The following is a 51,094-nucleotide window of genomic DNA, read 5'->3' on the forward strand; positions in this document are numbered from 1 at the left end:
GCGCACCTGTTCAGCCCCGGCCGTGACAAGGAGTTCCATGACTGCCGAGCCGCCATCCACCAGGGCACAGACATCCACCGCGGCGCCGTCGACCGCGGACGGCGCCTTTCCCCCGCCGCCCTTCGACCCGGAGCTGGCCGCCGTCCTGGACCTGCTCGGGGACCAGGTGCAGTCCAGCGTCTCGCCCGAGGACATCCCCGCCCTGCGCCGGACGGCATCCATGTACCGGCCGTCCGACGACGAGCTCGACAGGGGCGGCCTCTTCGAGGTCGAGGACGTGGTCGTCCCGGGACCCGCGGGCTCACCGGGCATCTCGCTGCTGGTGTGCCGCCCTACGGGGGTCACCGAGCCGCCGCCCGTCATCTACCACGTCCACGGCGGCGGGATGATCACGGGGGACAACCGGATCGGCACGAACGGGGCGCTGGACTGGGCCGAGGAGCTGGGTCTGGCGGTGGTCTCGGTGGAGTACCGGCTCGCCCCGGAACACCCTCACCCGGCGCCGGTCGAGGACTGCTACGCGGGGCTGGTGTGGACGGCCGAACACGCCAAGGACCTCGGCGTCGACCCGTCCCGGATCCTCCTCTTCGGCGGCAGCGCCGGCGGGGGTCTCGCCGCGGCCCTCGCCCTGCTGGCCCGCGACCGCGGCGGTCCGGAACTCATCGGCCAGATGCTGGTGTCCCCGATGCTGGACGACCGCAACGACTCCGTCTCCGCCCGCCAGATGGCCGGGCTCGGTGCCTGGGACCGCACGGCCAACGCGACGGGGTGGGACGCGCTGCTCGGCGCGGCGCGCGGCGGCCCGGACGTCTCGCCGTACGCGGCACCGGCCCGCGCGACCGACCTGTCCGGGCTGCCGCCGGCCTTCATCGACGTCGGTTCGGCGGAGACCTTCCGCGACGAGGACGTGGCGTACGCGAGCCGGCTGTGGCAGGCGGGCGGCCGGGCCGAGCTGCACGTGTGGCCCGGTGGCTGCCACGGGTTCGAGGGGTTCGCCCCGCGGATCGCGCTGGCCCAGGACGCCCAGGCGGCCCGGCTTCGCTGGCTGCGCAGGCTGCTGGCCGCGGGGTGAGACGACCCCGTCGCCTTCCAGTTCCAGCGATCACCGTGGACGCTGGGTAAGAACTTGATAACGCTCCGCAACCCCGCCGACCAGGCGTTTTGTCGGATGGTGAGGGTTTTTTGGTGCTTTTCGCACAGGTATGGGGCTCTCGTCCGGTCGCAGGCTCGGCAGTGACGTGGATAACCTCAAAAGCGAACATTTCGCCCATACGGGCGTGGTCCGTTCGTGGGGGGATCCGTCACGTCAGGAGTCACACGTGAATTCCACACTCCGCAGCCGCTGTGCCAAGGCGATCGGCGCCGGCGCGCTCTCCGTCACTCTGCTGTCGGCCGGGACGGCGGGCGCCTTCGCCGCGTCCCCGAGCGCGGCGCCGAACCCGAAGCCGAGCATGACCGGCACCGCGAAGCCGAGCATGACCGGCACCGCCAAACCCAACAAGACCGGCGGCGCGAGCCACTCGCCCATGGCCAACGGTTCGATCACTGCCAGGGTGAGCAAGGCCCAGGTGAAGGCCGGCCAGTCGGTGACGTTCACCGGGCGCGCCAAGGGAGTGAAGGTCGGCACCAAGGTGGTGCTGCTGCGCATGCACAACGGCAAGTGGACCGCTCTGAAGTCCAGCACCGTGCTCAAGAACGGCAGCAGCTACTCCCTGACCACCAAGCTCACCAACAAGGGCAAGGAGCAGCTTCGGGTCATGGCGGGCAAGGTCGTCTCGCCGACCGTCCTCGTGACGGTGAAGTGATCCGACGGCACCACCATGAGAGGGCCGACCCGGGCACGGGTCGGCCCTTTCACGGGTCGGCTCTCTCACGGTTCGATTTCACGGTTCGATGAGTCCGGCCCGGATCGCGTACCGGGTGAGTTCGAGGCGGTCGCGCAGGCCGAGCTTCTGCAGCAGGTTCGCCCGATGGCTCTCCACGGTCTTGGCGCTGATGTAGAGCAGTTCGGCGATCTCCTTCGTCGTATGGCCCTCGGCGACCAGCTTGAGCACCTCCTCCTCGCGGTCGGTGACGGTCCGCGCCGGCAGTCCCTCGCCGCGCCGCATCCGCTCCAGGTAGGTGCGTACGAGCGCGGTCTCGGCGCCGGGATAGATGAACGGCTCGTCGCGCATCGCCGCCCGGCACGCCTCGACCAGGTCGCGGTCGGCGACCGACTTCAGTACGTAACCGCAGGCCCCGGCCTTGAGCGCCTCGAAGAAGTACTGCTCGTTGTCGTACATCGTCAGGATGAGGATGCGCAGGTCGGGAAGGCGGCGGGAGAGCTCGCGGGCCGCCTGGAGCCCGGTCATCCGGGGCATCGCGATGTCGAGAACGGCGAGGTCCACATCCGTGTCGCGGGCCCGCGCGACCGCTTCGGCACCGTCCCCGGCCTCGGCCACGACGCTCAGGTCCGGTTCGCCGTCCAGGATGAGCCGTACGCCACGGCGCACGAGCGTGTGGTCGTCGGCGAGCAGAACCCGGGTGGGCCGACCCCCGCCGGGCTGCCGGTGCGGCACGGACGGCACGGACGACATGGGCGGCACGGACGTCATCGGTCTCCCTCGAAAGCGGTCGCGGCGGGGAACTGCGGCGGTGCGCCGGTCTGCGCTGCTCCGGTCTTCGCTGCACCGGTCTCCGGTGCGCCGGTCTCCGGTGCGCCGGTCCGCGTCGAGATGCGCAGCCGTACGTCGGTGCCCGCCCCAGGCCCGGCCCCGACCGAGAGCGCGGCGCCGATCAGCAGGGCCCGCTCCCGCATACCGCTGATCCCCGCCCCTTCCCGCAGCCGACCGGGGCCCTTGCCGTTGTCCCGTACGAGGAGCTCGACGCCGTCGCCGCCGTCACCACCGTCCACGCCGACGACCCGCCGCAACCGCAGTTCGGCGCGATCGGCCCCCGCGTGCCTGGCCGTGTTGGTGAGCCCTTCCTGAGCCACCCGGTAGACCACGAGTTCCGTCTCCTCGGTCAGCGGCGGCAGGTCTCCGTCGAGGTGGTGGCGTACGGACAGACCGTGCGTGGTGAACTCGGCCGCCAGCGACCGCAGCGCGCTGTGCAGCCCGAGTTCCTCCAGGACACCGGGGCGCAGCCGGCGGGCGATGCGGCGGATCTCGTCCAGGCTGCCGCGGGTCGCCTCCTGCGCCTGCCGTACCTCCTCCCGCAGCTCCCCGGGCACCTGGTCGGCGACCCGCTTGAGCTGCAGCAGCACGGCGGTCAGGGTCTGGCCCACCTCGTCGTGGAGCTCCTGGGAGATACGCCGGCGCTCGCCCTCCTGCGCGCTGAGCGCGCGGGCCGAGCTGGTGGCGCGCTCGGTCTCCAGCCGGTCGAGCATCGTGTTGTACGTGGTGATCAGCCCGGCGACCTCCGCAGGGCCGGTGACGGGTGCCCGGGCCCCGGGATGCAGCAGATCGGCGGTGGCCATGGCCCGGCCGAGCCGTTGCAGCGGAGCCAGGCCTATCCGCAGCACGAGCCCGTTGACGACGAGCAGCGCCGCGAGGCCCGCGACGACGACCAGCACCTCGCCCGGCAGTATCGGCGTCGACACGGTGACCGGGCCCAGCAGCAGCGCGGTGGCCACGGTCAGGCCCGCGGCATTGAGCAGGAAGATCCGCCGGAACAGCGACACGTTCCTCTGTCCGTCCCTTCCTGTCCCTCCGGCCCTTCCGAGCTGCGGCGACGCCGCTGTCCCGGTCAGCTTCGCGCCTGTCGAGCGGTCGTGTCCATCCGTGCCAACACCCATGTCGCCACCGTACGGGGGATGGCAGCATGACCGTTTTGCACGGGAACGCAGGACCTCGGCTCGACGAACAAGGGGAGATCATGTCCACGCCACGCCTCCGGGCGACACCGCTGCCGGGCATCGGGGTCCAGTACGACCTCATGACGCGCGAACAGCGCCACCTGTCGGTGGTGGCGCACCGCGACGGCGCCCGTACCGTGAGCGTGTACCGCGCCGACGACCCCGACTCCTGCGCCCAGTCGCTGCGGCTGACGAGCGGCGAGGCGGCCTCCCTGATCAACGCGCTGAAGCCCTCCCACCACAGCCCGAGCCTGCTCTACACCACCGACCTCGGGCTGATCGCCGAGCGCATCGAGATCGCCGCGACCTCCCGCTGGAACGGCCGGGTGCTGGGCGAGACCCGGATGCGGACCGAGACCGGCGCGTCGGTGGTGGCGGTGCTGCGCCGCGCCGAGGCGATCCCCTCCCCGACACCGGACTTCCGGCTGGCGGGCGGGGACACCCTGATCGTCGTCGGCACGCGCGAAGGCGTCGACGGCGCCGCGGCGATACTCGGACGGGAGTGAGCGCGTGCACTCTGCTGTTCTGCTGATCGAGTTCGGCGCCATCATCCTGTGCCTCGGGCTGCTCGGGCGGGCCGCCGCCCGGCTGCGGTTCTCCCCCATCCCGCTGTATCTGCTGGCCGGTCTCGCCTTCGGCGAAGGCGGGCTGCTCCCGCTCGGCGCGAGCGAGGAGTTCGTCGCCACCGGCGCCGAGATCGGCGTCATCCTGCTCCTGCTGATGCTCGGCCTGGAGTACACAGCCAGCGATCTGGTCTCCAACCTCAAGTCCCACTACCCCTCGGGCCTGGTCGACTGCACCCTCAACGCCCTGCCCGGCGCGGCCGCCGCGCTGCTGCTCGGCTGGGGTCCGGTGGCCGCCGTGGTCCTGGCGGGTGTCACCTGGATCTCCTCGTCCGGAGTCATCGCCAAGGTGCTGGGCGACCTGGGGCGAGTGGGCAACCGGGAGACACCGGTGATCCTCAGCATCCTCGTCCTGGAGGACCTGGCGATGGCGGTCTACCTGCCCATCGTCACCGCGCTGGTGGCCGGGGTCGGGCTGGCCGCGGGCAGTGTGACGCTCGCGATCGCCCTGGGAGCCGCCGGACTCGTCCTGTTCGTGGCCGTCCGCTACGGCCGTGTCATCTCCCGCTTCGTCTCCAGCGACGACCCCGAGAAGCTGCTGCTCGTCGTGCTGGGCCTGACGATCCTCGTCGCGGGCATCGCGCAGCAGCTCCAGGTCTCCGCCGCCGTCGGGGCGTTCCTGGTCGGCATCGCCCTGTCCGGGGAGGTCGCGGAGGGCGCGCACACGCTGCTCAGCCCGTTGCGGGACCTCTTCGCGGCGATCTTCTTCGTCTTCTTCGGGCTGCACACCGACCCGGCGAGCATCCCGCCGGTGCTGCTGCCCGCGCTCGCGCTGGCCGTCGTCACGGCTCTGACGAAGATCGCCACCGGGTACTGGGCGGCCCGCCGGGCCGGTATCTCCGTGGGCGGCCGGTGGCGGGCGGGCGGCGCGCTGGTCGCGCGCGGTGAGTTCTCCATCGTCATCGCCGGGCTCGCGGTCACGGCCGGCATCGAGCCCTCACTCGGCCCGCTGGCCACGGCGTACGTGCTGATCCTGGTCGTACTCGGCCCGCTCACCGCCCGCTACACCCAGCCGCTGGCCGAACGGCTCACGGCCCGGTTCGGCGGTCGGTTCGGCGGTCGGTTCGGCGTCCACCCGGTGCGCCAGGACGTCGCGGAGCGGCCGGCCGGGGCGGAGGGGGAAGCGGAGCCCGGACCGAAACGGGAGGGCGAGGCACGACGGCAGACGGCTGTACCGGACTGAGCAGAGCGGGGAGTAGCGGGGAGTTAGGCGTCCGCGCCCCTCCACCCCTGCCTCCGCAGCACCTGCGACACCTCCGGCGCCCGGTAGTGCTCCCCCTTGAGGACCTTGCCGTCCGCCCGGCGGGCGACGCGGCCGTCGGGGCCCAGCTTCGTCATGTTGGAGCGGTGGACCTCGGCGATCACCGCGTCGAGGTCGACGCCGTGGACGAGCGCGGTGCCGTACGCCACGTACACGACGTCGGCCAGTTCGTGCGCCAGCCGGTCCAGCGGCCCCGAGACCGAGACCTCGGCGACTTCGGCGGCCTCCTCGGCGAGCAGTTCACCGCGGTGGGCGGCGAGCGCCGGGGAGACCTCCGTCGGCGTGCTGCGCGCGTCGAGCCCGAAGGCGAGGTGGAACTCGCGGACCAGGGAAGCGGGAGAGGGAACGGGAGACGCGGAAGAAGTGACCGCGGAAGAAGTGACCGCGGAGTCGGGCGAAGGCTGCATCCGCCGACCTTACCGAGCCGATGCCCCTCCCCCGCCGGCCCGATGCCGCATCCCGACCGCCCCCCTGTCGCCCCCCGTGCCGCCCCCTCTCGACCCCGCCCTGGTCAGGACGGCCCCCCGGCTGGCAGGATCGCGCGCATGCTCCTGGCACTCCGCCGTATCGACCGGCGCCGCGCACTGTTCGGCTCGGCCGCCGCACTCGTGGTGTTCGGGCTGCTGTTGTGGTGGCTGCTGCCGCTGGGCGAGGAGTCGCCGGGCGGCAGGATCACGTTCAGCACGGGCACCCCGACCGGGGTGTACCAGAAGTACGGCACGCTCCTGCAGACCGCGCTCGCCAAGGACATGCCGCGCCTGGACGTCCGGCTGAAGAACAGCGACGGCTCCCAGGAGAACGTCCGCCGGGTGGCCACGGGCCAGGCCGACTTCACCATCGCGGCGGCCGACGCGGTGGAGACGTACATCCTGGAGAACAAGCCGGGGTCGGGCCGGCTGCGCGGCTGTGCCCGGCTGTACGACGACTATGTGCACCTGGTCGTCCCGCGCTCCTCGTCCGTGCAGTCGGTGGCGGACCTGCGGGGCAAGAGGGTCGCCGTGGGGCCGGACGGTTCCGGGGTACGGCTGATAGCGGAGCATGTGCTGCAGGCGGCCGGGCTCGACTCCGCGAAGGACATCAAGCCGTCTCCGGACGGCATCGGCACCATGCCGGACCTGCTCGAACAGCACAAGATCGACGCCTTCTTCTGGTCGGGCGGCCTGCCGACGAGCGCGGTGCAGCAGCTCTCGAAGAGCTTCGCCGTCAGGCTGGTGCCGATCGGCGGTGACCTCGTCGCGAAGCTGCACGAGCAGGGCGGCGCAGCCCGCTACTACCGGTCCGCGGTGATGCCCGCCGACGCCTACCCCGAGGCCCAGCAGGGCTCGTCCGTGCAGACGCTGGCGGTGGCGAACTTCCTGATCACCCGGGAGGACTCGGACCCCCGGCTCACCGAGGAGCTCACCCGTACGGTGATCAACAGCCGCGACGGCATCGGCCGTCAGGTGCACGCGGCCCAGCTGGTGGACCTGCGCACGGCCATCTACACGGACCCGCTGCCCCTGCACGAAGGCGCCCGGCGCTACTACCGCTCGGTCAAGCCGTAGCGCGGGCCGCCTCCCGGCCACAACCCCCGGCCGTGGCCGCCCCGCTCACGACTCGGGCCGCGACCTCGGCACCGTCACCGTCACCTTGAGGCCGTGCGGCTCGTGACGGGCGTACGCGATGGAGCCGCCGCCCGCCGAGAGCAGCACCCGCGAGATGGACAGGCCGAGGCCCGAGCCCTTGATGTTCTGGTGCCCCGCGCTGCGCCAGAAGCGGTCGCCGATGCGGGCCAGTTCCTCGTCGCTGAGGCCCGGACCGCGGTCGGTGACGACCACCGTCGAGACCTCGCCGTTCGACGCGACCGCCACCTCGACGTCCTCGCCCTCGGGCGTGAACTTCAGCGCGTTGTCGATCACCGCGTCCAGGGCGCTGGACAGGGTGACCGGGTCGGCCCAGGCGGTGGTGGCCGGGCAGGTCCCGGTCAGACGTACGCCCTTGCTGTCGGCCAGTGGCGACCAGGACGCGACGCGCTCGGCCGCCAGCTCACCGATGTCGGTCAGCCGCAGGTCGGCCTCGGCGTGCTCGGCGAGCGCCAGGTCGAGCAGGTCGTCCAGGACCTCGGCGAGACGCTTGCCCTCGGTGCGGACCGACGCGATCTCCTCATTGTCCTCCGGCAGTTCGAGCGCGAGCAGTTCGATGCGCAGCAGCAGCGCCGAGAGGGGGTTGCGCAACTGGTGCGAGGCGTCGGCGACGAAGGCGCGCTGCTGCTCCAGGACGTCTTCGACGTTGTCCGCCATCTCGTTGAACGACCGGGCCAGGCGCCTGAGTTCCGGTGGACCGCCCGCGACCGCGACCCGCGACTTCAGCCGCCCGGTCGCGATGTCATGGGTGGTGGCGTCGAGGACGCGTACGGGCCTGAGCACCCAGCCGGTCAGCCGTAGTGCCGCGCCGAGGGCGAGGAGCATCGCGGCGACCTCGCCCGCCGCGATGATCACCCAGCCGTGCAGGATCTTCGAACGCATCTGTCCGGTGGGCGAGTCGGTGACCACGACCGCGATGACGTCACCGTCCCGGATGACCGGCGAGGCGACGACGAGCCGGTCGCGCTGCCACGGCCAGACCTGCTCCGGGTCGTGGCTGCGGCGGCCCAGGAGCGCCTCGTTGAAGGCGTCGCGCCCCTCGCCCTTCTCGACCACGTACCAGTTCTCGGGCGCGTTGGCCATGGGAGCGAGGTCGCGGTAGAAGACGCCGACACGGATGCCGTACACCTCGTAGTACGCGCCGAGTTCCTTGCGCAGGGTCTCCCCGCGCTCGTCCGTCGTGCCCACCCGGGAACCGCCGGCCGGCTGGTCGGTGACGAACTGCGCGAGGGCGGCGAAGCGTGCCGTGTCGTCGATGCGGTCGACGACCACACGCTGTTGCTCGGCGGCCGCGACACTCCCGGCGAGCGGGATGCCGAGCGCGAGCAGCACGGCTGCCATCAGGACGATGAGCAGCGGAAGGAGGCGGGTGCGCACCGGTGCACGCTACGCCGCGGGAGCGACGAGCCGGTACCCCACGCCGCGCACGGTCTCGATCAGCGCCGGCATGCGCAACTTGGAGCGCAGGGACGCGACATGCACCTCCAGGGTGCGCCCGGTCCCCTCCCAACTGGTGCGCCACACCTCGCTGATGATCTGCTCCCGGCGGAAGACCACCCCGGGCCGCTGGGCGAGCAGCGCGAGGAGGTCGAACTCCTTGCGGGTCAGTTGGACGACCGAACCGTCGACGCTGACCTGGCGCGTGGGCAGTTCGATGCGGACCGGCCCGAGCCGCAGCGCGGCGTCGCCGGAGCCTGCTGCGTCGTCGGGGACGCTGCGCCGGCTGACCGCGTGGATACGGGCGAGCAGTTCCCCGGTGTCGTAGGGCTTCACCACGTAGTCGTCGGCGCCGAGGTTGAGGCCGTGGATCCGGGACCGTACGTCGGAGCGGGCGGTGACCATGATCACCGGAGTGCTGGTGCGTTTGCGGATCTTGCCGCAGACCTCGTAGCCGTCCTGGTCGGGCAGGCCCAGGTCGAGCAGGACCACACCGAAGCCGTCACTCTCCGGCACCAGCGCCTGCAGGGCCTCCTCGCCACTGCGGGCGTGCGTGACGTCGAAGCCGTGTCGCGCCAGCACCGCGGACAGGGCGGCCGCGACGTGGTTGTCGTCCTCGACGAGCAGCAGTCTCACTCCGGCCCCCTCCGGTTCATCGGTCGTACGGTCCGATCCTGTTGGATCGCGGCGCACACACGTGTGCACCAAGGAAGTCACGCCGATGGATCACGACGGCGTCAAGAGGCTTCGGGTCACGGAGGGCTTCCGTTACCCAGCCGGTACGCGGCCGCGCGACAGCTGCTACGACCCGTGTCCGGTTGCTACCGGATCGTGATGCTCAAGTTCCCCTCAGATGTAATGACGCTGGTCGCACGGGGTCACTACTGTCCACCGAAACCGAGGAGGACGGAGCCCCAGAGCGATGACCGAAGTATCGGTGGCCAAGGATGCCGTGGCCGCGACCGAGGACCTGGTCGTCCTGAAGAGCGTCAACAAGCACTTCGGCGCGTTGCACGTGCTCCAGGACATCGACCTGACGATCGCACGTGGCGAGGTCGTCGTGGTCATCGGACCTTCCGGGTCCGGGAAGTCCACCCTGTGCCGCACCATCAACCGCCTGGAGACGATCGATTCGGGCGACATCACGATCGACGGCAAGCCGCTGCCCGACGAGGGCAAGGCACTGGCCCGGCTGCGGGCCGACGTGGGCATGGTCTTCCAGTCCTTCAACCTCTTCGCGCACAAGACGGTGCTCGAGAACGTGATGCTGGGTCAGATCAAGGTCCGCAAGGCCGACAAGAAGGCGGCCGAGGAGAAGGCCCGCGGGCTGCTCGACCGGGTGGGCGTGGGCACCCAGGCGGACAAGTACCCGGCGCAGTTGTCGGGCGGTCAGCAGCAGCGGGTCGCGATCGCGCGGGCGCTGGCGATGGACCCCAAGGTCATGCTCTTCGACGAGCCGACCTCGGCACTCGACCCCGAGATGATCAACGAGGTCCTGGAGGTCATGCAGCAGCTCGCGAGCGACGGCATGACGATGATCGTCGTCACCCACGAGATGGGCTTCGCTCGTTCGGCTGCCAACCGGGTGGTCTTCATGGCCGACGGTCGCATCGTCGAAGAGGCCGTGCCGGACCAGTTCTTCAGCAATCCCCGCAGCGACCGCGCCAAGGACTTCCTGTCGAAGATCCTTCACCACTGAGGGCCTGCGCTTCTTCGTCACTGAAGTTCGTTTCTGAACTGAGGTCCCTCTCCGAGGTTCAGCACTGAAGCCCATGCCTGAAGACCCGCATCTCCTCACCACCCAAAGGATGTTCACCATGAAGCTCCGTAAGGTCACCGCCGCCTCGGCCGTCGTGCTCGCGCTCGCCGTGACGGCCACGGCGTGCGGTTCGGACAAGAAGGCCAGCGACTCGTCCGGCGGCGGCAAGAAGATCACCATCGGTATCAAGTTCGACCAGCCGGGCATCGGCCAGAAGACCCCGCAGGGTTACTCGGGCTTCGACGTCGACGTCGCCACGTACGTCGCCGGGAAGCTCGGCTACAAGCCCGACCAGATCCAGTGGAAGGAAACGAAGAGCGCCGAGCGCGAGAACGCGCTCTCGCGCGGTGACGTCGACTTCATCGCCGCCTCCTACTCGATCACCCCTGAGCGCGAGAAGAAGGTGGACTTCGCCGGCCCCTACCTGCTCGCCCACCAGGACGTGCTGGTCCGCGCCGATGACACCGCCATCAAGTCGCCGTCGGATCTCAACAGCAAGAAGCTGTGTTCCGTGACCGGTTCGACCTCGGCGCAGAACGTGCACGACAAGCTGGCGCCCAAGGCCCAGCTCCAGCAGTACCCGACCTACTCGGCCTGCCTGACGGGTCTGCAGAACAAGGCGATCGACGCCCTGACGACGGACGACTCGATCCTCGCCGGCTACGCCTCGCAGGCCGCCTTCAAGGGCAAGTTCAAGCTCGGCGGCTTCAAGATGACCAACGAGAACTACGGCATCGGCGTCAAGAAGGGCAGCGACCTCAAGGCCAAGATCAACACGGCTCTCGAGGCGATGGTCTCCGACGGTTCCTGGAAGAAGGCCGTGGACAAGAACTTCGGTCCGGCCAACTACAAGAACGAGCCCGCTCCGAAGATCGGCAACATCGTCAGCTGATGTAGGGCCCGCCGGTGCGCCGCCCTCGGGGGGCGGCGCACCCGGGCATCACCACACGCGGAAGCGCGGGAAATCGTGTTCGACTTTCTTCAAGGTTACGACCTGCTGGGAGCGTTCTGGATGACGGTGAAGCTCGCCGTCCTCTCAGCCGTCGGCTCCCTGATATGGGGAACCATGCTGGCCGCCATGCGGGTCGGTCCGGTGCCTCTCATGCGCGGTTTCGGCACCGCCTACGTGAACATAGTGCGGAACATCCCGCTGACCGTGATCATCCTGTTCACCTCGCTGGGCCTCAACCAGACCCTGGGGGTGAGTCTCGGCTCGGACCAGGTCGACACGGTCAACTTCCGGCTGGCCGTGCTCGGTCTGATCGCCTACACCTCGGCCTTCGTCTGCGAGGCGCTGCGCTCCGGCATCAACACCGTGCCCGTCGGGCAGGCGGAGGCGGCCCGCGCCATCGGTCTGAACTTCACCCAGGTCCTGACCCTGATCGTGCTTCCCCAGGCGTTCCGTTCGGTCGTCGGTCCACTGACGAACGTGCTGATCGCCCTGACGAAGAACACCACGGTGGCGGCCGCGATCGGTGTCGCCGAAGCGGCCACCCTGATGAAGTCCATGATCGAGAACGAGGCCCAACTCATCGCGATCTCGGCCGTCTTCGCCTTCGGGTTCATGTGTCTGACGCTGCCGACCGGCCTCCTCCTGGGCTGGGTGGGCAAGAAGGTGGCGGTGAAGCGATGACGTCCGTCCTCTACGACGCCCAGGGCCCCCGCGCCAAGCGGCGCAACATCCTCTACTCGGCGCTGTTCCTGGTCGCCTTCGCGGCCCTGTTGTGGTGGGTGATCACCAGCCTCAACGACAAGGACCAGCTCGCCTGGGAGAAGTGGAAGCCCTTCGTCCATGGCGAGGCCTGGAGCACGTACCTCTGGCCGGGGCTGCAGAACACCCTGAAGGCCGCGGCCCTCGCCATGGTCATCGCCCTGCCGCTCGGCGCCTTCTTCGGCATAGCCCGGCTCTCCGACCACGCCTGGATACGCATCCCGGCGGCCGCGATCGTGGAGTTCTTCCGCGCCATCCCGGTGCTGGTCCTCATGATCTTCGCCGACGCCGCGTACTCCGCGTACACGAACACCAGCTCGGACGACCGTCCGCTCTACGCGGTCATCACGGGACTGGTGCTCTACAACTCCTCGGTCCTCGCGGAGATCGTCCGCGCGGGCATCCTGTCGCTGCCCAAGGGGCAGTCCGAGGCGGCCATGGCCGTCGGTCTGCGCAAGAACCAGGTCATGCGGTTCATCCTGCTGCCGCAGGCGGTCACCGCGATGCTGCCGGCGATCGTCAGCCAGCTCGTCGTGATCGTGAAGGACACCGCGCTCGGCGGCGCGGTCCTCACCTTCCCCGAGCTGCTCGCCTCCGTCGGCCCGATGAGCGCGTACTACGGCGCGAACACCATCGCCAGCTTCACCGTCGTGGCCCTGATCTACATCGCGCTCAACTTCAGCCTCACGAGCTTCGCGAGCTGGCTGGAGGGACGACTGCGGCGCGGCAAGAAGTCGACGGGCGTGGTGCTTGCGCCTGCCGCGGTCGGGGGCGCGGAGTCGACGGGCGCGGGCGGCGCGGGCGGCGGCATCTCCATCTGACGGATCCTCACCTCGCCTCGGCGCCAACGGGGGCAGCGGCGTGATCACCACTGCCCCCGTCACTTGACGCAAGCACCGGCAATGGGTTGCATACGTTCTGTGATCGTGCACCCCGTTCCAACTGCCTGTTCCCGACCGCTTCTCAGGACACCGCTCCGGGCAGGGGGCCGCGCGCCGTGGACCCGGTGATCATCGTCGGCGCGGGGCCCGTGGGCCTCACGCTGGCCCTTGCGCTGGCCCGCCAGGAGGTCCCCTGCGTGGTCCTCGACGAGGGGCCGGGCAAGGACGAACAACGGCTCGCGCGGACGGTGGTGCTGCGCGAGGACACGGCCGCACTCGTCGAGCGTCTGACGGGCCCGCCCCTCACCGATGCCGGTTTCCGTTGGGCCGGATGGCGGTCGATACGGCGCAAGCAGGTGATGCGCGAGATCCACTTCGCTGCCGGGGCTTCCGACACGGACTCGCCGGACTTCGAAGCCGATGCGCAAGGCCTCGGGGGCGCGGCGCACGGCTCGGGAGGCGGCACGCACGGCGAGGTAAGCGGCGCGCGGGCCTTCGGGAGCGGCGCGCACGGCTCGGGAGGTGGCGCCCAGCGCTCCGGGAGGAGCGCACAGGACCCGAAGGGGAGCGCGCACAGCCTGAAAAGCGCCGGGCTCGGCCCGACCGCGGACGCGCAGGACTCCGAGGGTACCGACGTGGCCGCCCCGCTGCACCTCGCCCAGCACGCGCTGACCGGCGCCCTGCGCGAGGCCATCGTCCACGAGCGACTGATCAAGGTCGCCGTGGGCAGCCGCCTCGACTCGATCGAGCAGGAGTCCTCGGGCGTCACGGCGCACACCCGCGGCCCCAACGGCACATGGTGGCGCGGCAGTTACCTGGTCGGCTGCGACGGACCGCGCTCGACCGTGCGCAAACTCCAGGACATCCGCTTCCCCGGACGTACGGCCGTCGAACGGTACGCCGTCGCGGCGCTGCGTACGGAACTTCCCTGGCCCGGCCAGGCGTTGCTGCACCGGACGCCGCCGTGGCGGACGTCGGGCCCCTCGAGCGGGGAGGTCACCGCGCGCCCCCTCGCCGACGACGTGTGGCGGCTGGACTGGCTGCTGCCGCCCGGCAAGGACCTGGTCACGCCCGACCTGCTGGTGGCGCGCATCCGCGAGACCCTCGCCGGCTGGAACGCGGGATCCACACCCCCGTACGAGCTGCTCGACACCGGAGTCCACACCATCCACCACCGCCTCGCCCGCCGCTGGCGGGCCGGCCGGGTCTTCCTCGCCGGGGACGCCGCGCACCTGCTCGGCACGCTCGGCACCCAGGGCCTGGACGAGGGGCTGCGGGACGCCGACAACCTCGCCTGGAAGCTGGCGCTCGCCTGGCACCACGGCCCGCACGAGGCGCTGCTCGACAGCTACCAGGCGGAGCGGCGGGCCGTCGTCGCCGCCCGGCTGCGCGCCGCCGACCAGGCGCTGCCGCTGCTGCGAAACGGCGGAGGCCTGCGCTCGTACGTCCCCGGGTCGGCCCGTGGCCACGACGCGCTGCTCACGGACGGCCACCTGGGGCGCGGCCCGCTGGGTGCGCCGGGGGCGTACGCCGACTCGCCGCTCGCGCCCGCGCACACCGAGTCGCAGACCCCGGTGGACACGGCGCCCGGTGCGCCGGTCGTCGACGTACGCGTGACCGCGGAGGACGGCTCGTTCGTACAGCTGCGGGAGCGCCTGGGCCGCGGAGTGCTGCTCGTCGTGCTGATCGCTCCGGGTACGGGCGTGTGGGCGCGCAAGCACTGGGTGACGGCCGGAATCATGCCCCGGCTCGCGGCCGCCGTGACCGCGCTGCCGCACCGCGCCGAGCTGCTGGTCGCCGAGAGCTATCCCGGCGCGGCGGCACACACCGTGCTCCTGGTGCGCCCCGACGGCCACTTGGTCACGGCGCTGAGCGGGGTGCGCCCGGCCGACCTGTACGCGGCGGCCGAGGCGACACTGGGCGGCCCCGCCACGGCGGAGGCGGAAGCGGGAGCGGAAGCGGAGACGGCGGCGAGTACGACCTGACGACCCTGGTGGTCCGGGCCCGCACCGGACCACCAGGGTCAGGTCGCCGAACTCGTACGGAGGGGCGCGGAGCCACGGCCATCGCGGCACCCTCGGTCACCGGGGGGTCCACATAGTGACAGTGAGTTGACCGGCCCAGACCGCCATGGTGTACTCCGGATCGTGACCGACACCTGTGTGCGCCTGTGGCGGAGGGTCCATATGGACCTCGTCCGCTATGCGGGCTGCGTGTGTCGCCCGTCCTGCTGAATTCGCAGCTCTTCTTCCCCGCGCGCCGCCCCTCCCTGGCGGCTGCCGCGCGCACCCACGCGAACGCCCAGGACGGTACCCGTGTCTGTGTCCACCCCCTCCGCCACGCCCTCCCCCTCCGCACCGGTCCAGGCCCCCACCCAGGCCGACCTGTTCGACTTCGTGCGCCGCAGCGCCGCCGACGCCGAACTGATCGCTTCCCTCCCCCTCGACCCCGAGGGCCGCACCTGGGTGCGCCTGGAGGGCCCCGGCGGCAGCGAGGCCTGGCTCATCGGCTGGCCCCCCGGCACCGGCACCGGCTGGCACGACCACGCCGACTCGGTCGGCGCCTTCGTCGCCGCCACGGGCGAGCTCAAGGAGTACTCGCTCGCCGCCCGCCTGCCCACCGACGGCTGGAAGACCCTCGAACTCTCCGAGGACGTCGACCGCGAACGTCGGCTGCCGGCCGGCAAGGGCCGCTCCTTCGGCCGCCACCACGTGCACGAGGTGCTCAACGAGTCCACCGAGGAGCACGCGATCTCCGTCCACGCCTACTACCCGCCCCTGCCCCGGATCCGCCGCTACAGCCGCACGGGGCAGGTGCTGCGCCTGGAGCACGTCGAGCGTCCGGAGGACTGGCAGTGAGCACACCCCGCCCGGTGGGCATCGACACGTTGCTGGAACGGGTCCGCGAGGGACTCGACCGGGTGGAGGCCGAGGAGGCGTACTCCGCCGCAGGGGCCGGCCAAGCCCTCCTCGTCGACATCCGGTACGCCGCCCTGCGCGAGCGTGACGGACTGATCCCCGGCGCCCTCATCGTCGAGCGCAACGAACTGGAGTGGCGGCTCGACCCTCAGGGCAGCCACCGCGCCCCGGAGGCCACGAGCCACGATCTGCGGGTCGTGGTGGTGTGCGACGAGGGGTACGCGTCCAGCCTCGCCGCCGTCTCCCTTCAACAGCTCGGACTACACCGGGCGACCGACCTGGCCGGCGGCTTCCAGGCGTGGAAGGCGGCCGGTCTCCCGGTGACGCCCGACAGGGCCTAGCTCCCGGCTCACGATCACCCTGCGACGGTACGTGACTGGTGGGCGCCCCCTGATGTATGGGGCGCCCACCATTGCGTGCCGCCCCTTACTCCTTGGCCGTGGCCACCGTGACCGGGCGCACCCGCAACGCCACCCGGCCCGGCAGCGCGGTGGCGACGAGCGCGAGCAGCCCGGCGATCGCCACCACGGTGACGTACACCAGGGGCGTGACCGCCGCAGAGCCGCCTCGCCCGTCATGCCGGCAGGTCGCACCGGTGACGGGTCGGGACGCGTGTAGTCGTGGGTTCGAACAGCCACCCCTGGGACCGGACCAGCCGTTCACGGACCCGGCGTTCTCCCCCTGGGCCGACCTTCTCCCGCCCACGGCCTTACGGACTCAGCCCCTTGGACCGCGCCCCTCGACCCCGGAGACCCGTCGCCCCTCCCTGAACGCGATCGGCACCCCCGCGCGCCCACCGCTTCAGTCCCCGTGCCCCCCTGAGCCCAGCCCTCAGGCAGCCCACAGGCACACACCGAGTTCAGAACCCAGTTACCAGGCTCGGGCTCGCCCCCCGGCCCCAAGGCTCAGAACCCCTCGTCCCCCAAGCCCTCCGTGTCCTCCCCCTCTTCCTCCAGCGCCTGGCGAACCACGCGCAGCGCCATCCCCTCCGAGTAGCCCTTGCGGGCGAGCATGCCCGCAAGGCGTCGCAGCCGCTTGTCGCGGTCGAGGCCGCGCGTGGAGCGGAGCTTGCGCGCGACGAGCTCGCGCGCCGTCGCCTCTTCCTGCTCGGAGTCGAGCTGCCCGACGGCCTCGTCGATCAGCGTCGAGTCCACACCCTTGGTCCGCAGCTCCCGCGCGAGCGCCCGCCGGGCCAGACCCCGACCGTGGTGCCGGGACTCCACCCAGGCGTCCGCGAAGGCACTGTCGTTGATCAGCCCGACCTCCTCGAACCGTGACAGCACCTCGTCCGCCACATCGTCGGGGATCTCACGCTTGCGCAACGCGTCCGCGAGCTGTTTCCGCGTGCGCGGGGTCCCGGTGAGCAGGCGCAGACAGATCGCCCGCGCCCGCTCAGCCGGGTCCCCTGGGGGCTCCCCCTTCTCGGCCCTCGACGAGGAAGGAGTGCCTCCGTCCTGTGGGTCGCCGGACGGCTCACCGAAACCGCCACGCCTCCGACGCCCTCGTCCACCTCGCGGCCCCCCGTCGCCGCGCCGCCCACCGCCACGGCGCGATCCACCGCCCGGGAAACCGTGACCGTCCGTCAGGCCGTCGCCTTCGCCGGGGCCCGCCGGACCGTCACTGCCGTACGGATCCCCGCCGTGGAACCCCTCGGAGCCATCCGTGTCGCCGGAGTACGTGGAGGAGCCGCCGTACCTCTCGTCCCCGTACGGCCCGTCCCCGCCGTGCGCCCTTTCACCGTCTCCGGCCGAGTCGCCGTTCCCCCCGTGCCCCTGCCCCCGCGGGGGGACGGGGTAGGCGTACTCGGCCCAGTCGGTTCGTCGCGTCATGGACTAGCTCTTGGCCGCCGCGGCCTTGGACTTGGTGGTCTTGGCCGCCGGAGCGGGCACCGTCTTCGCGGCCTCGTCCGAGGCGGTCGAGACCGCCGCGTCCGCGCCCGGCTCGGCGGTGGGCTCCACCGGCCTCACACCGACGCCCAGCTTCTCCAGGATCTTCTTCTCGATCTCGTTGGCGAGGTCGGGGTTGTCCTTCAGGAAGTTGCGCGCGTTCTCCTTGCCCTGGCCGAGCTGGTCGCCCTCGTACGTGTACCAGGCGCCGGCCTTGCGGACGAAGCCGTGCTCCACGCCCATGTCGATCAGGCCGCCCTCGCGGCTGATGCCGTGCCCGTAGAGGATGTCGAACTCGGCCTGCTTGAAGGGGGGCGCGACCTTGTTCTTGACGACCTTGACGCGGGTGCGGTTGCCGACCGCGTCGGTGCCGTCCTTCAGTGTCTCGATGCGGCGGATGTCGAGTCGCACCGAGGCGTAGAACTTCAGCGCCCGGCCACCCGTCGTGGTCTCCGGGGAGCCGAACATCACGCCGATCTTCTCGCGCAGCTGGTTGATGAAGATCGCAGTGGTCTTCGACTGGTTGAGCGCGCTGGTGATCTTCCGCAGGGCCTGGCTCATCAGACGGGCCTGCAGACCCACGTGCGAGTCGCCCATCTCGCCCTCGATCTCCGCGCGCGGCACCAGGGCGGCGACGGAGTCGATGACGATCAGGTCGAGCGCGCCGGAGCGGACGAGCATGTCCACGATTTCCAGCGCCTGCTCGCCGTTGTCCGGCTGGGACAGGATCAGGTTGTCGATGTCGACACCGAGCTTCTTCGCGTACTCGGGGTCGAGGGCGTGCTCGGCGTCCACGAAGGCCACCTGGCCGCCGGCCTTCTGCGCGTTCGCCACCGCGTGCAGCGTCAGCGTCGTCTTACCGGAGGACTCCGGGCCGTACACCTCCACCACTCGGCCGCGCGGCAGGCCGCCGACACCGAGGGCCACGTCGAGCGCGGTGGACCCGGTGGGGATGACCTCGATGGGCTCGTTCGGCCGCTCGCCCAGGCGCATCACCGCGCCCTTGCCGAATTGCCGTTCAATCTGTGCGAGCGCGGCGTCGAGCGCCTTCTCGCGGTCCGTACCTGCCATGGGTTCCACCCGGTTTGCTTGAGTCGATCGCTTCACGTCAAAGACGCTAACGCCTGCCACTGACAATGCGCCCCGACGCCCGTCCAGCCTGTGGATAACTCGGGTACATCTCTGTGAAAACCCTGCCGAAATCCCCGCCGAGAGTCCCGCCGGAGATTCCATAAGAATGGATGTTCGATTTTGGTGTCAAGCGCACCACGCGGCACCTCCGAGCCTACGTTCGCGGACCGACAACGGCCGGGATCCCCGTCTACTCCACGGGGCGTACCACCGGAGTCTTCGGCCGTACGACGACCTCAGGGCCCTGGCCGCCGAAGCTTGAACCTCATGGAGAGCCGCAGCGAAACCCCCGCTCCCGCCGTGACCACCACCGTCGCCCCACCGGCACGACCGTCTCCGGCGCGCCCTGTGTGGCGCGGGGCGTGGCGCGCAGTGCGTCCCCCAGAGCGGCTCTGCCATGCGACCGGCGCCGTACTGGTGCTCTCCGGGCTGGCACATCTGGTCGTCTTCGCCGTGGACGGCGGCCCCTGGGACGGTCCCGTCTCCTGGCGCAAGCCCGTCACGTTCGGGCTCTCCTTCGGGCTGACGCTGATCGCGATCACGTGGGTCACGTCGTATCTGCGGGTCGGAGCGCGTCTGCGCTCGGCGCTGCTCGTCGTGTTCGCCGCCGACTGTGTCGCGGAGGTGGGCGGAATCACCCTTCAGGCGTGGCGCCGGGTGCCCTCGCACCTCAACATGGAGACCGGCTTCGACACGGCGGTGTCGATGACGCTCGCGGTGGGAGGCGGGGTTCTCGTGGTGCTGCTCACCGTGTTCGCGGTGGCCTCCTTCCGGAACCGGCCCACGGGCCCCCTGGGGATGCCGCTCGCGCTGCGCTCCGGGTTCGCGATCCTGCTCGTCGCGCTGGCGTCGGGCGCCGCGATGATCGCGCGCGGGGTGGTCCTCACCCGCACCGGTCACCAGGAGGCGGCGTACCACTCGACGGCCCCGCTCAAGCCGCTGCACGGAGTGAGCCTGCACGCCGTGCTGGTCCTGCCCGCGCTGGCCTGGCTGCTGTCGCACACAGCATGGAGCGACCGGACACGGCAGCGGGTGATCCACTCGGCGGTCGGCTGCTACGCGGCGGCGGTCCTGGCCGCCGGAGTGTGGGCCGCCCTCACCTGGTGAACCCAGGTGAACCTATTCGGCCTCATCGGCCGAGCAGCCCCCGCAGACGGACGCGGAAGGAGGGCGACCTCCTGGTCCGGTGGCCCTGCACCCGGGGGTCGTCCGTGACGTCGTACCGCTTCACATAGGCCCCCAGGAAGGCCTGCAGGGTGGCGACCGCGGGGATGGCGATCAGGGCGCCGACAGCCCCGAGGAGAGCGGTACCCGCGATGACCGAACCGAAGGCGACCGCGGGGTGGATGTCCACGGTCTTGGCGGTCAGCTTGGGCTGCAGTACGTAATTCTCGAACTGCTGGTAGACCACGACGAAGATCAGCACCCACAGCGCGTACCAGGGGTTGACGGTGAAGGCGATCAGCATCGGCAGGGCGCCTGCGAGATACGTACCGATGGTGGGGATGAACTGCGAGACCAGACCCACCCAGACGGCGAGCACGGGCGCGTAGGGCACGCCGAGGGCCTGCAGCAGGATGTAGTGCGCGACACCGGAGACCAGCGCCATCAGACCGCGCGAGTACAGATAGCCGCCAGTCTTGTCGACGGCTATCTCCCACGCACGCAGCACCTCGGCCTGTCGCGCGGGCGGCAGCACGGAGCACAACGCGCGCCGCAGCCGGGGCCCGTCGGCCGCGAAGTAGAACGAGAACAGCGTGATCGTCAGCAGCTTGAAGAGACCGCCCAGCACCTGCGCGGACACGTCCAGGACGCCGGTCGCGCTGTTCTGCACGTACTTCCGCAGCCAGTCGGAGTGCACCAGGCTGTCCTGGACGTCCACCCGTCTCACGTGGGTGTGGAAGGTCGAGTTGATCCAGTTGATCACCGAGTCCAGGTACTCGGGGAAGCCCTCGATCATCTTGATGATCTGCCCCGCGAGCATCGAGCCGAGCAGCGTGATGAATCCGGCCGTCACGATCAGCAGACCGAAGAAGACGAGGAAGGTGGCCAGCCCCCGGCGCATACCGTACGAGGCCATCCAGCTCACCGCGGGCTCGATGGCGAGCGCCAGGAAGAACGCGATCAGAATGTTGATCAACAGCCCGATGAGCTGGTGGAACGCCCAACTGCCCAGTTGGAACAGGGCGACGAGGGTGAGCGCGAGCACCATCGCGCGCGGCAGCCAGCGCGGCATGCGCGCGCCCTGCCCGGAGGCCTCCCCGCCCGGGGGCGGAGTGGGCGGCGTCGTGCCGAGAGGGGATGTCTGCTGGGCGACCTGCGCGGTCTCGTCTGTCGGGGCCACGGGGCAAGTCTCGCCCACTCCACCGACAATCGGTGACCGGCCCCGGATCTTCGGGGTCCGTCAGCGGTTTTCGTACGGAACGTTCATGGTCGCGCACACCACGCGCCACACGTCCTTGGCCTCCCAGCCGGCGTTCAGCGCCTCGTGCACGGTCCGTCCGCCGAGCTCCGTCATCACGTGATCGCGCGCGAAGGTGTCGGCGTACGCCTCACCGAAGTGATCCGCCATTCGCTGCCAGAAGACCGTCAACCGCATGACTCCAGTATCCCGCCCCTGAGAGTGGGCCCGGGCCGGGACCCCTTGCCGAGACCGCTTTCCGTCCTACGGTCTGAGACATGGCCGAATCAGGAGCATCCCCACTCCCCCCGACGCCCCCGGCGCACACCCCGCTCTCGCGCGCCGAGCACTTCATCTGGCTCACCGCACGCGTGCTGGAGCAGCGCCGTTTCGCGTACCACTTCCTGAACAGCGACGTCGGTGCCGCCGACGCGGTGGAGACCGCGCTGGCCGCCTACCGCAACGACGACGAGGGGTACGGTCACGCGCTCGAACCCGATCTGCGCGGCCCGGTCAGCCAGCCGCTGCACACGGGGCACGCGCTGCGCGTCCTCGACTCGATCGGGCGGTGCGGCGGACAGCGCGTGGAGCGCGTGTGCCGCTACTTGACCTCGGTGTCGACGGCGGACGGCGCACTGCCGGCGGTCCATCCCAGTCAGCGTGGCTATCCGCACGCTCCTTTCGTGCCGATCGTCGACGATCCGCCGAGTGAACTCCTCGCCACCGGGCCCGTGGTGGGCCTGCTGCACCGCAACGAGGTGTGGCACGCCTGGCTGTTCCGGGCCACCGACTTCTGCTGGCGGGCGGTCGAGTCCCTGGACAAGTCCCACCCGTACGAGGTCGAGGCGGCCGTGGCCTTCCTGGACTCCGCCCCCGACCGCCCCCGCGCGGAGGCCGCCGCCGACCGGCTGGGCCGCCTGGTGCGCGAGCACCGGCTCGCGGCACTGGACCCGGCGCACCTGGAGGCGTTTGCGGTGGCGCCCGGATACGCGCCGGACGAGCACCACTTCCCGCACGACTACGCGAAGACCCCGGGGTCACTCGCGCGCGCATGGTTCACCGACGAGGAGATGGCGCGCTCGCTCGACTTCCTGGCGGCCGAGCAGCGGGAGGACGGCGGCTGGCCGATCCGCTGGCGCCGATGGGCACCGGGTACCGCCCTGGAGTGCCGTCCCATGGTGACGATCGAGGCCCTGCGCACCCTACGGGTCTACGGACGGCCCATCGGCTGAGCGACCCCGATGGTTCCCGGCCCGCACACATGTGTGCGGGCCGTCCGCGTACCGGGCGTCAGCCTGTCAGCGCCCGCACTCCCGCTGTCACGACCACGGCCGCGCCGACCACGAGCAGGAAGGGGGCGCGCAGGAGCAGGGCGACGGCGGCCGCGGCGAGTCCCGCGACCTTCGCGTCCACGACCAGTACACGCCCGTCGGCGAAGGTCTGCTGAGCCGTGAGCGCGGCCAGGAGGGCGACGGGCAGCAGGGCGGCGAGGCGCTTGACGAGCGGCCGCTCCAGGACGCCGACGGGGACCAGCAGGCCGATGAGCTTGACGGCATAGCAGCCGACGGCGGTCGCGCCGATCGCGATCCAGATGTTCAACGGTCTTCCCTCGGTGCGTCGTTGTCGGCCTTCATACGGCCGGCGGACTTCGGAGCGCGCCGCCCCTCTACGTAGAGGGCGGCGGGAGCGGCCAGCGCCGCCACCAGGACGGGGACGCCGGCGGGCAGCACGGGCAGCAGACCGAGCCCCAGAAGGACCGCGGCACCAGCCACCGCGCGCTCCGTGGTGGTCTTCAGCATCGGCGCGAGCAGCGCGAGGAAGACGGCGGGCCCGGCGGCGTCCAGACCCCACGCGTCGGTGTCCCCGATGGCCTCGGCCCCGACGGCGCCCAGCAGCGTGGTGAGGTTCCACAACACGTACAGGGTGAGCCCGGTGACGGTGAAGCCGATCCGGACACTGCGGCGGGTGGGCTGGGCGAGCGCGACGGCCGTGGTCTCGTCGATGACCCACTGCGCGGCGAACGGGCGCACCGCACGCGGGAGGGCCAGCAGTTGTGACAGACGCAGTCCGTAGAACGCGTTGCGCACCCCGAGGAAGAACGCGCCCGCGGCCGCCGTGAGCGGGTTGCCGCCGCCTGCGAGCGCGCCCACGAGCGCGAACTGCGAGGCGCCGGTGAACACCAGGAGGCTGAGCGCGCAGGTCTGCAGCACGGTGAGCCCGCTGCCGGCCGAGGTCACTCCGAAGGCGAAACCGGACAGTCCGACGGCGACCCCGACTCCCAGGGCGTCCCTGACGACGGCCGCGTCGGGTTTTCCGCCGCCTTCTTCACTGCGTATGTCTGCGAGAGCTGTCTGTTCTGCCACACCCCGGACGATAGGTACGACCGGCCGTCGGCGTCTTGTACGTTCTTGCGCTCGCGCTGGTAGGCGCCCGGAGGCACGCCCACGATCCGGGTGAAGTGACGGTTGAGGTGGGGCTGGTCCGTGAAGCCGACGGCGACGGCCGCCTCGGCGGGCGCGGAACCGGCGTCCAGGAGGTGGCGTGCCCGGCGTACCCGGGCGTCGGTCAGCCAGGTGTGGGGCGGCATGCCGTAGGTGTCGCGGAACGCGCGCAGCAGGGCGAACGGGCTGGTGCCGAGGTCGGCGGCGAGCCGTTCCAGGGTCGGAGGCTCGGCCATCCGCTCCTCCAGCACGGCACGCGCGCGTGCGGCGACACGGGCGCCCGCGGTGTGCACGCCCCGCTGCGGCAGCGGACCGCCGTTCAGGCGCAGCAGCCGGGTCACCGCGACCCGTAGCAGCGTGTCGGCCGCGAGCGCGTTGCCCTCCTCCGCGGCCCGAAGCACTTCGTGAACCAGACCCGCCGCGTACGGATCGTCGAGCACCGGGCTGACGAATCCTGGCGTTCCACGGATAGTGGTGGTCTCGGCCGCGATCTCGGCCACCAGCTCGGGCGAGGGGTACACCGCCCCGTACCGCCAGCCCTCGGGGACACCCGCCCGGCCCGTGTGCGGGGTGTCGGGGTTGACCAGCGCGAGCGCGCCCGGACCCGCGTACTGGTCGGCGCCGCCGTGGTGGAAGACCTCGACACCGTCGGAGATGGCGGCGATCACGAAGTTCTCGTGGGTGTGCCGCACAAAGATCTTCTCGACGAACCGCGCCCGCAGCAGATCGACACCCGGCAGCTCCGCGTACCGCCAGTGCCGCGCCCGTTCCTGTCCCGAACCTGCCACGCCTCCATTCTCCGCCACTTCTCCGCCGCTTCTCCGCCACGCCCTCGCCGAGGGGCGCGGGAGGCACCCCCACCAGCCCGCGGCCACGCACTCGCGGAAGGGGACGGGGCGGGGCTGTCCGCCCGCAGCGGCTGGCGCGTCGACGCCGCCAAGTCGGTGATCGACCGATTCCGCGCCGGACCGAGGACGGATACCCCCGGTCCGGCCCCGACCCACCGCCACCAGAAGGCGCATCGCCCCCAGCGGACGCGTTCTCGCAGGTCAGAGCGATTGTCAGTGGCCGGGTGCAGGATGGACGCATGGTCAGCTCCGCACACCGAGCCCTCGACGGCTTCTCCCCCGCGACCCGCGGCTGGTTCACGGGGGCCTTCTCCGCGCCCACCGCGGCCCAGGCCGGCGCGTGGAAGGCCATCGGCGAGGGCTCGGACGTGCTGGTGGTCGCCCCGACCGGCTCCGGCAAGACCCTGGCCGCGTTCCTCGCCGCACTCGACCAGCTGGCCTCGACCCCGCACCCGGCCGACCCCAGGAAGCGCTGCCGGGTGTTGTACGTATCACCGCTCAAGGCCCTCGCGGTGGACGTGGAGCGGAATCTGCGCAGCCCGCTGACCGGCATCCGGCAGGAGTCGGTGCGCCTCGGGCTGCCCGAGCCCGAGGTGAAGGTCGGCATCCGCTCCGGCGACACCCCCGCCGCCGAGCGCCGCGCGCTGGCCACCCGCCCGCCGGACATCCTGATCACGACCCCCGAGTCCCTGTTCCTGATGCTGACGTCGGCGACGCGGGACGCGCTGACCGGTATCGAGACGGTGATCCTGGACGAGGTGCACGCGGTCGCGGGCACCAAGCGCGGCGCCCATCTCGCGCTCACCCTGGAGCGCCTCGACGAGCTGCTGCCCAGGCCGGCGCGCCGCATCGGCCTCTCCGCGACGGTGCGTCCGGTGGACGAGGTGGCCCGCTATCTCTCGCCGCGCCGCAAGGTGGAGATCGTCCAACCGCCGTCGGGCAAGGAATTCGCCCTCTCCGTGGTCGTCCCCGTCGAGGACCTGGGCGAGCTGGGCGGCTCCCCGGTCGCCGACGGCAGCGAGGGCGCGGAGAAGCCCTCCATCTGGCCTCATGTCGAGGAGCGGATCGCCGACCTCGTCCAGTCCCACCGCTCCACGATCGTGTTCGCCAACTCCCGCCGCCTGGCGGAGCGCCTGTGCAACCGGCTGAACGAGATCGCGTACGAGCGGGCGACGGGCGAGCCCCTGACGGAGGCGCACGCCCCGGCCCAGCTGATGGGTGGCTCCGGCGCGGCCCAGGGGGCGCCGCCCGTCATCGCGCGGGCCCACCACGGCTCGGTCTCCAAGGAGCAGCGGGCCCTGGTCGAGGAGGACCTGAAGGCGGGGCGCCTGCCCGCCGTGGTCGCCACCTCCAGTCTCGAGCTCGGCATCGACATGGGCGCGGTCGACCTCGTCGTCCAGGTCGAGTCACCACCCTCCGTGGCCTCCGGCCTCCAGCGCGTGGGCCGAGCGGGCCACCAGGTCGGCGCGGTGTCCACCGGCGTGGTCTTCCCCAAGTACCGCGGCGACCTGGTCCAGGCGGCGGTGGTCACCGAGCGGATGCGCACCGGCTCCATCGAGTCCCTGCGGGTCCCCGCCAACCCCTTGGACGTGCTGGCGCAGCAGCTCGTCGCCATGACCGCACTCGACACCTGGCAGGTCGACGACCTGCTCGCCACGGTCCGCCGGGCGGCGCCCTTCGCCTCGCTGCCGGAGTCGGCGTTCACCGCCGTGCTCGACATGCTCGCGGGCCGCTATCCGTCCGACGCCTTCGCGGAGCTCAGGCCTCGCGTGGTGTGGGACCGCGTCGCGGGTACGGTCACCGGCCGCCCCGGCGCTCAGCGCCTCGCCGTCACCTCCGGCGGGACCATCCCCGACCGCGGGCTGTTCGGGGTCTTCCTCGCGGGATCCGACCCCAAGAAGGGCGGCGGCCGGGTCGGTGAGCTCGACGAGGAGATGGTCTACGAGTCCCGCGTCGGCGACGTCTTCACGCTCGGCACGAGTTCCTGGCGCATCGAGGACATCACCCGCGACCGCGTCCTGGTCTCCCCCGCCCCCGGTGTCCCGGGCCGGCTCCCCTTCTGGAAGGGCGACCAGCTCGGCCGCCCGCTCGAGCTCGGCCGGGCGGTCGGCGCCTTCCTCCGCGAGGTCGGCTCGCTCCCCAAGGACGACGCCCGCCTGCGGCTGCTGGCCGCGGGACTGGACGCCTGGGCCGCCGACAACGTGCTGTCCTACCTCACCGAACAGCGCGAGGCGTGCGGGCACGTCCCGGACGACCGCACGATCGTCGTCGAGCGGTTCCGTGACGAGCTGGGCGACTGGCGGGTGGTCGTGCACTCCCCCTTCGGCGCCCAGGTGCACGCCCCCTGGGCTCTCGCGCTGGGCGCCCGGCTCTCCGAGCGCTACGGCATGGACGCCCAGGTCATGCACGCCGACGACGGCATCGTGCTGCGCCTGCCCGACGCCGACGTGATGGGCCTGGACCTGCTCGACCAGGAGCCCATGAAACTGGGCACGGAGTACGACACGGAACAGGCGCCCGTCGGCGCGGCGGACGTCGCCTTCGACAAGGGCGAGGTCGACCAGATCGTCACCGACCAGGTGGGCGGCTCGGCACTGTTCGCGGCCCGGTTCCGCGAGTGCGCGGCCCGCGCGCTGCTGCTGCCGCGCCGCAGCCCGGGCAAGCGCACCCCGCTGTGGCAGCAGCGGCAGCGCGCCGCCCAACTGCTCCAGGTGGCCAGCGAGTTCGGATCGTTCCCGATCGTCCTGGAGGCGGTCCGCGAATGCCTCCAGGACGTCTTCGACGTCCCCGGGCTCACCGAGCTGATGGGCGACATCGAGTCCCGCAAGGTGCGGCTCGTCGAGGTCACCACGCCCGAGCCCTCCCCCTTCGCCCGCTCCCTCCTGTTCGGATACGTCGCCCAGTTCCTGTACGAGGGCGACTCCCCGCTCGCCGAGCGGCGCGCCGCCGCCCTGTCTCTGGACTCCCGCCTGTTGGCCGAGCTCCTGGGCCAGGCCGAGCTGCGCGAGCTGCTCGACGCCGAGGTCCTGGCCGAGCTGGAGCGGGAGCTCCAGTGGCTCACCGAGGACCGCCGCGTCAAGGACGCCGAAGGCGTCGCCGACCTGCTGCGGCTGCTGGGCCCGCTCACGGACGCCGACCTGGCCGAGCGCGGCGCCGAACCGCAGTGGGCCAAGGAGCTGGCCGCCGCCCGCCGCGCCATCAAGGTCCGTATCGCCGGCGCCGACCACTGGGCGGCCATCGAGGACGCCGGCCGCCTGCGGGACGCCTTGGGCACGGCACTGCCCGTCGGCGTCCCCGAGGCCTTCACGGAGCCGGTCAAGGACCCGCTCGGCGACCTCCTCGCGCGCTACGCACGCACCCACGGCCCGTTCACCTCCACCACCGCCGCCGCCCGCTTCGGTCTCGGCACCGCCGTCACGGACGGAGCACTGCAACGCCTCGCGGCGAACGGCCGCGTCGTCCAGGGGGAGTTCCATCCGGCGGGCATCGGCCAGGAGTGGTGCGACGCGGCCGTGCTGCGCAGACTGCGGCGCCGTTCGCTCGCGGCCCTGCGCCACGAGTTGGAGCCGGTGCCACCCGCCGCGCTCGCGCAGTTCCTGCCGCAGTGGCAGCACGTCGACAGCGGGCACGGGCTGCGCGGCATCGACGGACTGGTGCGCGCCATCGAGCAGTTGCAGGGTGCCTCGGTGCCCGCCTCCGCCTTGGAGAAGCTGGTCCTGCCCTCCCGCGTCTCCGGTTACGCCCCCGCGCTGCTCGACGAACTCACGGCCGCTGGAGAGGTGGTCTGGGCCGGGGCCGGGTCGCTGCCGGGCAAGGACGGCTGGGTCTCGCTCTATCTCGCGGACGCGGCCCCGCTGCTCCTCCCGGACCCGCACCCCCTGGAGCTGACCGCCCTGCACCAGTCGGTGCTGGACACCCTCTCCGGGGGCTATGGCCTGTTCTTCCGCCAGATCGCCGACCAGGTCCGCGCCACCACCCACCCCGACGCCACCGATCCCCAACTCGCCGACACGATCTGGGACCTGGCCTGGTCCGGTCGGCTCACGAACGACACGCTCGCACCGATGCGCGCGCTCCTGGGCTCGGGTCGCACCGCCGGGTCCACGGCGCACCGCGCCAGGCGCACGGTCCCGCGCGGCCGCTACGGCTCCCTGACCGGCGCCGCACGCCCCCAGTCCCGTACGGGCCCGCCGACGGTGGCCGGCCGCTGGTCACTGCTGCCCGCCCGTGAGCCCGACGCCACCGTGCGCGCGCACGCCCTGGCCCGCACACTGCTCGACCGGCACGGCGTGGTGACCCGGGGCGCCGTCGCCGCGGAAGGCGTCGAGGGCGGCTTCTCCGCCGTGTACCGCATCCTGTCCGCGTTCGAGGACAGCGGCCAGGCCCGCCGGGGTTACGTGGTGGAAGGACTGGGTGCCGCCCAGTTCGCGATGGACGGAGCGGTGGACCGCCTGCGCGCGGCGGCGCACGCACGGGACCGGGGCGAATCCCTGACCGCCCAGGCCCCCCGAGGCCCTCAGGACCTCCAGGACATCTTCCCGGGGCCGACCGGTTTCCAGGACACCCCCGGCCGCCCCCACACCAACGGCTTCCCCGACGGCCACGACCCCGCGCACACCCACGCCTTCCCCGACGACCTCGACGCGACGAGCCCCCTGGGTTTCCCCGAGGCCGAGGACTCCGCCTTCGCCGACGGCCACGGCTTCGCGAGCGACCCCGCGCTCTCCCCCAACCGGTTCCGCGCCCGTTCCTCGTCCCGGGCCACCCCTCAGGCCGTGGTCCTGGCCGCCGCCGACCCCGCGAACGCGTACGGCGCGGCCCTTTCCTGGCCCGAGCCGCCCACCGGCGCCGGGCACAAGCCGGGCCGTAAGGCGGGCTCCCTGGTGGTGCTCGTCGACGGCGAGCTGACGCTGTACATGGAGCGCGGCGGCAAGACCCTGCTGGCCTGGCCCTCGGACCCGGACGGCTCGGTCATGGAGGACGCCCGTCTGCGTGCCGCCGCCGAATCCCTCGCCGCGGCCGCCCGCGCGGGGTCCCTCGGCACGGTCACCGTGGAGCGCGTCAACGGCGCCTCCGCCCTGACATCCCCGTTCGGCACCCTCCTGGAAGGCGCCGGCTTCATCGCGACCCCCCGCGGCCTGCGCCTGCGCGCCTGAGCACCCCACCCATTCACACCCCACGTACCCCCGTCCCACCCCGCCGCACCCCACCCCGACTCGTGCCACCCTGGAACCCATGCCCGAAGGAGACACCGTCTGGCAGGCCGCGAGACGGCTGCACACCGCCCTCGCGGGCCAGCTGCTGACCCGCTCCGACCTGCGGGTGCCCAAGTACGCCACCGCCGACCTCACCGGCCGCACCGTCCTGGACGTCACCCCGCGCGGCAAGCACCTCCTCACCCGGATCGAGGGCGGCCTGACCCTGCACTCGCATCTGCGCATGGACGGCTCCTGGAAGGTGTACGCGAACGGCCGGCGCTGGAGCGGCGGCCCCGCCCACCAGATCCGGGCGATCCTCGGCACCGCGGACCGCACGGCCGTCGGCTACCGGCTACCCGTCCTGGAGCTGCTCCGCACCACGGACGAGGACCGCGCCGTCGGCCACCTCGGCCCCGACCTCCTCGGCCCGGACTGGAACCCCGACAGAGCGTTGGCGAACCTCCTCCAAGACCCCGCCCGCCCCCTCGGCGAAGCCCTCCTCGACCAGCGCAACCTCGCCGGGATCGGCAATGTCTACAAGAGCGAGCTGTGCTTCCTCCTCCGCGTCACCCCCTGGCTGCCCATCGGTGAACTCCCCGCCGACCGCGCCACCCAGCTCCCGCCCCTGGCCAAGAGGCTCCTGGAGGCCAACCGCGACCGCCCGACCCGCATCACCACCGGCCGCCGCGACCAGAACCTCTTCGTGTACGGCCGCGCACCCCGACCCTGTCTGCGCTGTGGCACCTCGATCCACCGGGCCGACCAGGGCGACGGCTCCCGAGAGCGCCCCACGTACTGGTGCCCGGCGTGCCAGACGGGCCCGACTCCGATCCCGGGCCGTATCCCACCCTCCGAGCGCCGACCCCTCCCGTAGAACTCCCCGCCGTACAACTCCTTGCCGTACGAATAATTGACGGACCGTCAGAAACCCTCGTACCGTCCCTTCATGCCCGTCAAGGCGTACGACCTCACCGGACGCACCGCATTCGTCACCGGCGCCGCCAGCGGGATCGGCCGCGCGTCAGCCGTCCTGCTGGCGGAGGCGGGAGCCGCCGTCCACTGCGCGGACCGGGACCCGCAGGGCCTGCACGAGACGGCGACCCTGATCAAGGCCCAGGGCGGCACGGCCCACACTCATCCGCTCGACGTCAGCGACCGTGCGCAGCTCCAACAGGCCGTCACGTCCTGCGAACGGCTCGACGTCATGGCCGCGGTCGCCGGGATCATGCACAGCAGCCCGGTCCTGGAGACCCGGGACGAGGACCTCGACCGCGTGCTGGGCGTCAACTTCAAGGGCGTGCTGTACGCCTGCCAGGAGGCCGCCCGCCTCATGATCGCGAAGAGCGTCCGCGGAAGCATCATCACGATGGCGTCGGGCGCCATCGACACCGGTGGCCCCGGCCTGCTCTGCTACGGCGCGTCGAAGGCGGCCGTCGTGCAGCTGACGAAGACCCTGGCGACCGAGGTCGGCCCGCACGGCATCCGTGTCAACGCGGTCGCGCCCGGCTGGACGCGTACGCCGATGACCGACCGCCACGGGCAGGCCCAGGCGCGCACCGAAGCGGTCATGGCCCGGATGTCGCCGCTCGGCCGGGTCGGCGAACCCGAGGACATCGCCCATGCCGTGCTGCATCTGGCCTCCGACGCCTCGGCGTTCACGACGGGTCAGATCCTGCGCCCGAACGGTGGCGTAGCGATGCCTTGGTAGCCCCCGCACCCCCAGCAGCACCCCCACACCGCCGCCCCCGGCATCCGCCCTGCGACATCCGCCCCCTCTGAGCCCAGCCTCCCTCCCACGCCGAGCCCAGGCACCACGCGCCCCCAAACGCGCCGTACCCGCCCCCATCACCGAGCGCCCCGCCCCTACGAAGCCCTCGACTCGCGCTCCCCCCGCGTCCCACGCCGCAGCCACCCCTCCCGCCGCCTGCGCGCCCCGGCGCCGGCGCGCACGACCCCCGCCTTCGGCACACAGTGCACCGGCAGCAGGCTCAACCCCCATCCCCCGGCCGCGACCGCCCCCTCCAGCGCCCCTGCATCGGGCGCCAGCGCGAGCCGGAGGACACCCCACCACCACAGCGCACCGAGCCCCAGCGCAGCCCCCCAGCGCGCTATCCGCCCTGCCATGGTGTCCACCTCCAGCCCGAAGCTAGACCTGCGCTCTCACCCACCGGCAGGGCGCACCAACGGCACAGAGGCGCACCCAAGGCACATCCGAAGCCGGCCACGGCGCCCCGCGGCCGCCTCGGGGCGCCCGGCGGTCACCACCGTGAGCCGCCCACCCGAGGGCGTCACCCGTTCTCCGCCTGGAACATCCAGTGATGTTTCTCGAGGTCGGCGGTGATCTGGATGAAGATGTCCTGGCTCACCGGATCGGCTTCGCCCGTCGCGTCCACCCGCACGCGCATCCGGCTGATCACCGCGCTCAGCGCCTCCACGAGCGCCCCCACGGCGTCGGTGTCCTTGATCCATCCCTCGGGCGTCACACCGATACCGCTGGTGGTGGCCACGGTCGCGGCCCGTCCGTCGGGCGGGACTCCGAGCGTCGAGGCGCGCTCCGCCACCGTGTCGGAGTGCAGCCGTGCGGTGTCCACGACCTCGTCGAGCTGGAGGTGGATGGAGCGGAAGCGCGGTCCGACCACGTTCCAGTGGACCTGCTTCGCCACCAAGGAGAGATCCACCAGGTCGACCAGCGCTCCCTGGAGGGCGCCGGACACGGTCTTTAGATCCGCGTCGGACAACGGGCTCTTCACGACGTACATCGGGATTCTCCGATCCACTCGGCCTCATCAGCGACGGCCTCATCCATCACGGACTCATCAACCATGGCATATACGCACAATTCAGGTCACCTGGAGCAAGTGGCCCCGGAGACAGCGAAAGCCCCGACCGAACCCGCTCCAGGTTTCCCTGGGGCAGCCCCGGCCGGGGCTTTCGCAAGCGTGCTCAGCTCATGAGCGCGAACTCGTGAGCGTCAGGCGGCGACGACGTCGACCGCCTCGGCTGGCGCCTTGATGGTGACCCGTTCCGGTGGTACGCCGGTAACCGATACGGAATTCAGCATCGGACGGCGCACCGGTGTGGGCACCGGCTCGGTGGCCGCTGCAGACTGGGCCAGCTCGGCGAGAGCGAGTTCGTCGCTCACTTCCCGCATGAGCTCGGACATCCGTACGTCCAGCGCGTCGCAGATGGCGGAGAGCAGCTCGGAGGATGCCTCCTTCTGCCCCCGCTCCACCTCGGAGAGATAGCCGAGTGAAACTCGGGCGGACGAGGAGACTTCGCGCAGAGTACGGCCCTGGCGCTGGCGCTGCCGACGCAGCACGTCACCAAGCAGGCGACGGAGCAGAATCATCGGTGGCTCCCTCCTCGGACCGCGTAGCCGCATCCTTCACGCCCCACCGTACCGCCTTGCGCCGCGGCCGTGCGGGGAGCGATGTCGTGTTCACTCAGGGCTGCAAACATCAAAACCCCCCGTTCTGTTCCGTATCCTGTGCCCGCTCATTCCCGGTCTGTTCGCCCGCCAGCTCCTTCAGGAGCAGCGCGAGTACGCTCCGTACACTCTCCATACGGATTTCCGCCCGGTCACCGTTCAACCGCAGCGGTATCACTTTCCCGCCGCCGGCAGCATGAAAAGATGCTCGGGACGGCCCGTCGACGGCCACGAAAACCGTCCCGACCGGCTGCCCGTCCTGGGGTTCGGGTCCCGCGACACCGGTGGTCGCGATCCCCCAGTCCGCGCCGAGCGCCTTGCGCACGCCGGCCGCCATCTGGGCCGCGACCTGCGGATCCACCGCACCGCGCTCGGCCAACAGAGTGGCGTCGACACCCAGCAGTTCGTGCTTCAGTTCGGTGGCGTACGCCGTGACGGAGCCCCGGAAGGCCTGGGAGGCCCCGGGCGTCGCGGTGATCTCCGCCGCCACCAGACCACCGGTCAGCGACTCGGCGACGGCGAGCGTCTCGCCTCTCACCGTGAGTAGTCGCAGCACTTCGGCGGCCGTAGAACTCACCGTTCCGCCTCCTCGGCCGCCGCCTGCCGCTCGGCGATTCCGCTCCTGCGCAGCACAATGGCCTGTCTTACGTAGTCGAGCCCGGTGACGACGGTCAGGACGACCGCCACGGCCATCACCCAGAACCTCAGGGTGGCCAGCGGCCCCGTCAGCGCCAGGACGTACATCCCGACCGCGGTGCCCTGCGCGAGCGTCTTCAGCTTGCCGCCACGGCTCGCCGGAATGACCCCGTAGCGGATCACCAGGAAGCGCATCAGGGTGATCCCGAGCTCGCGCCCGAGGATCACTCCCGTCACCCACCACGGCAGATCACCGAGGTAGGACAGGCAGACCAGCGCCGCGCCCATAATCGCCTTGTCGGCGATGGGGTCGGCGATCTTCCCGAAGTCGGTGACCAGGTCGTACGTACGCGCCAGGTGCCCGTCGAAGATGTCGGTGATCATGGCGACGGCGAAGGCCGCCCACGCCCAGGCACGCCACGCGGGGTCGTACCCGCCGTCGGCCAGCATCAGCGCCACGAAGCCCGGCACCAGGACGAGCCGGATCATGGTCAGGATGTTCGCGATGTTCCAGAGGCTGGCCTGATTGACGGCCACAGCGCCCAGCTTCCCGCCCCGGGCCGGCTTGGAGCCCCCGGGAACGCCGGGAGCGCCCGCCGCGCCATTCGCGCTGGGGGAGCCGCCCGCCGCGGACGCCGGGGCTCCGGTCATCTGGCCGCCTCCTCAGTACACGGGAGCGAGCCCAGGAGCGGCTCGGCCACCAGGTCGACACCTTCCGTACCGACCACCTTGGCCTCGACGATACGGCCGACCGTCAGACCTTCGCCGCTCGTGAACTGCACCTGACCGTCGGTCTCGGGCGCCTGGTGCGCGGCACGGCCGACCGCACCCCACTCCTCCCCGTCGACGGAGCCGACCGACTCGACGAGCACGTGCACGGTTTCACCGACGCGCTCCTCGGCGCGCTGCGCGACCAGCTCCTCCGCGAGCCGGGACACGCGCGCGAGGCGCTCGTCGACCACGTCCTGGTCGAGCTTGTTCTCGTACGTCGCCGCCTCCGTGCCCTCCTCGTCGGAGTACCCGAAGACGCCGATGGCGTCGAGGCGCGCACCCGTGAGGAAGCGCTCCAGCTCCGCGAGGTCGGCCTCGGTCTCGCCGGGGAAGCCCACGATGAAGTTGGACCGCACACCGGCCTGGGGGGCCTTGGAGCGGATGGTGTCGAGCAGCTCCAGGAAGCGGTCCGTGTCGCCGAAGCGCCGCATCGCGCGCAGCACGTCGGGCGCGGAGTGCTGGAAGGACAGGTCGAAGTAGGGCGCGATGTTCGGCGTGGAGGTCAGCACGTCGATGAGCCCGGGGCGCATCTCGGCGGGCTGGAGGTAGCTCACGCGCACGCGCTCGATGCCGTCGATCTCGGCGAGCTCGGGCAGCATGGTCTCCAGGAGGCGGATGTCGCCCAGGTCCTTGCCGTACGAGGTGTTGTTCTCGGAGACCAGCATGATCTCCTTGACGCCCTGCTCGGCCAGCCAGCGGGTCTCGTTCAGCACATCGCTGGGGCGGCGCGAGATGAAGGAGCCTCGGAAGGACGGGATGGCGCAGAAGGAGCAGCGCCGGTCGCAGCCGGAGGCGAGCTTCACCGAGGCGACCGGGGCGCCGTCCAGGCGGCGGCGCAGGGGCGCACGCGGGCCGGAGACCGGGGCGACGCCCTCCGGGAGGTCCGAGGGGGCGCCGTGGCCGGGAAGGGCCACCTCCTCGCCCGCGCTCTGCCGCTCGGCGGGACTGATCGGCAGCAGCTTGCGCCGGTCGCGGGGGGTGTGGGAGGCGTGGATGCCGCCGTTCAGGATGGTCTGGAGGCGGTCGGAGATGTCCGCGTAGTCATCGAATCCGAGCACGCCGTCGGCCTCGGGGAGAGCCTCGGCGAGCTCCTTGCCGTACCGCTCGGCCATGCAGCCCACCGCCACGACGGCCTGGGTTCTGCCATGCCCCTTGAGGTCATTGGCTTCCAGGAGTGCGTCGACGGAGTCCTTCTTGGCGGCTTCGACGAAGCCACAGGTGTTGACGACGGCGACGTCCGCTTCTTCGGCGTCCTCCACGAGTTGCCAGCCGTCCGCCTCCAAGCGGCCTGCGAGCTCCTCCGAGTCCACCTCGTTACGGGCGCAGCCAAGGGTGACGAGTGCGACGGTACGGCGTTCAGGCATGGGCTCAAGACTACTTTGTCTCACTGACAGCCCACGTCGACGGGGTTGGCCGATCTTGGCCAACCCCGTACCCGCCTGTGCGGTGAACCCTTTGTACGCCCGCTTCGTGAGCCCGTTGTACGACCCTCACGGCCGTCCGAAGTCATCCGACGACGGGGTCGCCCTTCGTGTACGTCAGTCGCTCGACCTGGCCGGGCTGGAACTGGTCGTCGATCTTCTTGCCGTTCACGTACAGCTTGATGGCGCCCGCGTCGCCGAGGACCAGGTCGATCTTCGTCTTGTCCTGGAAGGTCTTGGACTCGCCCTGCTTGAGCAGACCGTCGAAGAGGAGCCGGCCGTTGTGGTCCTTGGCGGAGATCCAGCTGCGCCCGTCGGGGGCGCTCACCTGGACGGTCACCTTGTCCTGCGGGGCCGCCGCGATGGCGCTGTCGGAGGGCTCGGGCTTCGGGTCGGCGGGCTTGCTGATCTTGGGGCTGGCCGAGGTGGTGGACGTACTGGCGGTCGGTGTGGAGCCCTCGGCGACCGACGACTTCGCGTCGCTCCCACCGCTGCCCTTGACCACGGTGAACCCGACGAAGCCGATCACGGCGACGATCGCCGCGACCATGGCGGCGGTCCAGTTCGGCCCGCGGCGCTCGGGACGGATGCGTTCCGCCTCGAACATCGGGGCGGCGGGGGTGGGCGCGGGTCGCCCGCCGTGCTCGGCGTCGTAGCGGGCGAGCAGCGGGGCCGGATCGATGCGCACGGCCCGGGCCAGCGTCCGGATGTGGCCGCGCGCGTACACGTCACCGCCGCAGGGGGCGAAGTCGTCCTGCTCGATCGCGTGCACGATGGCGATACGGACCCGGGTGGCGTTGCTGACGTCGTCAACGGTCAGCCCTGCCTCGATGCGGGCCTGCCGCAGGGCACGACCGACCGAGAGGCCTTCTTCGCGGTGCTCTTCGAACGGGCGCTCGTCTTCGGGGGAGTTGCCGTCAGGGAAGTTGCCGATGGACACGGGGGCGCCTTTCGAGCGTGTAGCCACCTGTGCTGGAGGTTCAGTCTAGGGGGGGTACGAAAGGGTGGGGCAACCGGGCGGTGGGACTTTGTACGCCATCAGAATGGCCGGTCATCCTGATGTTGGGACAGGGGCCTGTCCCCTCGCTCAACTTGACGTACGACGAAGGGAAACGGTTGCCCGTCTTTCCCTTACGGGTGAGTCACGTTCGAATATCCACGTGTCACGGAGCGAACCGTCCGCGCCATGACCGCGCCGCCGAGATCTCACCCGTACGGTGACCGACCTGTCCCGTTTTCCTCCGCCAAAAGCTCTACGCTTCAGCTTCCCCACGAATCACGGCGAGCACTCCATCCAACTCGTCGGCCTTCACAAGAACGTCACGCGCCTTGGAACCCTCGCTCGGCCCGACGATGCCGCGGGACTCCATGAGGTCCATCAGCCGCCCGGCCTTGGCGAAGCCGACCCGCAGCTTGCGCTGGAGCATCGAGGTGGACCCGAACTGCGAGGTGACGACCAGTTCGGCGGCGGCGCACAGCAGGTCGAGGTCGTCGCCGATGTCCTCGTCGATCTCCTTCTTCTGCTTGGTGCCCACGGTGACGTCGTCCCGGAAGACCGGCGCCATCTGGTCCTTGCAGTGCTGCACGATGGCCGCGACCTCGTCCTCGGTGACGAAGGCGCCCTGCATACGGGTGGGCTTGTTGGCCCCCATCGGCAGGAAGAGCCCGTCACCCTTGCCGATCAGCTTCTCGGCACCCGGCTGGTCGAGGATGACGCGCGAGTCCGCCAGCGACGACGTGGCGAAGGCGAGCCGGGACGGCACGTTCGCCTTGATCAGACCGGTGACGACGTCCACGGACGGCCGCTGGGTGGCGAGCACCAGGTGGATGCCCGCCGCACGCGCGAGCTGCGTGATGCGCACGATCGCGTCCTCGACATCGCGCGGGGCGACCATCATCAGGTCGGCCAGCTCGTCGACGATCACCAGCAGATACGGATACGGCGTCAGCTCGCGCTCACTGCCCTCGGGCAGCTTCACCTTGCCGTTCCTGATGGCCTCGTTGAAGTCGTCGATGTGCCGGTAGCCGAACGCCGCGAGGTCGTCGTAGCGCAGATCCATCTCCCGTACGACCCACTGCAGCGCCTCGGCGGCCCGCTTCGGGTTGGTGATGATCGGCGTGATCAGGTGCGGGATGCCCTCGTACGCGGTCAGCTCGACCCGCTTGGGGTCGACGAGGACCATCCGGACGTCCTCCGGCGTCGCCCGGACCATGACGGACGTAATCAGGCAGTTAATGCACGAGGATTTACCGGAACCGGTGGCTCCGGCGACGAGCACGTGCGGCATCTTCGCCAGGTTGGCCATCACATAGCCGCCCTCGACGTCCTTGCCGAGCGCGACCAGCATCGGGTGGTCGTCCTCGGCCGCGTCCGCGAGGCGCAGCACGTCACCGAGGTTGACCATCTCGCGGTCGGTGTTGGGGATCTCGATGCCGACCGCCGACTTGCCGGGGATCGGACTGATGATCCGCACGTCGGGGCTGGCGACGGCGTACGCGATGTTCTTGGTGAGCGCCGTGATCCGCTCGACCTTCACCGCGGGGCCGAGCTCGACCTCGTAGCGCGTGACCGTCGGACCACGCGTGAAGCCGGTGACGGCGGCGTCGACCTTGAACTCCATGAAGACGTTCTGGAGCGAGGCGACCACGGCGTCATTGGCGGCGCTGCGCGTCTTGCCGGGCCCCCCGCGCTCCAGGAGGTCGAGCGACGGCAGGGAGTAGGTGATGTCGCCGGACAGCTGGAGCTGCTCGGCGCGCGGGGGCAGGTCGCGGGGCGCGTCGGGCGCGGACTTGGTGAGGTCGGGCACGACGGACTCGACGGCCAGGGCCTCCTGCTTGGGCCGCTTGGCGCCCGGAACGACCTTGGCGCGCGCGGCCGGCACCGGGGTCGTCTCCTCGTAGCCGTCGCGCTCCGCCGTGACGCCCTGCGTCAGATCAGCGACCAGCGGGGAGGGCGGCATCCCGTGCAGCACGGCGCCGTCGAGCGCGGCGGCGGCAGCCGCGGCGACGTCCACCGCGTCCATGGGCCGGTTCATGTCGGGCTGCTGCACACCGGGCCGCCGAGGACGGCCCCGGCGCTTGGTGAGCGCCTCCTCCTCGGCGCTCTCCGCGTCGTACCCCTCAGAGGCGCGTGAACGCCGCCGGGAGCGGGCGGGAAGCGCCTCACGCCACCGCTCGTCGTAGCGCTCGTCGTCCTCGCCGAAGGCGTCCTCGTCGAGGTCGGCCTGGACGACACCCAGCCTCTGCCCCAGCAGCCGCAGCCGCTGCGGGATCGCGTTGACGGGGGTCGCCGTGACGACCAGCAGGCCGAAGATCGTGAGCAGCACGAGCAGCGGCACCGCGAGGACGTCGCCCATCATGTACGTCAGCGGCGTCGACGCCCCCCAGCCGATGAGCCCGCCGGCGTCCCTTATCGCCTGCATGCCGTCGCTGCGCGCGGGCGCCCCGCAGGCGATGTGGACCTGGCCGAGCACGCCGATGACGAGCGCGGACAGGCCGATCACGATGCGCCCGTTGGCCTCCGGCTTCTCGGGATGCAGGATGAAGCGGGCGGCGATGACCGCGAGCAGTATCGGCACCAGCAGGTCGAGGCGGCCGAAGGCACCCGTCACCAGCATCTCGACGAGGTCGCCGACGGGCCCGTGCAGGTTGGACCACGTGCCCGCCGCGACGATCAGCGCGATCCCGATCAGCAACAGCGCGAGCCCGTCCTTGCGGTGCGCCGGGTCGAGCCCCTTCGCGCCCCGTCCTATGCCGCGGAACATCGCGCCGACGGCGTGCGCGAGGCCCAGCCACACGGCGCGTACCAGTTTGTACACGCTCGCGGTGGGGTTGGGCGCCGGCGCGGGTGGGGCCTTCTTCACCGCGACCTTCTTGGCGGGCGCCTTCTTGGCGGCTGCCTTTTTCGCGGGGGCCTTCTTCGCCGGAGCCTTCGTCGGAGCAGCCGCCTTCTTCGCGGGCGGCTTCTTGGCTGCGGACTGACGTGAGGCCATGAGTGTGAGGTTACCGGTGGAGACGACAGCGGACACGTGTGCCTACTGCTTCACCCGTTCGTGTCGCCCGTCCCAGGGAAGAGAACTGACGCGCGCTCACCGCGAACGACGGACTCCTCGGGGGTCAGTTCTGCGACGCCACCGGCGGTGCGCCGCTTCCCGTACCCGGCTCCAACGCGTCCAGCGCCCGGCGCAGTCCCGTGAGTTTGCGTTCGAGATGGGCCGCCGTCGCCACCGCCGCCGCGTCCGCCGAGTCGTCGTCGAGCTGTTTGGACAACGCCTCGGCCTGCTCCTCAACGGCCGCGAGACGCGCGGAGAGTTCGGCGAGGAGACCGGCCGGCTCCTTGGCCGAGCCGAGCGCCGTCTTGCCGCCGCCCTCCAGCTGGAGCCGCAGCAGCGCTGCCTGCTCGCGCAGTTGGCAGTTCTTCATGTAGAGCTCGACGAAGACCGAGACCTTCGCGCGCAGCACCCATGGGTCGAACGGCTTCGAGATGTAGTCCACCGCACCCGCCGCGTACCCCCGGAAGGTGTGGTGCGGGCCGTGGTTGATCGCCGTGAGAAAGATGATCGGGATGTCCCGAGTCCGCTCTCGCCGCTTGATGTGCGCCGCGGTTTCGAAACCGTCCATTCCAGGCATCTGGACGTCCAGCAGAATGACCGCGAAGTCGTCGGTCAGTAGCGCTTTGAGCGCTTCCTCCCCGGACGATGCCCGTACCAGTGTCTGATCGAGCGCGGAGAGGATCGCCTCCAGCGCCAGCAGATTCTCCGGCCGGTCATCGACCAGAAGGATCTTGGCCTTCTGCACCATGGCCCGCCCTCCTCGCCCCGGCAGTGCACCGGGCGCCGCCCCAGGGGACGACTCCCTTGCGTCGCCCGTCCTTGTGCCGGTCATGGTAGCCGCACCCCGCCTGTCGCCACACCCTGTCACCGCGATGTCACTGTGCACGTAGCAGAAACGTAGCGGGAGACCAGAAGGTTCCCCGAATCCCGCACTTCTACACGGCTTCGGCCACCGTCAGTTATACGACGTCGGGCGCCCCGCGCCGCCGACTCGGCGCGCACGGCCGGGCTTCCCGCTCGCCGACACCACCCGGCGACACCCATCCCGCTCACTCCTCGCGCATCCACTGCTCCATCACGGAGAGCAGATGGTCGGGATCGACCGGCTTGGTGACGTAGTCGGACGCGCCGGACTCGATGGCCTTCTCCCGGTCGCCCTTCATCGCCTTCGCCGTGAGCGCGATGATCGGCAGCCCGGCGAACTGCGGCATCCGGCGAATCGCCGTCGTCGTGGCGTAGCCGTCCATCTCGGGCATCATGATGTCCATCAGGACGACCGTCACGTCGTCGTGCTGCTCCAGCACCTCGATGCCCTCACGGCCGTTCTCGGCGTACAGCACCGACAGGCCGTGCTGCTCCAGGACGCTGGTGAGCGCGAACACGTTGCGGATGTCGTCGTCGACGATCAGCACCTTCTCGCCCTCGAACCGGATGCCTCGGCGCGGCTGCGCCGCCGCCTCCTGCTGGCCCCCGGCCGCCCACTGCTCCTGAGAGGCACCCGCGGCCCCGTTCGACCCCGGCAGCCCCGGGCGCTGCTCGGTCGCGGGCAGCGCCCTGCGGCGCCGCCTGAAGAGCGCGGCGGGCCCGTTCTGCGTCTCCTGGTACGACTTCACCTCGGCCGGCGTCTCGATGCCGACCCCGGACAGCTCCGCCTCCGAGGCGAGCAGCTCCCCGGCCTCCAGGGCGGGTGCGAGCTGCCCGTAGCCCTGCGGGGGCAGTTCGCTCGGGTGCAGCGGCAAATACAACGTGAACGTCGAACCGCGTCCCGGCTCACTCTGGGCGTGGATCTCACCGCCCAGCAGACGCGCGATCTCCCGCGAGATCGACAGCCCCAGACCCGTACCGCCGTACTTCCTGCTCGTCGTGCCGTCCGCCTGCTTGAAGGCCTCGAAAATCACCCGCATCTTGCTGGCGGCGATCCCGATCCCGGTGTCGGTCACCGAGAACGCGATCAAACCGGCGTCCGCGTCCCGCAGCGAACCCGTCTCCAGGAGCTGCTCCCGGATCGCCACCGGGACATCCGCGCCGGCGGGCCGGATCACCAATTCGACCGCTCCGGAGTCGGTGAACTTCACCGCGTTGGAGAGCAGGTTGCGCAGCACCTGAAGGAGGCGCTGCTCGTCGGTGTGCAGCGTGGCGGGCAGCTCAGGCGACACCCGGACGGAGAAGTCGAGGCCCTTCTCCGCGGTCAGCGGACGGAAAGTGGCCTCTACGTAGTCGACGAGTTGGACCAGCGCGATGCGGGTCGGCGACACGTCCATCTTGCCCGCCTCGACCTTCGACAGATCGAGGATGTCGTTGATCAGCTGGAGCAGGTCGGAACCCGCTCCGTGGATCGTTTCCGCGAACTCGACCTGCTTCGGAGTCAGGTTCGACTCGGCGTTGTCGGCGAGCAACTTCGCGAGGATCAGCAGGGAGTTGAGCGGCGTCCGCAGCTCGTGCGACATGTTCGCCAGGAACTCGCTCTTGTAGCGCATGGAGACCGCGAGCTGCTCGGCACGCTCCTCCAGAACCTGCCGCGCCTCCTCGATCTCGGTGTTCTTGACCTCGATGTCGCGGTTCTGCTGGGCCAGCAGCTCGGCCTTGTCCTCCAGTTCGGCGTTGGAGTCCTGGAGGGCCTTCTGCCGGTTCTCCAACTCCGCCGAGCGCTCCCGCAGCTGCTCGGTGAGCTCCTGCGACTGCTTGAGCAGCACCTCCGTCTTGGTGTTGACGGAGATGGTGTTGACGCTCGTCGCGATCATCTCGGCGATCTGGTTCAGGAAGTCCTTCTGGATCTGCGTGAACGGCGTGAAGGACGCCAGCTCGATCACACCCAGCACGGTCCCCTCGAAGAGCACCGGAAGCACGATCACCTGCGCCGGGGGCGCCTCGCCGAGCCCGGACGAGATCTTCAGGTAGCCGCTCGGCGCGTTCTCCACCAGGATCGTGCGCTTCTCCTGCGCGGCCGTCCCGATCAGCGCCTCACCGGGCCGGAACGACGTCGGCATGGAGCCCATCGAGTAGCCGTACGAGCCGAGCATGCGCAGCTCGTACGCGTCCTCGTCGTTGCCCGCCTCCTTGCCGTCGACCAGCGGCATGGAGAGGAAGAACGCGCCGTGCTGGGCGGAGACCACCGGCGTCAGCTCACTCATGATCAGCGAGGCCACGTCGTCGAGGTCGCGGCGCCCCTGCATCAGCGCGGAGATACGGGCGAGGTTGCCCTTGAGCCAGTCCTGCTCCTTGTTGGCGATGGTGGTGTCGCGCAGGTTGGCGATCATCTTGTTGATGTAGTCCTGAAGTTCCTGGATCTCGCCCGAGGCGTCCACGTCGATCTTCAGGTTCAGGTCGCCGCGGGTCACCGCGGTCGCCACGCGCGCGATGGCACGCACCTGCCGGGTGAGGTTCCCGGCCATCTCGTTCACCGACTCGGTGAGGTCGCGCCAGGTGCCGTCGACGTCCCGCACGCGTGCCTGGCCGCCCAGTTGCCCCTCGGTACCCACCTCGCGGGCGACTCGGGTGACCTCCTCGGCGAAGGACGACAGCTGATCGACCATCGTGTTGATGGTGGTCTTCAGCTCGAGGATCTCGCCGCGCGCGTCGATGTCGATCTTCTTGGTGAGGTCGCCCTTGGCGATGGCCGTGGTGACCATCGCGATGTTGCGAACCTGACCGGTCAGGTTGGACGCCATCCCGTTCACGGACTCGGTGAGGTCCTTCCACGTACCTGCCACACCCGGGACGTGTGCCTGGCCGCCGAGGATGCCGTCCGTGCCCACCTCGCGGGCCACCTTGGTGACCTGGTCGGCGAACGAACTCAGCGTCTTCACCATGGTGTTGAAGGTGTCGGCGAGCTGCGCGACCTCGCCGCGCGCCTCGATCGTCACCGTACGGGTCAGATCGCCGTTGGCGACGGCCGCGGCGACCTGGGAGATGTTGCGCACCTGCATGGTCAGGTTGTTGGCCATCAGGTTCACGTTGTTGCTGAGGTCCTTCCAGATGCCCGTGACACCGGGCACATGGGCCTGCCCGCCGAGGATGCCCTCGGTGCCCACCTCGCGGGCCACCCGGGTCACCTGCTCGGCGAAGGACGACAGCTGGTCCACCATCGTGTTCACGGTGGTGACGAGTTCGAGGATCTCGCCCTTGGCGTCGACGGTGATCTTCTTCGACAGGTCGCCCATGGCGACGGCCGTCGTGACCTCGGCGATGTTACGGACCTGGATGGTCAGGTTGTTCGCCATGAAGTTCACGGACTGCGTGAGGTCCTTCCAGGTGCCGGAGACACCCTGCACCTCGGCCTGACCGCCGAGCATGCCCTCCGTGCCCACCTCACGGGCCACCCGCGTCACCTGCTCGGCGAAGTTCGAGAGCTGGTCCACCATCGTGTTGAGGGTGTTCTTCAGCTCCAGGATCTCGCCGCGCGCGTCCACGTCGATCTTCTGCGACAGGTCACCCCGCGCCACCGCGGTCGCGACCTGCGCGATGTTGCGCACCTGGGCGGTGAGGTTGCCCGCCATGCCGTTCACGGAGTCCGTCAGGTCGCGCCACACACCGGCGACGCCGGGCACCTGCGCCTGACCGCCGAGACGGCCCTCCGTACCCACCTCACGGGCCACCCGCGTCACCTGGTCCGCGAAGGCGGAGAGCTGGTCGACCATCGTGTTGATGGTGTTCTTCAGCTCCAGGATCTCGCCGCGCGCGTCCACGTCGATCTTCTGCGACAGGTCACCCCGCGCCACCGCCGTGGTGACCTGGGCGATCTGCCGTACCTGCGAGGTCAGGTTCCCCGCCATGAAGTTGACGGAGTCGGTCAGTTCCTTCCACGTACCGGACACGCCGTCCACGCGGGCCTGACCGCCGAGGCGGCCCTCCGTACCCACGTCCCGGGCCATCCGCGTCACCTGGTCGGCGAAGGACGACAGCTGGTCCACCATCGTGTTCACGGTGTTCTTCAGCTGGAGCATCTCTCCGGAGACGTCGACCGTCACCTTCTGAGAGAGGTCACCGTTCGCGACCGCCGTCGTCACCTGCGCGATGTTGCGGACCTGACCCGTCAGGTTCCGGAACGCCGTGTTGACGGAGTCGGTGAGGTCCTTCCACGTACCGGCCACACCCGGCACCTGCGCCTGGCCGCCCAGTTCACCCTCGACACCGACCTCGCGCGCCACGCGCGTGACCTCGACACCGAACGACGACAGCTGGTCGACCATCGTGTTGACGGTGTTCTTCAGCTCCAGCATCTCGCCGGCCACGTCGACGGTGACCTTCTGCGACAGATCACCGTTGGCCACCGCCGTCGTCACCGCGGCGATGTCCCGCACCTGGGTCGTGAGGTTGCGGAACACCGTGTTGACGGAGTCCGTCAGGTCCTTCCACGTCCCCGCCGCGCCCGGCACGTTCGCCTGACCGCCGAGCCGCCCCTCTCCACCGACCTCGTTGGCCACACGCGTGACCTCGTCGGCGAACGTCCGCAGCGTCTCGGTCATCTGGTTGATCGTCTCGGCGAGCTGCGCGACCTCGCCGCGCGCGGAAACGGTCACCTTCTGCGACAGGTCACCGCTCGCGACCGCCGTCGTCACCTGCGCGATCCCGCGCACCTGGGCCGTGAGGTTGCCGGCCATCAGGTTCACCGAATCGGTGAGGTCCTTCCACACACCGGCCACACCGGGCACCTGCGCCTGACCGCCGAGCTCGCCCTCGGTGCCCACCTCGCGGGCGACACGCGTCACCTCGGAGGAGAACGACGACAACTGATCCACCATCGTGTTGACGGTGTTCTTCAGCTCCAGCATCTCGCCGGCCACATGAACCGTGACCTTCCGGGACAAGTCGCCCTTCGCGACCGCCGTCGTGACGAGAGCGATGTCACGCACCTGAGCCGTCAGCCGGTACGCCATGGTGTTGACCGAATCCGTGAGGTCCTTCCACGAACCGGACATTCCGCGCACCCGGGCCTGCCCGCCCAGCTTGCCCTCGGTGCCCACCTCACTGGCCACCCGCGTGACCTCGTCGGTGAACGTCGACAGCTGGTCGACCAGGTTGTTGACCGTCCGTCCGACCTTCAGGAACTCCCCGCGCAGCGGATGCCCATTGCCGTCCGCCGCCTGCGCCCGCAGCTCCATCCGCGGCGACAGATCACCCTCCGCCACCGCGGACAGCACCCGGCCGACCTCGGAGACCGGTCGTACGAGGTCGTCGACGAGCGCGTTCGACGCGTCGATCGCGGCGCCCCAGGAACCCTCGCAGGCGCCCGACTCCAGCCGCTCCGTGAGTTTTCCCTCACGCCCGACCACCCGCCGCACCCGAGACAGCTCACCCGTCAGATGCAGGTTCCGGTCCGCCACCTCATTGAAGACAGCCGCGATCTCCGACATCACGCCATCACCGGAGACCGTGAGGCGCTTGCGGAAATTGCCGTCCCGCATCGACACCAGGGCCGTCAGCAGCCTGTTCAGGGCAGCCGTGTCCACCTCGGTGGTGCCGTTGCGTGGTGTGCGCCGGTTGTTCAGGGACTGTCCGTCTTCTGCGCGCGTCTTACCGCCCCGCGTCGCTGCGCCAGACTCCACTGTGTCCCTCCCGCAAGGGTCGACCATTACTGCTCGGCGTACTCGGGTACTGCTTGCTCGGGTACTACTGCTGGTGCTCAGGTACTACTTGCTCGGCGAAGCGGCAGGCACTCGGCCCGCCCGACCTTCTCACCGGAGCTTGCCCAGTGTTTCACCCCGGCTGAACCAGGCCATAACAGTTCGGCAGCTTCGCACATCGTCCGCACACCGCCCGGAGGCGGCCACAGCCTCCTCAGGACGGAAACACAGGCACCTGTCCGAACGGAAACTCTGCCCCTCTCCCGACGGAAACACTGGTGACCGGCATCCGCATGGACGGCGAAGGTAAGTAACCTTGCATGCGGCTGTCCAGCCAAACCGGTTTGTCCGGCCTGGGCGGTGGCAGAAGAACGAGCGGGCAGGCATCGGAGGGGCACCGCACCATGACCACCGGACTGCATCCTGGGGGACAGCCCCAGGATCCTCGGTCGACGGGGAACCAGGCACTGCCCCGGCAGGAGCGGGTCGGCCCTGGAGCCCCGCACGCCGACAACCGGACAAGGAGTGCTGTGATCACCGCGCGCGCGGCCGCCAGTTTCGATCCCGTCGGGCGATCGGTCGCGACCGCCAGATCCTTCGTCCGCGACACCCTCCAGGGCTGGGGCTTCGCCGACATCGTCGACGACGCGGTGGTCCTGACCAGCGAACTCGTCACCAACGCTGTCGTGCATGCGGGCACCTCCGCGGACGTCCTGTGTCTGCGCAGCGACGAAGGCGTACGCATCGAGGTGGCTGACCGCTACCCGGAACGTGAGATTCCACTCCAGGCGACGGCTGTGAACATGGGCAGCCCCGACCGCGAGGGCGGGCGCGGACTCCAGTTGTGCGCCGCCCTGGCCGGCCGCTGGGGCGTCGACTACTCCCCCACGCACAAGCAGGTCTGGTTCCACCTCGACCTCCCGGATCGCCCGGTCGGCACCCGCGCCGCGGGCCCCGCGCTCCCCGCCGACCTTCTTCCGCTCGCCGACGGCCGCGTCCGCGTCGCGGTGATCCAGATCGACCGCGTCGGCGCCATCTCGGCCTGGAACGAGGACGCGGAGGACCTCTTCGGGTACGCCGCCGAACAGGTCATCGGCAAGCCCCTCACCGACCTCGCGGCCTGGCCGCACACCCCGGGCACCAGCACCGGCATCGCCGAGGCCCTCCAACTCTCGCGCTGGGAGGGCAGCTACGGGCTCCGGGGCGCGAGCGGCCGCGTGACCCCCGTCTACGCCTCCCACCTCCGCGTCCGCGACACCGGCGGCGAACCCTCCACGGTCTGCCTCCTCGTACGCGACCACGAACGCGCCGTCCTGCAGACCCCGTTGCGCGTGTCGGCCACCGACACGACGACCAGCTCCGAGGGCCAGGCCACGGACCCCTTCGAGGTCTTCATCGGCTCTCCCGCCCCGGACGACCTGGACGGCCTCCTCCAGCGCACGGTGGAGCGCGCCCGCGACATGCTCGACGGCGACTCCGCCTTCCTGCTCCTTGCGACCGACGACGAGACGGAGTTGGAGGTACGAGCCTCGACGGGCCTGCCCTCCGCCCGCCAGCGCTTCGCCCGCGTCCCCGTCGAGGCGGGCCCCGGCCGCTACGGCTCGGCCCGTATGCCCGCCGTCCACGAGGACCTGACGGTCGTCCCCGGCGCCGTACCACTGCTGGCCGGGACCGGCATGCGCTCGGTCGTCACGGTCCCGCTGAAGGTCGAGGGCCGCCTCACCGGCTCCCTCGGTGTCGCGGCCGAGGGACCCGCCCGCTACTCCAACGAGGAGGCCCTGCGCCTCCAGTTCGCCGCCGATCGCATCGCGCTCGCGGTGGAATCGGCCCGCCTGGGCGAGCTGGAACGCCTGCGCCGCGGCTCGCTGAGCTTCCTCGTCGAGGCCTCCGACCTCCTCGCCGGCACTCTGGACCGCGACCAGACCCTCGCGCTCATGGCCCAGATGACGGTCCCGACCCTCGCCACCTGGTGCGCGGTCTACACGATCGCCGACCAGGCCTCGGACCCGTACCTCTCGTACGTCCTGCACGAGGACGAGGAACGCATCGACGGCCTCAAGGCCCTGCTCTCGAAGATCGCCCCACCGGACCCGGTCCCCACCCCCGGCGCCCGCGTCTGGGCGGCCCCGGGCGAGGCCGCCCACCAGGCCGCCCTGCGCACCTCCATGCGCAGCCTGGGCCTCGGCGAGCCCGCCTCGGTCACCTCCGGCATCGGTACGACCCTGGCGACGGCCGCGGCGGTCGGCGGCGAGACCGTCGTCCTGCCCCTGGTGGCCCGCAACCGCGTCATCGGCATGCTGACGCTCGGCAAGCCCTCCGACGAACACTTCCGCCAGGAAATCCTGGAACTGGCCGAGGACCTGTCCCGCAGGGCCGCCCTGGCCCTCGACAACGCCCGCCTGTACTCGGAGCGCACGGCCATCAGCCAGTCCCTCCAGCGCAGCCTCCTGCCGCCGGACCTCCCGCACATCGATGGCGTCGAGGTCGAGGTCATCTACCGGGCGGCCGGCGAGGGCAACGAGGTCGGCGGCGACTTCTACGACCTCTTCCCGATCCGTGACGGCGTCTATGGGTTCGCCATCGGCGACGTCTGCGGTACGGGCCCGGAGGCGGCGGCGGTCACGGGCCTCGCCCGGCACGCCCTGCGCCTCCTGGCCCGCGAGGGCTTCGGCGGCCCTGCGGTCCTGGAGCGCCTGAACTCCGCGATCCTGGACGAGGGCGCCCGCAGCCGCTTCCTGACCCTGCTGTACGGCGAGTTGTGGCCCCAGGAGGACGGCAGCGCCATGCTGAAGGTGGTCTGCGCGGGCCACCCGCTCCCGCTCCGCCTGCGCCAGGACGGCACCGTAGAGGCGGCCGCCGAACCGCAGCCCCTCCTCGGCGTCATGGAGGACCTGGAGTTGTACGAGCAGACCGTCACCCTCGACCCGGGCGACGTGCTGCTGTGTGTGACGGATGGCGTCACCGAACGCCGCGAGGGCACCCGCATGTTGGGCGATGACGGTCTCACGGACGTCCTCACCACGTGTACGGGCCTCACGGCGGGAGCGGTGGCCGCCCGCGTCATGCGCGCGGTCGAGCGCTTCGCCTCCGACGCCCCGTCCGACGACATGGCGATCCTGGCGATGCGGGTGCCGGGCCTTCAGCGGGACTGAGGTCGGGCTCGACTCCGGGGACGCGGCTCCGGAGTCGCCTCCGGGACATGTGAAAGGCCCCCGCCCGTAAGGGCGGAGGCCTTTTCTGCTGGAGCCCCCCAACGGAATCGAACCGTTGACCTTCTCCTTACCATGGAGACGCTCTGCCGACTGAGCTAGGGGGGCCAGTCGCCTTTTCGAGGTTTCCCTCGCGGCAACGAGATAGATCATACCCCGAACAGCGGCGTGCTCCCAACCAGTCCCGTCGGATCAGAAGGCCGGCTGCAGCAATCCCCCGAGCGCATTGCACGCGGAGACGATCCGCTGCATCTCCCGCTTCGTCAACGACGCGTCCACGGGCAGCGCGAGGGTCTCGTCGGCGGCCCGCTCCGTCTCCGGGAGGTGCTCGTCCCGACGGAACCCGGGCAGACGGTGCACAGGCGTCTTCACCGGCACCCGGCACTCAACCCCCTTGGCCCGTACGGCCCGTGCGAAGGCGTCCCGGTCCGGCCGGCCATTGCCGGGCACGCGCACGACGTACTGCTGGTACGTGTGTCCGTCGCCGCCGTCCGGTGTGCGCACTCCGCTCAGCCGCCCGTCGAGATAGGCGGCCCGCTCCCTGCGCTGCGCGATCTCGTCGTACGGCGCCTCGGACTCGCCCAGTTCCAGTACGAGGAGCCCGTGTCGCTGACCGACGTCCCGCAGCCGCGCCATGTCGGCCGAGCGGCCGAAGCGGTGTACGACGACGACAGCGGTCGACCGCGGGGTCACGGCCGCCTCGACAGCGCCTGCGTCAAGGCAGTACGTGACCGGGTCTATGTCGGCGAAGACGGCCGACGCACCGACCTGGGTCGCGGCCTCCGCGACCTCGACGTTCCCGAACGCCGGCACGATGACCTCGTCGCCGACTCCGACGCCCGCGGCCCTGAGCATTGCAGCAGTACCCATGCCGCGGATGCTTGTCGCGCAAAGTGAACGCAAAGTGTCGGACAACAAAAAAGAGCTGGTCCCCGAACCGAAGTTCGGGGACCAGCTCTTCTAATATGAGTTCGGCGGCGTCCTACTCTCCCACAGGGTCCCCCCTGCAGTACCATCGGCGCTGTGAGGCTTAGCTTCCGGGTTCGGAATGTAACCGGGCGTT

42 protein-coding genes, 1 tRNA gene and 1 rRNA gene are annotated in these 51,094 nt (G+C 70.7%); 19 read left to right on the plus strand and 25 right to left on the minus strand.

Going from position 1 to position 51,094, the window contains the following annotated elements; genetic code table 11:
- Positions 1-37 precede the first annotated feature (37 nt).
- On the plus strand, positions 38-1,072 hold the full coding sequence (locus ACIQTP_RS42570; RefSeq protein WP_403410467.1) for an alpha/beta hydrolase: 1,035 nt from the start codon (positions 38-40) through the stop codon (positions 1,070-1,072).
- A 247-nt stretch (positions 1,073-1,319) separates the two neighbouring features.
- The gene (locus tag ACIQTP_RS42575) at positions 1,320-1,805 is read left to right on the plus strand and encodes a hypothetical protein (RefSeq protein ID WP_403410470.1); all 486 of its coding nucleotides are present in this window, start codon (positions 1,320-1,322) and stop codon (positions 1,803-1,805) included.
- Positions 1,806-1,883: 78 nt separating this feature from the next.
- Here the strand turns inward: ACIQTP_RS42575 and ACIQTP_RS42580 are convergent, their stop codons facing one another.
- Entirely contained in the window at positions 1,884-2,576 is a 693-nt protein-coding gene (locus ACIQTP_RS42580) for a response regulator (RefSeq protein ID WP_403410546.1), read from the minus strand.
- A 14-nt stretch (positions 2,577-2,590) separates the two neighbouring features.
- Entirely contained in the window at positions 2,591-3,661 is a 1,071-nt protein-coding gene (locus ACIQTP_RS42585) for a histidine kinase (RefSeq protein ID WP_403410473.1), read from the minus strand.
- A 194-nt stretch (positions 3,662-3,855) separates the two neighbouring features.
- On the opposite strand from ACIQTP_RS42585, the gene ACIQTP_RS42590 reads away from it, so the two are divergent.
- The gene (locus ACIQTP_RS42590) at positions 3,856-4,341 is read left to right on the plus strand and encodes a cation:proton antiporter regulatory subunit (RefSeq protein WP_402038750.1); all 486 of its coding nucleotides are present in this window, start codon (positions 3,856-3,858) and stop codon (positions 4,339-4,341) included.
- A 4-nt stretch (positions 4,342-4,345) separates the two neighbouring features.
- Positions 4,346-5,641 carry a cation:proton antiporter gene (locus ACIQTP_RS42595; RefSeq protein ID WP_403410476.1) on the plus strand — a complete coding sequence of 432 codons (1,296 nt, stop codon included), beginning with the start codon at positions 4,346-4,348 and terminating at the stop codon, positions 5,639-5,641.
- Between the two features lie 23 nt (positions 5,642-5,664).
- Here ACIQTP_RS42595 and ACIQTP_RS42600 read toward each other — a convergent pair whose 3' ends face one another.
- The gene (locus ACIQTP_RS42600; RefSeq protein WP_403410479.1) at positions 5,665-6,126 is read right to left on the minus strand and encodes a MazG nucleotide pyrophosphohydrolase domain-containing protein; all 462 of its coding nucleotides are present in this window, start codon (positions 6,124-6,126) and stop codon (positions 5,665-5,667) included.
- Positions 6,127-6,264: 138 nt separating this feature from the next.
- Here ACIQTP_RS42600 and ACIQTP_RS42605 point away from each other — a divergent pair, with 138 nt between their 5' ends.
- The gene (locus ACIQTP_RS42605) at positions 6,265-7,263 is read left to right on the plus strand and encodes a TAXI family TRAP transporter solute-binding subunit (RefSeq protein ID WP_403410482.1); all 999 of its coding nucleotides are present in this window, start codon (positions 6,265-6,267) and stop codon (positions 7,261-7,263) included.
- Positions 7,264-7,308: 45 nt separating this feature from the next.
- On the opposite strand, the gene ACIQTP_RS42610 is transcribed toward ACIQTP_RS42605, so the two are convergent.
- Positions 7,309-8,718: an ATP-binding protein gene (locus tag ACIQTP_RS42610; protein WP_403410484.1), complete on the minus strand. Its 1,410-nt coding sequence runs from the start codon at positions 8,716-8,718 to the stop codon at positions 7,309-7,311.
- Between the two features lie 9 nt (positions 8,719-8,727).
- Positions 8,728-9,414, minus strand: a complete 687-nt coding sequence (locus ACIQTP_RS42615) for a response regulator transcription factor (protein ID WP_403410487.1) — start codon at positions 9,412-9,414, stop codon at positions 8,728-8,730.
- 286 nt (positions 9,415-9,700) lie between these two features.
- Between ACIQTP_RS42615 and ACIQTP_RS42620 the strand changes: the two genes are divergently transcribed.
- From ACIQTP_RS42620 to ACIQTP_RS42655, 8 genes are all read left to right on the plus strand, one after another.
- The gene (locus ACIQTP_RS42620; protein WP_054229851.1) at positions 9,701-10,477 is read left to right on the plus strand and encodes an amino acid ABC transporter ATP-binding protein; all 777 of its coding nucleotides are present in this window, start codon (positions 9,701-9,703) and stop codon (positions 10,475-10,477) included.
- 118 nt (positions 10,478-10,595) lie between these two features.
- Positions 10,596-11,429 (plus strand): glutamate ABC transporter substrate-binding protein, encoded by an 834-nt coding sequence (locus ACIQTP_RS42625; RefSeq protein WP_403410490.1) that lies wholly within the window; start codon positions 10,596-10,598, stop codon positions 11,427-11,429.
- A 75-nt stretch (positions 11,430-11,504) separates the two neighbouring features.
- The gene (locus ACIQTP_RS42630; protein WP_351424414.1) at positions 11,505-12,170 is read left to right on the plus strand and encodes an amino acid ABC transporter permease; all 666 of its coding nucleotides are present in this window, start codon (positions 11,505-11,507) and stop codon (positions 12,168-12,170) included.
- Positions 12,167-13,069 carry an amino acid ABC transporter permease gene (locus ACIQTP_RS42635; RefSeq protein ID WP_403410493.1) on the plus strand — a complete coding sequence of 301 codons (903 nt, stop codon included), beginning with the start codon at positions 12,167-12,169 and terminating at the stop codon, positions 13,067-13,069. The genes ACIQTP_RS42630 and ACIQTP_RS42635 overlap by 4 nt, the downstream gene beginning before the upstream one ends.
- 176 nt (positions 13,070-13,245) lie before the next feature.
- The gene (locus ACIQTP_RS42640; RefSeq protein WP_403410496.1) at positions 13,246-15,114 is read left to right on the plus strand and encodes an FAD-dependent monooxygenase; all 1,869 of its coding nucleotides are present in this window, start codon (positions 13,246-13,248) and stop codon (positions 15,112-15,114) included.
- Between the two features lie 177 nt (positions 15,115-15,291).
- Entirely contained in the window at positions 15,292-15,363 is a 72-nt protein-coding gene (locus tag ACIQTP_RS42645) for a putative leader peptide (protein ID WP_309544753.1), read from the plus strand.
- A gap of 87 nt (positions 15,364-15,450) precedes the next feature.
- A complete protein-coding gene (locus tag ACIQTP_RS42650) occupies positions 15,451-15,987 on the plus strand; it encodes a cysteine dioxygenase (protein WP_403410549.1) in 537 nt (178 codons plus the stop codon).
- Positions 15,984-16,388, plus strand: coding sequence for a rhodanese-like domain-containing protein (locus tag ACIQTP_RS42655; protein ID WP_403410498.1), 405 nt, complete (start codon positions 15,984-15,986; stop codon positions 16,386-16,388). Before ACIQTP_RS42650 ends, ACIQTP_RS42655 begins: the two co-directional genes overlap by 4 nt.
- 564 nt (positions 16,389-16,952) lie before the next feature.
- Here ACIQTP_RS42655 and recX read toward each other — a convergent pair.
- Both recX and recA read right to left on the minus strand, forming a co-directional pair.
- The gene (recX, locus tag ACIQTP_RS42660; RefSeq protein WP_403410501.1) at positions 16,953-17,876 is read right to left on the minus strand and encodes a recombination regulator RecX; all 924 of its coding nucleotides are present in this window, start codon (positions 17,874-17,876) and stop codon (positions 16,953-16,955) included.
- Positions 17,877-17,879: 3 nt separating this feature from the next.
- The gene (gene recA, locus ACIQTP_RS42665; protein WP_075030673.1) at positions 17,880-19,004 is read right to left on the minus strand and encodes a recombinase RecA; all 1,125 of its coding nucleotides are present in this window, start codon (positions 19,002-19,004) and stop codon (positions 17,880-17,882) included.
- Between the two features lie 327 nt (positions 19,005-19,331).
- On the opposite strand from recA, the gene ACIQTP_RS42670 reads away from it, so the two are divergent.
- Positions 19,332-20,171, plus strand: coding sequence for a hypothetical protein (locus tag ACIQTP_RS42670; RefSeq protein WP_403410504.1), 840 nt, complete (start codon positions 19,332-19,334; stop codon positions 20,169-20,171).
- Positions 20,172-20,193: 22 nt separating this feature from the next.
- Here ACIQTP_RS42670 and ACIQTP_RS42675 read toward each other — a convergent pair whose 3' ends face one another.
- On the minus strand, positions 20,194-21,408 hold the full coding sequence (locus tag ACIQTP_RS42675; protein ID WP_403410506.1) for an AI-2E family transporter: 1,215 nt from the start codon (positions 21,406-21,408) through the stop codon (positions 20,194-20,196).
- A 60-nt stretch (positions 21,409-21,468) separates the two neighbouring features.
- A complete protein-coding gene (locus ACIQTP_RS42680) occupies positions 21,469-21,663 on the minus strand; it encodes a DUF3046 domain-containing protein (RefSeq protein ID WP_054229842.1) in 195 nt (64 codons plus the stop codon).
- 80 nt (positions 21,664-21,743) lie between these two features.
- Here ACIQTP_RS42680 and ACIQTP_RS42685 point away from each other — a divergent pair, with 80 nt between their 5' ends.
- Positions 21,744-22,697: a hypothetical protein gene (locus tag ACIQTP_RS42685; protein ID WP_402038769.1), complete on the plus strand. Its 954-nt coding sequence runs from the start codon at positions 21,744-21,746 to the stop codon at positions 22,695-22,697.
- Between the two features lie 58 nt (positions 22,698-22,755).
- Here ACIQTP_RS42685 and ACIQTP_RS42690 read toward each other — a convergent pair whose 3' ends face one another.
- Genes ACIQTP_RS42690 through ACIQTP_RS42700 form a run of 3 tightly spaced genes read right to left on the minus strand, consistent with a single transcriptional unit; the run spans position 22,756 to position 24,694 of the window.
- On the minus strand, positions 22,756-23,064 hold the full coding sequence (locus ACIQTP_RS42690) for an AzlD domain-containing protein (protein WP_067375155.1): 309 nt from the start codon (positions 23,062-23,064) through the stop codon (positions 22,756-22,758).
- Positions 23,061-23,801, minus strand: a complete 741-nt coding sequence (locus ACIQTP_RS42695) for an AzlC family ABC transporter permease (protein WP_385374038.1) — start codon at positions 23,799-23,801, stop codon at positions 23,061-23,063. Before ACIQTP_RS42695 ends, ACIQTP_RS42690 begins: the two co-directional genes overlap by 4 nt.
- Positions 23,699-24,694 carry an AraC family transcriptional regulator gene (locus tag ACIQTP_RS42700; RefSeq protein WP_402038770.1) on the minus strand — a complete coding sequence of 332 codons (996 nt, stop codon included), beginning with the start codon at positions 24,692-24,694 and terminating at the stop codon, positions 23,699-23,701. The genes ACIQTP_RS42695 and ACIQTP_RS42700 overlap by 103 nt, the downstream gene beginning before the upstream one ends.
- Positions 24,695-24,993: 299 nt before the next feature.
- Between ACIQTP_RS42700 and ACIQTP_RS42705 the strand changes: the two genes are divergently transcribed.
- From ACIQTP_RS42705 to ACIQTP_RS42715, 3 genes are all read left to right on the plus strand, one after another.
- The gene (locus ACIQTP_RS42705) at positions 24,994-29,910 is read left to right on the plus strand and encodes an ATP-dependent helicase (protein WP_403410511.1); all 4,917 of its coding nucleotides are present in this window, start codon (positions 24,994-24,996) and stop codon (positions 29,908-29,910) included.
- A gap of 79 nt (positions 29,911-29,989) precedes the next feature.
- On the plus strand, positions 29,990-30,826 hold the full coding sequence (locus ACIQTP_RS42710) for an Fpg/Nei family DNA glycosylase (protein ID WP_403410514.1): 837 nt from the start codon (positions 29,990-29,992) through the stop codon (positions 30,824-30,826).
- 72 nt (positions 30,827-30,898) lie between these two features.
- Positions 30,899-31,660, plus strand: coding sequence for an SDR family NAD(P)-dependent oxidoreductase (locus tag ACIQTP_RS42715; protein ID WP_403410517.1), 762 nt, complete (start codon positions 30,899-30,901; stop codon positions 31,658-31,660).
- Between the two features lie 155 nt (positions 31,661-31,815).
- On the opposite strand, the gene ACIQTP_RS42720 is transcribed toward ACIQTP_RS42715, so the two are convergent.
- The 10 genes from ACIQTP_RS42720 to ACIQTP_RS42765 all read right to left on the minus strand — a co-directional run bounded on the left by ACIQTP_RS42720 (position 31,816) and on the right by ACIQTP_RS42765 (position 46,804).
- Positions 31,816-32,076, minus strand: coding sequence for a hypothetical protein (locus ACIQTP_RS42720; RefSeq protein WP_403410520.1), 261 nt, complete (start codon positions 32,074-32,076; stop codon positions 31,816-31,818).
- 164 nt (positions 32,077-32,240) lie between these two features.
- On the minus strand, positions 32,241-32,711 hold the full coding sequence (locus ACIQTP_RS42725; protein WP_402038776.1) for a Dps family protein: 471 nt from the start codon (positions 32,709-32,711) through the stop codon (positions 32,241-32,243).
- 212 nt (positions 32,712-32,923) lie between these two features.
- Positions 32,924-33,301, minus strand: coding sequence for a helix-turn-helix domain-containing protein (locus tag ACIQTP_RS42730; protein ID WP_054228608.1), 378 nt, complete (start codon positions 33,299-33,301; stop codon positions 32,924-32,926).
- A 109-nt stretch (positions 33,302-33,410) separates the two neighbouring features.
- Entirely contained in the window at positions 33,411-33,956 is a 546-nt protein-coding gene (locus ACIQTP_RS42735; RefSeq protein WP_099920348.1) for a CinA family protein, read from the minus strand.
- Positions 33,953-34,666 carry a CDP-diacylglycerol--glycerol-3-phosphate 3-phosphatidyltransferase gene (gene pgsA, locus ACIQTP_RS42740; protein WP_075030681.1) on the minus strand — a complete coding sequence of 238 codons (714 nt, stop codon included), beginning with the start codon at positions 34,664-34,666 and terminating at the stop codon, positions 33,953-33,955. The genes ACIQTP_RS42735 and pgsA overlap by 4 nt, the downstream gene beginning before the upstream one ends.
- Positions 34,663-36,150 (minus strand): 30S ribosomal protein S12 methylthiotransferase RimO, encoded by a 1,488-nt coding sequence (rimO, locus tag ACIQTP_RS42745; protein ID WP_402038779.1) that lies wholly within the window; start codon positions 36,148-36,150, stop codon positions 34,663-34,665. Before rimO ends, pgsA begins: the two co-directional genes overlap by 4 nt.
- Before the next feature lie 142 nt (positions 36,151-36,292).
- Positions 36,293-37,147: a helix-turn-helix domain-containing protein gene (locus ACIQTP_RS42750; RefSeq protein ID WP_402038780.1), complete on the minus strand. Its 855-nt coding sequence runs from the start codon at positions 37,145-37,147 to the stop codon at positions 36,293-36,295.
- 313 nt (positions 37,148-37,460) lie between these two features.
- On the minus strand, positions 37,461-40,199 hold the full coding sequence (locus ACIQTP_RS42755) for a DNA translocase FtsK (protein WP_403410526.1): 2,739 nt from the start codon (positions 40,197-40,199) through the stop codon (positions 37,461-37,463).
- Between the two features lie 124 nt (positions 40,200-40,323).
- Entirely contained in the window at positions 40,324-41,007 is a 684-nt protein-coding gene (locus ACIQTP_RS42760; RefSeq protein WP_402038782.1) for a two-component system response regulator, read from the minus strand.
- Between the two features lie 301 nt (positions 41,008-41,308).
- Positions 41,309-46,804, minus strand: coding sequence for a HAMP domain-containing protein (locus tag ACIQTP_RS42765; RefSeq protein ID WP_403410529.1), 5,496 nt, complete (start codon positions 46,802-46,804; stop codon positions 41,309-41,311).
- A gap of 422 nt (positions 46,805-47,226) precedes the next feature.
- Between ACIQTP_RS42765 and ACIQTP_RS42770 the strand changes: the two genes are divergently transcribed.
- On the plus strand, positions 47,227-49,974 hold the full coding sequence (locus tag ACIQTP_RS42770; RefSeq protein ID WP_403410532.1) for a SpoIIE family protein phosphatase: 2,748 nt from the start codon (positions 47,227-47,229) through the stop codon (positions 49,972-49,974).
- Between the two features lie 89 nt (positions 49,975-50,063).
- On the opposite strand, the gene ACIQTP_RS42775 is transcribed toward ACIQTP_RS42770, so the two are convergent.
- The 3 genes from ACIQTP_RS42775 to rrf form a co-directional block, all read right to left on the minus strand.
- Positions 50,064-50,139 (minus strand) — tRNA-Thr (locus ACIQTP_RS42775).
- An 84-nt stretch (positions 50,140-50,223) separates the two neighbouring features.
- The gene (locus ACIQTP_RS42780; RefSeq protein WP_403410552.1) at positions 50,224-50,886 is read right to left on the minus strand and encodes a DegT/DnrJ/EryC1/StrS family aminotransferase; all 663 of its coding nucleotides are present in this window, start codon (positions 50,884-50,886) and stop codon (positions 50,224-50,226) included.
- Between the two features lie 114 nt (positions 50,887-51,000).
- Positions 51,001-51,094: ribosomal RNA gene (rrf, locus tag ACIQTP_RS42785) — 5S ribosomal RNA — on the minus strand; the annotation flags it as partial.

The organism is Streptomyces sp. NPDC090798 (assembly GCF_044768965.1).
In the GTDB taxonomy this organism is placed as follows: Bacteria; Actinomycetota; Actinomycetes; order Streptomycetales; family Streptomycetaceae; genus Streptomyces.

Coding starts and splice junctions, on each gene's coding strand:
- ACIQTP_RS42570 (WP_403410467.1), top strand. CDS start 38: ATGACTGCCGAGCCGCCATCCACCAGGGCACAGACATCCACCGCGGCG.
- ACIQTP_RS42580 (WP_403410546.1), bottom strand. CDS start 2,576: ATGTCGTCCGTGCCGTCCGTGCCGCACCGGCAGCCCGGCGGGGGTCGG.
- ACIQTP_RS42590 (WP_402038750.1), top strand. CDS start 3,856: ATGTCCACGCCACGCCTCCGGGCGACACCGCTGCCGGGCATCGGGGTC.
- ACIQTP_RS42600 (WP_403410479.1), bottom strand. CDS start 6,126: ATGCAGCCTTCGCCCGACTCCGCGGTCACTTCTTCCGCGGTCACTTCT.
- ACIQTP_RS42605 (WP_403410482.1), top strand. CDS start 6,265: ATGCTCCTGGCACTCCGCCGTATCGACCGGCGCCGCGCACTGTTCGGC.
- ACIQTP_RS42620 (WP_054229851.1), top strand. CDS start 9,701: ATGACCGAAGTATCGGTGGCCAAGGATGCCGTGGCCGCGACCGAGGAC.
- ACIQTP_RS42625 (WP_403410490.1), top strand. CDS start 10,596: ATGAAGCTCCGTAAGGTCACCGCCGCCTCGGCCGTCGTGCTCGCGCTC.
- ACIQTP_RS42635 (WP_403410493.1), top strand. CDS start 12,167: ATGACGTCCGTCCTCTACGACGCCCAGGGCCCCCGCGCCAAGCGGCGC.
- recX (WP_403410501.1), bottom strand. CDS start 17,876: ATGACGCGACGAACCGACTGGGCCGAGTACGCCTACCCCGTCCCCCCG.
- recA (WP_075030673.1), bottom strand. CDS start 19,004: ATGGCAGGTACGGACCGCGAGAAGGCGCTCGACGCCGCGCTCGCACAG.
- ACIQTP_RS42670 (WP_403410504.1), top strand. CDS start 19,332: ATGGAGAGCCGCAGCGAAACCCCCGCTCCCGCCGTGACCACCACCGTC.
- ACIQTP_RS42680 (WP_054229842.1), bottom strand. CDS start 21,663: ATGCGGTTGACGGTCTTCTGGCAGCGAATGGCGGATCACTTCGGTGAG.
- ACIQTP_RS42685 (WP_402038769.1), top strand. CDS start 21,744: ATGGCCGAATCAGGAGCATCCCCACTCCCCCCGACGCCCCCGGCGCAC.
- ACIQTP_RS42705 (WP_403410511.1), top strand. CDS start 24,994: ATGGTCAGCTCCGCACACCGAGCCCTCGACGGCTTCTCCCCCGCGACC.
- ACIQTP_RS42710 (WP_403410514.1), top strand. CDS start 29,990: ATGCCCGAAGGAGACACCGTCTGGCAGGCCGCGAGACGGCTGCACACC.
- ACIQTP_RS42715 (WP_403410517.1), top strand. CDS start 30,899: ATGCCCGTCAAGGCGTACGACCTCACCGGACGCACCGCATTCGTCACC.
- ACIQTP_RS42720 (WP_403410520.1), bottom strand. CDS start 32,076: ATGGCAGGGCGGATAGCGCGCTGGGGGGCTGCGCTGGGGCTCGGTGCG.
- ACIQTP_RS42725 (WP_402038776.1), bottom strand. CDS start 32,711: ATGTACGTCGTGAAGAGCCCGTTGTCCGACGCGGATCTAAAGACCGTG.
- ACIQTP_RS42730 (WP_054228608.1), bottom strand. CDS start 33,301: ATGATTCTGCTCCGTCGCCTGCTTGGTGACGTGCTGCGTCGGCAGCGC.
- pgsA (WP_075030681.1), bottom strand. CDS start 34,666: ATGACCGGAGCCCCGGCGTCCGCGGCGGGCGGCTCCCCCAGCGCGAAT.
- rimO (WP_402038779.1), bottom strand. CDS start 36,150: ATGCCTGAACGCCGTACCGTCGCACTCGTCACCCTTGGCTGCGCCCGT.
- ACIQTP_RS42755 (WP_403410526.1), bottom strand. CDS start 40,199: ATGGCCTCACGTCAGTCCGCAGCCAAGAAGCCGCCCGCGAAGAAGGCG.
- ACIQTP_RS42760 (WP_402038782.1), bottom strand. CDS start 41,007: ATGGTGCAGAAGGCCAAGATCCTTCTGGTCGATGACCGGCCGGAGAAT.
- ACIQTP_RS42770 (WP_403410532.1), top strand. CDS start 47,227: ATGACCACCGGACTGCATCCTGGGGGACAGCCCCAGGATCCTCGGTCG.
- ACIQTP_RS42780 (WP_403410552.1), bottom strand. CDS start 50,886: ATGCTCAGGGCCGCGGGCGTCGGAGTCGGCGACGAGGTCATCGTGCCG.